Here is a 57,671-nt window from a genome sequence, read left to right as displayed (position 1 = left end):
GAGGATATTAACTTCATGAGAGTGGATCGTTAAATTTGGCGAAAAATTACTCAAAAAATTGATGACGTACACCGATTGCACCCAATTTAATACAATCTCACAATGAAAACGGACATGCCAACGGACACGCCATGGCGATGTCCCTACGCGATACATTCAATAAAATAATGCAACAAATTGAACCTGATACTTTTTCGTCGCGGAACATTATTCCTCCTCCTATCAACCAATCAGTCGCGACGGATTTCCGTTACCGAAACCATCCCGGGGCGTTGCCCCGGACTGAATTATTTATGCCTTTCAGGCAATTCAATTATTATTTTGTCGAAAAACGTAGGGGCATGACATGTCATGACCATGTTAATTCATCATTCAAATTCAATCGTATAAACCAATCATATCGACAAACAAAACGGACACGACATGGCGTGTCCCTACGCAATGCATTCAAATTATATTAGGCCTCGACCAACATTTCTGCTTTCACAATCTCCGCCAAACGTTTTACACCTTCAATGGCTTTTTCGTTGTTCACATAAGAGAAATTCAAACGAATGGTATTTTTTCCACCTCCGTCGCAATAGAACACATTTCCGGTGACAAAGGCTACCTTCTTCTCAATGGCTTTGTGAAAAAGATCCAAAGCATCCATGTATTCGGGCAAAGTAATAAACAGGAACATGCCTCCTTCCGGACGCGTCCACTTCACCCCTTCAGGCATGTGCTTTTCCAACTGCTCCAGCATTACATCCCTGCGCTGATGATACAGATCGATGGTTTTTTGAAGGTTGCTTTCGAACAAACCCGATTTCATGTAGCCAATGGCAATTTTCTGAACAAAAGTTGGTGTACACAAATCTGCCGATTGCTTGGCAATCACAATTTTCTCGTTAACATCTTTTGGTCCCAAAACCCATCCAATACGGAATCCCGGTGCAAAAATCTTCGAGAAAGTACCTAAAGTGAGTACATGATTATCATTGTCCAATTCATACATCATGCGCTGAGGTTTTCCCTCGAAACGAACTTCGCGGTACGGACAATCCTCTACTATCAGTACATCGTATTGATGCGCCAATTCAATAATCTCCATACGACGCGATTCAGGCATGGTAATGCCTGTTGGATTTTGGAAATCAGGAATTACATAAATAAACTTTGGTTTGATGCCCTGCTGCTTTAGTTCTTCCAGTTTGGCTTCCAAAAGTTTGGCACTCATGCCGTGCTCATCCATTGGCACACCTGCCATTTTTGCTCCATAAGCCTGAAATGCACCAATCCCGCCCAAGTAAGAAGGCAAACCACAGATCACAACATCGCCCTGGTTCACAAAAACTTTACCTACCAAATCCAGTCCTTGCTGCGATCCGGTGGTAATAATCATATTATCCAAAGAACATTCTACACCTTCATCCTGATACTTCTTTAAAAGCAATTCTCTTAGCTCAGTAACACCTTCGGTAGCATCGTACTGCAATACGGCCGCTCCTTCTTCGCGCAGCATTTTCGAAACAATGCTGTCAAGCGCATCAACAGGAAAAGATTCTGCTGCCGGCAATCCGCCTGCAAAAGAGATAATTTCCGGATTTTGTGTCAATTTCAAAATCTCACGAATGGCTGATCGCTTGTTGTTATTGCTGATTTGAGAAAATGTTCCTTTTAAATCGCTGATCATTTCTTTTAATTATTAATTACTAATTGATAATTATTAATTGTTTAAATCTATTACTGAGAGTCTCACTTTAAGTGAGGCCCTCAGGTTTTCCTTATTTACCCCTAAATCCCCTAAAGGGGACTTTTCGCTTCGATTAGAGTTCTCAGCAACATTGAGGTAAGCCCCTTTAGGGGTTTGGGGTAATATAAAAACACCCCTCTGTCCTTCGTCCCAAATTTCGGGATCCCCTGAAAGGGAAAAAAAAATCACCTCATCTTGAATTGTAATCTGAACTTGCAACAAAAAAGTGGACAAAGAGTTAAGTCATGCCGCCATTTTATGTTTGTTTAATAGTTTTCCATATTCTATTGGTGAAAGATAATTTAAAGAAGAATGCCTTCTTTAAGAGGGTATCCGAAAATTTCAATTCCAGTGTCATTCTGATCCCGATGAATCGGGACGAAACATGACCTTTTCAAGTGAAACTGTACTTTTCGGACATCCTCATATTGTGTTTGTTGTTGTGTGTTGTGATCTTTTGTGAAAATCCGTATTCGTTTCCTGTTAAAATACTTTGTAAATGTATAGTTTGCAGGAAATATTTACCAGCACAGAGAATAAATACAGTAAACTGATCTACGCAAACAGAATATGGAAGAATTTATATCTTTGCATCAGGCATTATAATGATATTAGTAGAAAATTTTTCTTCTCATGGATAAACTGGACAAAACCGATCGTAAAATTTTACAGCTGCTGCAGCAGGATTGCCGCATCACCACCAAAGAACTTTCGGAGAAATTGCACCTAAGCAACACGCCTGTGTACGAAAGGGTTAAAAAGCTGGAACGAAGTGGCATTATTAAAGGGTATGTGGCTCGGCTCGACCCCGATAAAATAGACCGGAGCATGATGGTTTTCATCTCTATTCTGCTAACCAAACACACCCGCGATGTGGTGGATAAATTTGAGGCGGAAGTTTTGGCACTGCCCGAGGTGATGGAGTTTTATTACACCTCGGGAAATTACGATGCCTTGCTTAAACTGATGGTGAAAGACATGAAGGCTTTCCAGTTTTTTATTCAGGAGAAACTATCGAAATTTGAACACATCAGCCGTTTCAACAGCACTTTCGTGATTTCATCGGCCGATAAACTGGGCTACGATTTGTAGGGTTTGTTCCCTCTTTCTCTAAAATCCTTTGGTTGAAACCAAAGGCAAAGAATGAATAATCATTGCATAGGATGGGAATCGATTGTCCCCTGCTTTAGCTGAAGCAATTAAAAAAGCATTTCAAAATAATTGGGCTAAAACACCACATAAAAACAAAGACAATGAAAAAAAACCACATCATCATGTGGTTTTTCATCGCATCTTCCTTTTTAAACGGTTTGCCATTCAATTGCTCCCTGCAGTATTAATAAAAGCAAATAACAACAAAATTTAATGGTGAAAGGAATTGGGAGCTTATTAATCACCTTTGTTCTTAACAGGCACAACAATTCAGGAGCTACTTCCTTTATAGCTTCTTTGCTTGGTTTGTCGCAAAAGGCTTCAATTTTTGGGTGATCCTTAAAATGGGGTTTCAGCTCTTTGAGTAACCAAAAAGAAATGTCTCTGATTTTATCACGTACATTTTCAAATTTAACAGGCAGAACGATGTGAGGAATCTTCATGAGCTGCTGATATTCCTGCTCTCTGCTCATTCGTCCCAAATCAAAACCATCCGTATTATCCGGCATTACCCCCAAAGTAAAAGCAGATGATCCAAGCTTTGGCTGTAATAAGTTTTCAGGAAAAATAGCATTAAAAGATGGGGTAATAAGAGATTCTTCTTCCACCGGAAACAAACTGTCTTCGGAAGAGATTTGTGCGAATTCATTGACCAATTCGGTCTCTAGTTCGTCTAATGACAAATTCTGATAATCAATGTCTTTTTCTTTCATTTGTTTGTGTGTTTTTTTGATAAACAAGAAGTTACAACAAATCTGCCAACAACACAAAATTCAAATTTAATTGATGGGATAATGGCCACAAACATCAAATACGGACACGCCATGGCGATGTCCCTGCCATGCACAATACAACAAATCCAAACAAATAATTGGTTCACAAAAACCGTAGGGGCACGACATGTTGTGGCCTTTTATTTTCAGTTGTTCCTGATTTTCAAATTCAATAAAATAGTTGGTTGATGATGACAACAATTTGTGGACTATTTGGAAATTATTGATTGGGATTCGGTGAATGGTCATTTAAACGGACACGCCATGGCGATGTCCCTGCCATGCACAATACAACAAATCCAAACAAATAATTGGTTCACAAAAACCGTAGGGGCACGACATGTTGTGGCCTTTTATTTTCGGGTGTCCCCGATTTTCAAATTCAATAAAATAATTGTTTGATGATGACAACAATTTGCGGATTGTTTGGAAATTATTGATTGGGATTCGGTGAATGGTCATTAAAACGGACACGACATGGCGATGTCCCTGCCATGCACAATACAGCATAAATCCACACAAATAATTGGTTCACGAAAACCGTAGGGGCACGACATGTCGTGGCCGTTTGTTTTCAGGCGCCCGTATTTTCAAAATTCAATAAAATAATTGTTTGATGACTGCAACAATTTGCGGATTGTTTGGAAATTATTGATTGGGATTCGGTAAATGGTCATTTAAACGGACACGCCATGGCAATGTCCCTGCCATGCACAATACAGCATAAATCCACACAAATAATTGGCTCACGAAAACCGCAGGGGCACGACATGTTGCGACCTTTTATTTTCAGGTGTCCCTGATTTTCAAATTCAATAAAATAATTGTTTGATGACTGCAACAATTTGCGGATTGTTTGGAAATTATTGATTGGGATTCGGTGAATGTCATTAAAACGGACACGCCATGGTGATGTCCCTGCCATGCACAATACAACATAAATCCACACAAATAATTGGTTCACGGAAACCGTAGGGGCACGACATGTCGTGGCCGTTTGTTTTCAGGTGTTCCTGATTTTCAAATTCAATAAAATAATTGTTTGATGATGACAACAATTTGCGGACTATTTGGAAATTATTGATTGGGATTCGGTGAATGTCATTTAAACGGCCACGCCATGGCGATGTCCCTGCCATGCACAACATAAATCCACACAAATAATTGGTTCACGGAAACCGTAGGGGCACGACATGTCGTGGCCGTTTGTTTTCAGGCGCCCGTATTTTCAAATTCAATAAAATAATTGTTTGATGATGACAACAATTTGCGGATTGTTTGGAAATTATTGATTGGGATTCGGTGAATGGTCATTAAAACGGACACGCCATGGCGATGTCCCTGCCATGCACAATACAACAAATCCACACAAATAATTGGTTCACGAAAACCGTAGGGGCACGACATGTTGTGGCCTTTTATTTTCAGGTGTCCCTGATTTTCAAATTCAATAAAATATTGCGTAGATGATTACAACAATTTGCGGAATGGTTGGGAATAATTGATGACATGCAAGGGCCGCATGCAACAAATGCAGACATGGCTATGTCACAACAAACGGACACGCCATGGCGATGTCCCTACGATGCACAATAATTTCAAATTCAATAAAATAATTGTTTGATGATGACAACAATTTGCGGATTGTTTGGAAATTATTGATTGGGATTCGGTGAATGTCATTTAAACGGACACGCCATGGCGATGTTCCTGCCATACACAATACAACATAAATCCACACAAATAATTGGTTCACGAAAACCGTAGGGGCACGACATGTCGTGGCCGTTTGTTTTCAGGCGCCCGTATTTTCAAAATTCAATAAAATAATTGTTTGATGACTGCAACAATTTGCGGATTGTTTGGAAATTATTGATTGGGATTCGGTGAATGGTCATTTAAACGGACACGCCATGGCGATGTCCCTACCGCGCAATACATACAATATTCATTTTAGAAAACTTTGGGCTAAACACAACACAAACGGAATGCGCCAACAAATAAAATTGCATTGTTTACAAAAATCCCCGGGTTGAAACCCGGGGCAATGGATGGGAAAGGAAAACCCCACTTGGGGCGGGGTTAATAATTATTTCACAAATCTAATCTGTAAATTTAACTTCATGAATACTTCTCCAGCTTCTTCATAAATTTGGCCAAACTCATGTCGTGTAGAGCTTGCAGTGTCCAATTTAGTGTGATTTAATAAATAATTCTCAAACTCATTTTTATTGTAAACATGATAACAAAGCACATCTCCATCTTCCTTAACAACTAAATATCCTCCAGTTGCATCATATTGTCCTGTCCAAACTGTTGCGGGCATCATTCCCAGCGCAACATCGGTTAAAAATCGTTTGATTTTATAAGAGTAAAACTGATGATTGTGTGATTGATCAAATTTGACAGGATTTACACCTTCAACAACTTGAACAAGCTCACGAACGGACGAGATACCGTTTGAATAAAATTGTAAGACCATTTCAGAAACAATCTGCGGTAACATACTATCAATTAAAACCAAGTTATTAGAAAAAACGACTCTCTCTGTATTTAGGAATTTAAACTCTCCTCCCAAATCTAAAATTCTATTTAGCCTGTCTCTTATTTTACTTCGAGTTGCAATGGAATTAATATCATTAATTAGTTCTTCGGATGAATCTAATCCTGAAATTTTGTAAATGAAGTTTGTACTTTTACCAGCATTTAATAAAGTCGAGGGATTACCAAGTTGAGACTTTATACTAAATCCTAAAATTGGTGTTTGCTGAGTGCGCTCATCATGAATTACAATAGTTATATCTGTTTTTGCACTACTACTTGCCTTTAAAGAACAGCAATGAATTTTATCCATAAACTCTTCGATCTCACAAACTGCAAAAGTTTTATCATTATTTTTAATCTCTTGAAGTAAAACCTTGGCTTTTTGAGCAAATTCAACGACTGGAATCCTTACCAACTCCTTTCTATTAGATGAAACAATAACCAAATCCTGATTTATTAGATATTCAAAATCACCATCATTCTCAGATCTAAGAACTTTTATTAACGGATAAATTATATCAGGAATTCTATTCAGGCCTTCATCTCCAGGATGGACAATCTTATCTCCTAAAATTTTAAAAAGAGTATATAATTCACTCCATTCACCTTTATTACCTCTTAGCATATATTTTCATTTCTGGGTATCAAATCTCTCCCTCTTTCATTCTCTTCCTGATACGATTAATATTGATTTTACATCATAACATGATTGATAAGCATTCCAATAATTTCTTGGCAGTTGCCTGAATTGCTGGTACAGCTACAGAATTTCCAAATTGTTTGTAGGCTTGAACATCAGAAACCTCTATAATAAATTCTTTTGGAAACCCCTGCAAAGCTCTCCATTCCTTTGGTGTCATCTTCCGAATGCCCTCTCTATTAACATCTCCTTTAATTTTAGTAACAGGAATAAAATTAGTAAGTCGATGGTCATAAATTAAATTCCTTTCACGTCCCATTCCTCCACACACCACAGCATTAGCAACACCATCCTCTGGGATAATCTCATAACCGAATCCATTGCCCTTATCTGCATGCCTAGCTTTATGTTCTATTAAGGTTTTCAGATACTGAGTAGATAAATAATACTTCACAGATACCTCTTCTTTTTCAAGTATACTTTTAATCGTTTTTTTCTTCTCTAACGGTGCTGGATATTCAAATGAATCAATATCTAAATCGCTTCTAAATCCAACAATAAAAATTCTTTCTCTATTCTGAGGTACTCCAAAATTCTTTGCGTTCATAATTTCTGGTTCAGGCACGAAATAGCCCAAATCATTTCTTAAAACATTAAGAATTGTGGCAAGGGTTTTTCCTCCATCATGACTTCTAAGGCCTTTAACATTTTCCAGAAAAAAAGCTTTTGGTTGATGCTTCTTTATTACTTCTGCAACATCGAAAAATAGTGTGCCTCGCGTATCCTCAAACCCACCCCTTTTACCTGCAATTGAAAATGCCTGACATGGGAAACCTGCACATAATACATCAAACCCTTTGGGAATAAAATTCTTAGTTTCTTCTTTTGTGATATCGCCGAAAGGAACTTCACCAAAATTTAATTCATATGTCTTTTTAGAATATTCATTCCACTCACTAGAAAAAACACATTGACCACCTAAATTTTGAAAAGCAAGTCTTATTCCCCCAATACCAGCAAATAGATCAATAAATGTAAATTTCGGATTGTTTGGAGGAGGAAATGGAACATCAAATTCAAATGGTAATCTCAAAGAACTACCATTTTGAAATTTTTCGCTCTCCTTTATAATTTGTTTAGCCGCTTTCTTATATTCCCCGTAATTACCCTCTTCTACAGTTTGTAAATAGTGTGTTAAGATGGCATTATCGTCATCGTACTGTTTCGTTTTTGCGAAACCTAGTTCCTCTCTAAGCTCTGAGTATTTATTCATCTATCCCCTCAAAAATATCTGTTGTGAAAAAATCTTGAATTGAAATGTCTAAAGCGGCAATGATCTTACCTATGTTTTGAATGGCGACATTTCGTTTTCCATTCTCAACACTTGTCATGTAGGTTCGGTCAACCTCTGCTTTTAATGCAAGAGCTTCCTGGCTAAGTCCCTTGGCAAGACGAAGTTCCTTAACTCTTTTTCCAAATTGCACTTGTAAATCCATAAGGCATAAAACTACCTTTATGTGACTTATAAGTCAACGGACTATGAGTCACATATGGAATGTATTTTGATAATAAATAAGGAAGATCTAGAGCAAACTGTTGATGAGGGTATTAAGCCTCTCCTCCACCCTTTTCGGTTTTAGTTCGCACTCCCAAATGGTAATTGTGCGCCAGCCCAAGCTTTGGAGTTCTGTTTTGGCTTTCTGGTCGCGGTTTTGGGTGTTGGTAATTTTTTGCAGCCACCACTCGGTTCGTGTTTTGGGCAAAACGAAGTAGCTGCAGTTTTGGTGGCCGTGCCAAAAGCATCCGTTTACAAAAATTGCAGTTTTGTATTTGGGCAGCACAATATCCGGCTTGCCCGGCAGATTTTTTGCATGCAGGCGGTAGCGAAATCCGTTGGCAAACAAAAACTTTCGTACCACCAACTCGGGTTTGGTGTCCTTCCCTTTTATTCGGGACATGTTGTAAGATCGTGTTTCTTTGGAATGCGTGTCGGTCATAAAATTCTTATTGGCCCCATCGCAATTTACAAAAATCCTGTCATCTGGTGGTAAATGTGTGTTGCTTGTAAGCACAGCTTTTTATTTCCTCCTCCGCACTTTCTTACTTGCCGTTTTCGGTTTATCTGTTTAAGGAATCAGTTTCGGATTGTCGGGTACCGCACAAGTATAAACTTAGGGCGGAATGCTTCAGACTTAGGGCGGAACACTTCAAACTTAGGGCGGAACGCTTCAGACTTAGGGCGGAACACGTCAGACTTACGGCGGAACGCTTCAAACTTAGGGCGGAATACTTCAGACTTAGGGCGGAACACTTTAGACTTTCTTGATAACAATTCAAACTTAAAAACAATGAAACATAAATGGATTATCACAATAAAAACGACCATATGAAACAACATAATTTATTGAACCTGAAGTAAAAACAGCTTTTAATAGAAAACTACCGCATTACCAAACCTGCTTTTGAATTCTTCAGGATTAATTTTGAGAAACATTTAAACATCCTTGCAAAATATCCTTTAAAAATGTGAACAAAGAAACTTTTCATTCTTAAATCGATGATTATTTATGAAAATAAATTATTTATAAATAAAAACAATATGATTACTTTCTCTTTGTTTTAGGGCGTTTCACCTGCCACTGCACTTATAAACTTAATTATTTAATTCCTATCTCTTGCTTTTCATGTCAAGATAGAGTAATTTTCATACTGTTTATTTTAAAATTTAAAAAATAATTGATATGACGCAATCAAGATCGTATTATGGCACAGATGCCAATTTTATCAGTTTCTCGGGTCCGAGAATTAAACTAATCGAAGAAAAACACAATGATTTTATCAGTTTTTCGCCCATTTTTACTCCTGAGGGGCTGGCCGACCTGAAGGCTGTTTACGATGAAGCCTGCAACATCACTTCCGATAATGCTTATGTAGACATACAGGCAAAGGCAACCGAAAATGTAAAGCTCGATCTGGATGCTTGCTGTAAATTTTTTCAGCGATGCAAATTCGATATCCAAATGGCATTTCCCAACGATAAAAAAATGTGGGATCAGTTTGGCTTTAACGACTACGAAGAGGCTCGAAAAAGCGGAAAGAACATGTATATGTTTTTAACCGATCTTCATATGGTTTCGAACCGTAATTCGGATCCCTTACTAAAATTAGGATGGACAGATGAAAGCTTTAGTAAGATATTGGCTCACCGCGACAGCCTTAAGGCGAATATGATTTTGCAATCGGACTGTATTATGGATCGTAGCCGTGCAACTGAAAACCGCATGTTGAAATTGAACAATTTGCACGAAAAAATGGCTGTTTACTTTAAAGCGGCGCGCATTTTATACGAAGACAACGAGGAAACTTTAAAATGGTTCAAGTTTCCTGCTGCCAGCAACAGCAAACCAAACGAAGGAACTAAAGATGAACAGGAAATAATAGTGGCAGAAAACTAAAAATCATTTTTTTCAATCAATAAACATCTCATCTCTCATCCTCCAGACCTTTGTGTTTGGGGGATTTTTTTTTGTAGGGGCACGACATGTCGTGCCCGTCTGTTTTCAGGTGTTCCTATTTTCAAATTCAATAAAATATTTGGTTGATGATTATAACAATTTGTGGGAATGGTTGGGAATAATTGATGGTATAAATATCGGCTGCAAACAACAAATGAACACACATACAAAAAACGGACACGCCATGGCGATGTCCCTACAATGCACAATAATTTCAAATTCAATAAAATATTTGGTTGTTGATTACAACAATTTGTGGGAATGGTTGGGAATAATTGATGGTGTAAATAACGGCTGCAAACAACAAATGAACACAACATACAAAAAACGGACACGCCATGGCGATGTCCCTACCATGCACAATAATTTCAAATTCAATAAAATAATTGTTTGATGATGACAACAATTTGCGGACTATTTGGAAATAATTGATTGGGATTCGGTGAATGGTCATTTAAACGGACACGCCATGGCGATGTCCCTACGATGCACAATAATTTCAAATTCAATAAAATGTTTGATTGTTGATGACAACAATTTGCGGAATGGTTGGGAATAATTGATGGTGTAAATAACGGCTGCAAACAACAAATGAACACACATACAAAAAACGGACACGCCATGGCGATGTCCCTACGGATGAAATTTGTCATCATTCCAATTGGCAGGGTTATTTTCTATGTATGTCGAAATTCGTTCAAAGGATTCGTCGGTGCGGATAATATGATCGTGAAAACGGACTTGCCATCCAAAATGATCATGATAATTGGCCCTGCACCATCGGGTTAATGTGGATTTTAATTGGCCCAAAATTGCAGATAAAGAACCGGGAATTGTTTTGCCGAATTGATTCAATTGCACAACATGATCCAGTTCGGGCACGCCATTTTTAAATTCGTTGGTGACATCGGTATCCATTGCCTGAACGGACACGACATGTCGTGTCCCTACGATTCCTACTATGATGTGGATATGGTTGGGCATAACGATGAATTTACCCAATTCAACAAATGGAAAATGATTGCTAATTTCTTGTATAAATGCATTTGCCTGTTTTCCAATATCATTCGGGCGCATAATATCGTTAACTATTTCGCCAAAATAGCATTCGTGGTTTTTTGTACAAATAGTTACAAAATACCATCCATCACTGCTGTAATCATGATTTTGTTTTCTGATTATTTTCCTGTTTCGCATACACGTCGTTCATAAAAAACAGGAAATTACAATATTATATTAAACAATACAATTTAATTGATTGTAAAACGGTAGGGTCACGACATGTCGTGACTTCTGTATTGAATACAATAAACGGACACGACATGTCGTGTCCCTACGGGTTTATAATGGGCTGGCGAATAATGGTTTTTAGGTTTTCGGGGGAGGTTCTTCGGGGATCATTCAGGTAAATTTCGCGGTGTTTTCCGTGTCGTTCAAAGCCATTACCGGCAATGTATTGGTGCAGTTCCGCTATGCTTGGAGCCTCATCGGCATAAGAACCTATGTGCATGATCTGCGCAGACAGGCCGTCGCAGAAATCGACCAATTCGATGTTGTCCAAATTGGGCAGTTCCTTCTTTTTGCTGACCTCATGGCGGGCAGCCTCCACAATTTCTTTGGTGATGAAATTGGGCTGCATAATCATGGCCGACCATTTCCATTCGTCAATCCTGTCTCTCGAAAATTCGTTCATATCATCCATCCACCACAAACATTCCAGAGGCATTACTCCATAATCCACATCTTTGCTTTCCCGTATTGCGAATTTAATTTTGTACGACAAAGCATACAAAGCCTCAATTGCGTTCTGATAATCTTTAGATGTATTTGGATTTCCTTGTCCGATGCATTGCAGGTACTTAAATTCCGGAACTTCAACTATCGAAATACTGCCTTTCCTCTCGGAATAAAATGGCTTGTATTTTTTCTTAAGATCGATTTTCTTCATATGAATTATTTTAGCTAAAGAGTGCTTTCCCTTTTCGAAATGCTCTTGATTTACCAAGTTAGAAAATGTGAGGGAATGTGTTGATATGTTTTTCTGAAAAATAAGGATCACCATTCTATTTTGTCGAATTTTCACTGAATTAAACTGATGAGCGGACACGACATGTCGTGCCCCTAAGGTTTCCATTCCGATTTCAGTACCGACATAACCAACTTGTCGTGATATCCCCCATTTCGAAAGGCCGCTTCCCTGTATCGCCCCTCCAAAATAAAACCGGCCCGTTCGTATGCTTTTACTCCTGCAACATTGGGTACTGAAACGGTCAGCATAATGCGGTTCAAACCCAGTTCTTCAAAACCCATTTTCACAATCTTTTGGGTGACTTGCGTACCAATTCCTTTTCCCCAATAGCTTTTATCGCCTATAAAAATGAAATATTCTCCTGACTTGTTGATATTTGAAATGCCGCTGATACCTGCATAACCTACAAAAACACCATCTACAAAAATTCCGTGATTGCTGTTCCTCTTATCCTTTATTGCCTGTGCATACCAATCTTCAATCTGTTGGTCGGTTTTCATTCCCTGAAATACCGATAAGGAATAAATTATCGCTTCCTCATCTTTAATCCATTTGTAGAACGACGGGAGATTTTCGGGGCTGAGTGGTTTTAGTGTGATCATCTTGCAGATTTAAATGTATTGTAAAAGGTAGAGTCAAGATATAAAAAAAACTCCCTTTCGGTTGAAACAAAAAGGGAGCTTTCAGGTATTGATATCTTTTTTAGAAGCCCTGACTTGCAGCAACAATAACTGCAACAATCATTCCGATTGGGTATAAGGCAAGCATCACAATTGTGAAAATTCCCATAAACTTGTAGTGCGATTTCATGTATTTCATCGACTCGGTAAGGCTTTGCTTGCTCTTACCTGCAAGTGCAAGCTTTGCATTATTTGCAAATTGCAGCAAATAATAGATTGGAAAGAAATATACTCCCGCCAGTACCAAATATAAAAATCCGATTCCTCCGATAGGAAATGGCAGTATACTTGCCATTGATCCGGCCAAGGCAAATACTGCAAATGATCCCAACACCATAAATCCCATAAAAATAAAGCCAACAATGGCTAAAAACTTCGCCCACTTAGCGGTTTCACGTAAATATACTTCTGCCTGAGTTTCCAACAACAACTCATTTTTAATTTCTGTTCCTTGTGTTTCTAAATTCTCCATGAATCAATAATTAGTTTTATGATTTTTGTAATGAGCGCTAAGTTATTATTTATTTAAAAATCTAAAAATTAAAATTCAAACTTTACTTGTTCCTACTGTTTATTTTAAGAGTCGGTTAGATTTTAGTAATTAGCAACTAGTTTGATTTACATCTTGCTTATTTTCAATATTTTTACCAACATTACTTTGTTCGTAAAACACACTAAAAATCAAACGCTTACAAAAACCTAACAAAGCATTGCATGTAAGAGTCTTCGAAAAATATATGCTATTAATTCATCAGTAAAGCACTACCACCTCACGGTAAACACGGTCTCTCCTACTTTCGAACGGCAAAGCAGACTGCCGCCATGGGCACGCATAATTTGGCGGGAATAACTCAAGCCAATGCCCGATCCGTTCTCTTTTGTGGTGAAAAAAGGAATGAAAATTTCATCTGCAATTTCTTCCGAAATACCATGACCATTGTCTGATACTCTGATCTCTGTGATTTCGCCCTTTTGAATGGAAGTTACAGCAATAGCTGCAGTAGAATCGGTTCCGGCAGGCTGTCCGTTGAAAGCTTCTGCCGCATTTTTCACCAGATTAATAATTACCTGAACCATCATCTGTTCATCAGCCGTAAACCGAAAACTTTTAACGGGTGGTGTCAATTTTAAATTTCCCGAAAAACTCTCTTTTATGGGCGACAACAGAATATTTAAACGATCGAAAAAAGAGTGCGCATCGATAATGGCTAATTTAGGTTCCGGTGCCTTTGACAACACCCGATACGATTGTACAAACCGAATCAATGCTTCGCTCATCTCGGTAATCACGCCCAAACCGTTAATGGTTTTTTCTACATGAATATCCTCAGATACATCCGTTATGGCGCCCAATTTCTGTTCCCATATTCTTTTCAGGGATTGAGAAATGGAAGTAACCGGAGCCAACGAATTCATTATTTCGTGACTCAGCACTCTAATCAGTTTTACCCAGGCATCAATTTCCTTTCGTTCCAGCTCTCCCCGGATATCCTGTAAAGTTATTAGCTTCACTTCTTCATTCTCCAGACGAATTACCGAACATCTCGAAATCACCTGTATCCGTTCTTTTTTTAAGATGAGATCCAATACTTTTTTCTGGCGGTTTTTTAGTTCTGTAAGACCTGACGTAAATTTTGAATCGACCTGATTGAGTTGCTTAATGTGTGTGAAAGTCTTTAAACTGAGTAATTCCAAGGCCGCCGAATTCACATCAGTAACGTAACCATCTTCGGCAAGTACCACAACTCCGGTTGCAATATTTTGAAGAATTTCTCCGAAATATTTCTCCTTAATTTTGCTTTTCACCTGCACTTGCTGCAAAATTCCATTCAGCTCGTTCAAACTTTGATGCAGTTCGTTAATAATGGCATTGCCTGTTTTAATGGGGAAACGCAAAGTGGTATCTTCATTTTTAATGGACTGAACAAAGTAGTTCATCTCCTTGTGCGTTTTGTTCAAAAAACGCACAAATTGAAATACCAAAACAATTTCGGCGCAGAGAATTGGCAACGCGAAATAATAGGATGCCTGCGAAAGAAAACAGCCAATCAGCACTGCGAAAAAAATCACAAAACCAAGCCGTAAGAATAAAGCTGAATTGTAGTGTCTATAAGCCATACTTCTTAATTTTATTGTAAAGGGTTTGTCGTGTTACTCCTAATTGCGCCGATACAGCAGAAAGATTCCCCATTTGCTTTTCGATTGCTCCCAAAATCAACTGCTTCTCCATATCTTCCAATGTGCCGCCAAAGGCTTCAGCAGCCGAGAATTCATCCATTTTAAAAACAAAATCTTTTGCACTAATTAAATGTGTATCGCTAAGAATTACAGCTTTTTCGATGGCATGCTGCAATTCACGAACATTACCGGGCCAACGGTAAGTTTGTAATTTCGCGATGGCTTCCGGTGCAATAACAAGTCCGTTCTTATTGTATTTTTCAGCGTAAAGCTTCACAAAAAACTGCACCAATTCGGGAATGTCAGCAATACGGTCGCGCAAGGACGGCAATTCAATTTGTATGGTGTTGATCCGGTAAAGCAGATCTTCCCGAAAACGTCCTTCTCCAATCATTTTAACCAGATTACAGTTGGTCGCACAAACCAATCGCACATCAATATCAACAGGCAAATTTTCGCCCAGTCGGGTCAATGTCCTGTTCTGCAGCACCGATAACAATTTCGCCTGCATTGGCAGGCTTAAATTTCCAATTTCGTCGAGAAAGAGCGTGCCTTGGTTGGCCGCTTCAATTTTCCCCATTCTATCCATTCCGGCATCGGTAAATGCTCCTTTTTTGTGACCAAACAATTCACTCTCAAACAAATTTTCGGCTATGGATCCCATATCAACGGTAACCATCACATTCTGGCTTCGGTTCGACAGGCGATGAATCTCCCGGGCAACCAATTCCTTTCCGGTTCCATTCTCTCCGGTAATCAAGATATTCGCATTGGTCATGGCCACTTTTCGAACCACATCCATTACTTTTTCCCAAGCCGGCGAACTTCCAATAATGTGATTTTTATTTTTGTTAATCTCAGCAATGAATTCATTTTCCTTTAGGCGAAGATTCTTTACCTCTTTTCTGGAATGGCTTAATTTCCAGGCCATCTCGATAGTTGTCAGCATCTTCTCATTCTCCCAGGGTTTCAGAACAAAATCGACAGCTCCCGAACGCACTGCTTTCACAGCCAACTCTACATCTCCATAGGCAGTAATCATTACCACACTTAATCCCGAATTGTATTCTAAAATTTGGTTCAACCAATAAATTCCTTCGTTTCCGGTATTAATTCCGGCTTTAAAATTCATATCCAAAAGCACAACATCGTAGTTGTCACTTTTCAATTCTGAAAGCAAAGCATTTGGGCTCGACAAACATTTTACTTTTTTACAGCTTCCGGTTAGTAACAAATCCAAAGCGCTTAAAATGCTTTTATTGTCATCAACAATTAAAATTTTGGCTTCTTTCATATTTTTTTGAGTAACAAGTCATTAGTACAAAGTATTTAGAAATAACACAGATTATTCAGTTGTATTATACCCGATTAAAATTTCCTGCATTAAATACCCCAAACTTTTCCTGAATGATAGCAGATCTAAAATGAGAAACTTATTTACTTTTCAGGTCTAAAGTAGAAAGGTTTTCAAAAAATTAGACAAGCGTTGTCTAATTTTTTTACACTCCAATTTAGCAGTCACAACACAAACATCTATTAATATGCAATTTACAAGCCTTGGCACAGGATTGGATAAACAAAGCATAAATAACAGATTATTATTCTGATAAATTTAAAGAACAGCTTAAACATGTCAATGGATCGTAAAATTGAAGTGAAGAAAGGTTTTAAAACCAAACATATTTATATCCTGCTTGGAGTCCTTTTTCTTGGTTTGTTAGTGTGGATGCTGCTGAGTAGTTCTACCTCTACCTATCGTACCGAACTCGATAAACTCACCATAACAGAAGTTTCGCAGGCAGAATTTAAAGATTACATTTCGATTATCGGAACGGTTGAACCCAAAACAACCATCTATCTGGATGTTGAGGAAGGTGGAAAAGTGATCGAAAAATTAATTGATGAAGGTGAATTGGTAAAAAAAGGCGATGTTATTCTCAGACTGATTAACAACGATCTTAAATTGCAGATTCTCAATACCGAATCGTCACTTGCCTATCAGGCCAATGAGCTGCGCAATACTTTGATTAATATGGAACAGCAGAAAATCAGCAACAAACAGCAAATTCTTAGTATCGACAGTGATATCATCCGGCAAAAAAGACAATACGAACAGAACCAACTTTTATTCGAAAAGGGATTTATTTCGAAAGAAGTCTACTTAAGATCGAAGGAAGATTATGACCTTTCCCTGCAAGACCGACAGTTAAGATATCAAAGAATGGTTCAGGACTCCATTTTTCGGGAGAATCAGAAAACACAAATGAACAGCAGTCTGAATAACATGAAACAAAACCTCGAAATGGTTCGGGAGCGCCTGGAGAATTTGAACATTAAAGCTCCGGCTGATGGTCAGCTGGGAAGTTTGGATATTGAAATCGGTCAATCGATTAACCGGGGCGAAAGAATAGGTCAGCTTCATATTCTGAACAATTTTAAAGTGCTTGCCGAGGTCGACGAACATTATATTGACCGTGTCCGCCGCGATTTAAGTGCTTCGCTGCAGCGAAACGATCAGGAGTTTATTTTGAAAACTAAAAAAGTATATCCGGAAGTTCGCGATGGCCGCTTTAAGGTGGATCTGATTTTTGATGGAAAATCGCCGGAGAATCTGCGCACCGGACAAACCTATCACATAAAACTGGAATTGGGACAAGCCGTTGAAGCTACACTGCTGTCCCGTGGGGGATTCTTCCAAAGCACCGGCGGACAATGGGTATTTGTTTTGGATGAATCGGAGCGGTTTGCCACCAAACGAAACATCAAAATCGGCAGACAAAATTCTCAATATTTCGAGGTATTGGAAGGATTGCAGACAGGTGAGAAAGTGATTACATCCAGTTACGATACCTTCGGAGATAATGAACGGATTGATTTTAAATAATGTTCATGTACTGAACTTAAAAATTCGAATTAGTAAATTACACATGAAAATAAATTCTAAAATAAATAGCTATGATTAACACAGTAAACCTAAGTAAGGTATTTAGAACCGATGAGATTGAAACCTTGGCTCTTAACAATGTAAATCTGAAAATCAACAAAGGCGAATTTGTTGCCATTATGGGTCCATCGGGTTGCGGTAAATCTACCTTGATGAATATTCTGGGTTTGCTCGATAATCCTTCGGAAGGACAATACACGTTTGATAGTACCGAGGTATCGGGTTTAAAAGAAGGTCAGCGCACCGATTTGCGAAAAGGCAACATTGGTTTTGTATTTCAGAGTTTTAACCTGATTGATGAGTTGAATGTATTCGAAAATGTTGAAATGCCATTGGTTTATCAGCGAATCAGCAGTAAAACCAGAAAAGAGATGGTGAACAAAGTTCTGGATCGAATGAACATGAGTCATCGTGCACAACACTATCCTCAACAGCTGTCCGGTGGTCAGCAGCAACGTGTGGCCATAGCCCGGGCGGTTGTTTCCAACCCGGGCTTAATACTTGCCGATGAGCCAACAGGTAATCTGGATTCGAAAAACGGACAGGAAGTAATGGAGCTGCTTACCGAACTAAACCGCGAAGGAACAACAATCATTATGGTAACTCACTCCATTCAGGATGCCGGCTATGCTCACCGAATCATCAATCTGTTTGATGGAAAAGTTGTGATGGAAGAAAGTCTGGTTGAGGAAGTAATGTAATTCTATTCTCTCAAAATTTATTGATAATTATTAAATGCGTAAATCATGATATCCAATCATTTGAAATCTTTTGCTCTGCACCTTTGGAAAAATAAACTTTACAGTGTGATCACTATTTTGGGTTTTGCCATATCTATCATGTTTATTCTCCTTTTGAGTATTTATATAAAAAATGAATATTCGGCCGATCAATTTCATTTGAAAAAAGACAGGATTTTTCGTGTGACTCATGGGGAAGAATCTGGTTTTGCACCCCCATCCGGACCATTGCTAATGCAAAAATTTCCGGAAGTAGAAAATTTTGCCAGAACCCGAAATATAGGAGTTTATGTAAAAGCTCCCGGCACTTCTAAATTGAAAAGCCTGACACTATTTGCAGATTCATCCTTTCTTAGCATTTTCTCATTCAAGATGCTTAACGGCGATAATAAAACTGTATTAAGCAGGGAAAATACCATCGTTTTAACAAAGTCTTTTGCTTACAAACTGTTTGGTAAACTTCCGGAATTGGGAACTACTCTTACAATTAACGATGATTTTGACCTTGAAGTAACTGGCATTATGGAAGATGTACCTGACAACACGCACTTTCAGAAATTCGATATGCTTGTTAATTTCCCTACTCTGGGAAAAGTATTTGGGATGAATGATTTTTTGGAATCGTATAACAGCAATTCTTATGGCTTGTATATTTTAACGAAACCCAATACCAATATTCAGGCTAAAGCTCCCGAAATATTAAAAATATTCAAGGAAGTTAATTGGATGTTTAAAAGAGAATATGCAAAATCTATTGAATTAGAGCCAATTGTTGATTCGTACTTCAGCACATCCAAGTCCTACGACACTAAAAATAAAAGCAAAGGTTTTCTTCAGATATTATCGGGTATTGTATTTCTGATATTGGTGCTTTCCATTATCAACTACGTGAATCTTACGGTCGCCCAATCGTCTTTTCGCAGCCGGGAAATTGCAATCAAAAAATTAATTGGCGGAAAGAAAAAAGACTTGTTTTTGCAAAGTATGTCCGAATCGATTATCCTTAGTTTCTTCTCTTTACTCCTTGCAGTTATCTTATGTTTTCAGGTAGTTCCGGTTTTCAATTATTTACTGGATGCAAAACTCAATTTTATTGATGAATTTACATGGATCAATATTTGCATTGCTCTTTTATTTATGGGTGTTATTGGCATTATTTCAGGAATAATACCAGCCATTAAAATTGCCCGGTTTGATCCCATTGATGTAATGAAAGGCAAAATCAGAACGAAGGAGAAAAGTATCTATTCCCGAATCATGGTTAGTTTTCAATACCTCATTATTATTAGCTTAATCACAAGTGCTTTTTTCATCAATAAACAAACTAATTTTCTGCGGAATCATCAACTAGGTTTCGAACAGGAAAACATGCTTTGTTTTGAGAGTGAAATACCTCGTGCGAAACAGCGCGTTTTGCAGGAAATACTGAAAAAAATCCCCGGAGTTGAAGATGTTTGTTTAAGTGCCGGCACACCCCTTGACGGAGGAAACAACTTATGTTTTACCTATAATGACAAGGAGCTAAGCTTCCAACATTTTATTGTGGATACCAGCTTCTTTAAATTGTTGAACATTCCGATTAGAAAAACGGGCATTGCCTTTTCTAAAAACATTTGCTTGCTGAATGAAGCCGCGGTAAAAGAATTGGAATTGCCCGAAAATGAGAGCAATTTCAAACTAAAAGGTACCGAATACCCCATTTACGGAATCGTCAAAAATTTCCATTTCAGGGATTTAAAAAGCAAATTGGGACCCGCCTATTTTCACATTCTAAAACCCGATCAGTATGCCTGGAGCTATGTAATAAAATTAAGCGGTAAGAATAATTACGAAACCATTCAAAAAATTAAAAAAGCACACAGCGACTTTACTGATGGTACACCATTACAATTGGATTTTTTTGACGAAACGGTTCACAACTGGTACGAAAGGGAAGACAAAACCGGCAAAATTGTAATGTATTTTACTCTGCTAACGGTAATTATTTCGGTTATGGGATTGTTTGCCATGTCGCTTTATTACGTTCAGCAAAAAAGGAAAGAAATCGGTATTCGCAAAGTAAACGGCGCCAAAACCAAAGAAATACTGGCTATGCTAAACAAAGATTTTCTGAAATGGGTAGTCATCGCCTTTGTATTGGCCTGCCCAATTGCCTGGTATGCCATGCACAAATGGCTCGAAAACTTTGCCTACAAAACAGAACTTAGCTGGTGGGTTTTTGCCCTGGCTGGATTAATCGCTTTGGGAATTGCACTGCTTACGGTTTCGTTTCAATCGTGGAGAGCGGCTACGAGGAATCCGGTGGAGAGTTTGAGGTATGAATAAATCTAAAACGAAAATATGCTTTGGTACAATTTTAAATACGCACTAAAAAACATTCTTAGACAGAAAGCTTATAGTATCACAAATATTATCGGCTTATCCGTTTCACTTGCTTCCGTTTTTTTAATTCTTTATTACATTCAATTTGAGACTGGCTTTGATCAATATTTTTCTAATAGTGATAGAGTTGCCCGTTTCACAATAGAATATCAGAAAAAAGATTACAACAATCATTTTGCCCGAGTAAGAAATCCTGTTATTCAATACTTGGCTGATGATTTTTCTGAGGTAGAATGTATGGCTCGTCTTTCTCCATTTAAACAATGTGCGGTGAAAATTGGTGAAAACAAATTTTACAGCAAGGGAGCTTATGCTACAGACTCAAATTATTTCAAAGTCTTCAACGGAACCCTTTTAATTGGAAACGCTAATAAGATATTGGTCTCTAAAGGTCAGGCTGTCATTTCAGAATCGCTTCAAAACAAATTCTTTGGTTCAGAAAATCCAATAGGCAAACAAATTTCTTTAGAGAGTCAGAATGATGAAAAATTTCATAATTATACCATTGTCGGAATTATGAAAGATGTTCCTTTGCAATCTCATTTTCATCCTGAAATACTTACCTCTCTCGAAAATCAAGCTGACTATTCTGCTTGGAATTACACCTATTTACTTCTAAACAAAGCTAAAAGTATAACTCGGGTGCGAGAACAGTTTGATCAATTCAAAAAAAAATATTTTAGTGAAAAAGATATAACCTCCAACATTCTTCATCTGCAAGCTATTCAAGATATTCATCTTCATAGCAACAAGGACAGAGAAATTGAAATCAATGGAGATATAAAGAACATTCATTTCCTAATCCTATTGACCATTCTTATCTTTCTTGTTGCTTTATTAAATTTCACAAATATTAATATCGTTTCTACAAAAGAACGATCTAGAAACATATTAATAAACCATTTATTGGGTGGGAAATTGCAGCACATTGCAATGGTTGCTTTGTGGCAAAACTTACTAATTGTTGGAATTTCGGTTGTTTTAGGAATTGGCTTGGCTCGAATTGCCTATTCGGGTTTTCAGCAATTATTTTTCTTGCCAGATTTTATTATCACAAAGTCTACTATCAAGCACTTCTTACAAATAATCTTTTTCCTTATTGTATGTGGCTCTTTAATAGGAACATTGCCATTACTAAAACACAAATTAAAATCTAATTTACTCAATAAGACTTCTCTAAATTTAGAAACCAAATCTGGAAAAAACACAAGGGGAGTGTTACTATCTCTCCAATTTGCAATTGTAGTCGGCTTATTAATTACCACTTTCGTTATTCAAAGTCAAATTAATCTGTTAATGGAAAACAGACTGGGAGGATCCAACAAAAATATTATCAACATTACCGATGTATCGCCTTCTCTAGCTTCTAAATATGATCTCTTTAAAAATAAATTATTAAAAATCTCAGGAATTGAAAACGTCACTGCCTCAATGGAGGAACCCAGCGGTGAAATAATGGATGCTTTTCCCTATCATCTGGAAGGTGTTACCCAAGAAGAATTCTCCAGTAATCCGTTAAATGTATTTACATGCGATCATAATTTCCTTGATTTCTATCATGTACAGATATTGGCTGGAAACAACTTCACTTCAGATACTGTAAGCAAACAATATATTCTTAATAAAACAGCATTAAAATACATTGATCCAAAACTACAAGCTGAAGATTTCCTGAACAGATCATTTGAGTTCAACTTTTTTTACAAGAAACTTTTACCCAAAGGACAAATCGTTGGAATTTGTGATGATCTGCATTTAACCAGCATGAATGAAAAGGAAAAACCATTGGCAATTCATTATCAAAACATGGTTAATTCATGTATAAGCATACGCTTTACCCCAGAAGGCCTTCAAAGTGCTTTAAGTGGCATTCAAGATACATGGCAAGAATTATTCCCAGATTATGCACTAAGCTATCAATTCATTGATGATTTGTATTTACAACGATATCAACAATACATCAATCAGCGGAATTTCCTCAGTGCTCTGTCCTTACTGGCAATACTAATTGCTTGTATCGGCCTAATTGCAATCTCTATTTCAATTATACAAGCAAGAAAAAGAGAAATAAGCATTAGAAAGGTGAATGGTGCCAAAACCAAAGAAATACTGGCTATGCTAAACAAAGATTTTCTGAAATGGGTAGTCATCGCCTTTGTATTGGCCTGCCCAATTGCCTGGTATGCCATGCACAAATGGCTCGAAAACTTTGCCTACAAAACAGAACTTAGCTGGTGGATTTTTGCCTTGGCAGGACTCATTGCTTTGGGAATTGCATTGCTTACGGTTTCGTTTCAATCGTGGCGGGCTGCTACGAGGAATCCGGTGGAGAGTTTGAGATATGAGTAATGAATATAGAAATTCTATTGAAAAACAAATGACAAATTATGATGTTTTTAAAACTTGCATTTCGACGCTTATTTTTAAAGGGTGATCACAGTGTCGCCCGTATAGTCTCCTTAGCTACAGGTTTGGCTTTTGGTATTTTACTTTTATCTGAGGTATTCTATTATCACAGTTTCGATAGTTTTTATCCCGATTCAGATCGTATTTATGTTGTCGCTGAAAATTACAAAGCAGAGAAGTCTAAAGATAAATTGGAAAGTGCTAATCAAGTTAGTGGTGCAATTGCTCCGGGTTTAAAAGCAGAGGTGCCAGGAGTAGAAGCTGCAACGCGATTAAATTCTATAGGTTCATCAATATTTTATACCGAAAACAAGAAAAGCTACGAGGCTAAGTTTGTTTTGGCAGATGAACATCTCTTCGAAGTATTACCTAGACCTATGCTTAAGGGAAATCCTGTGGAAATTCTCAAATCGCCTATGAAATGTATGATTTCGAATAAAATTGCTACTCGTATAGGTGGCGATGTTATTGGGCAAGCTATTGAATTGAAAGAATATCCAGGTGGTAAGTTAACGATTGAAGGTATATTTGAAGCTTTGCCAGAAAACACGAATTACAAATACGACGTATTAATATCAATGGTTTCAACAAGCTATTTTATGTGGGATGGCTCTGATAATTGGCTTGGAAATGATCGTTATTTCTCCTGTGTTAAACTAGCTCCAGGGGTTAAACCAGAAAATCTAGCTTCTGCAGTTAGAAAAATGCAAGAAGTACATCAGGATATTAGAAAAATTGAGGCTCAAGACGATGGATTTGTTTTGAAATATTCACTTAAACCCATTCAGGAAGTTTATACAGAAACCCTAAAAGACATTATTTTAATTCTAAGTACAATTGCATTTGCGGTTTTATTTGTTTCTTTATTAAACTATATTCTACTCACACTAAGCGTGCTGGTAAAGAGGTCAAAATCATCGGCAATCTATAAAACCTTTGGAGCTCATTCTCGCCATTTGCAACAAATTATTTTTTCTGAGTCAGCCCTTCTATTTCTCCTATCCTTAATCGTAGCTTTTATTCTGATTATAGTATTACAACCAGTAGCCGAGCAACAAGTTGGGCATAAATTGCAATCCGTTTTAAATCCCTATGTTATTTTGCCTTTAATGGGCATATTGATATTTATGCTTATTCTAATGAGTTACTTGCCAGCTCGTTTTTTCTCCCGTATTCCTGTAGCTAATGCTTTTCGTTACTATCAACAAAAAAAGAACAGTTGGAAATTGATTTTATTAGCTTTCCAGTTTATAGGCGCTTCTTTTATTTTATCGATGCTGGTTATTGTTAGTTTGCAATACAATAACATGAAGAACATTTCTCACGGTTATCAAACTGAGGGTGTTTTTTATGGATCCACTAGTGGTATGAATGGAAGTAAAATAGCTAGTGTATTACACGAATTAAGATCGATGCCTGAGATAGAAAAAGTTGGTCTTGGAGAAACATTGCCATGCGACTCCAAATCTGGAAATAATATTCTATCTCAGGATGAACAAAGAGATTTATTCAACATTGCAGATTTTTATGCTGTTGACGATAGTTATTTGTCCATACTAAACATACAAGTAACAGAAGGACAGGTGTTTTCTGAGGAAACAACTCTTGAAGGTGATGTGCTAATTAGTAAGAAAGGTGCTAAACTACTTCAAATGCACAATGCATGGAATGAAGGTGTGGTTGGTAAACAAATAGTGATTAGTGAACATGGGAGCACAATTATTAAGGGTGTTTTTTCGGATTTCACAATAGGCTCTAAGGCTGATCCAGATATACGTCCTGCCGTATTTTTCTATAGATCTGAATCTAATTTTGTAAAAACAGCTATCAAATATCCATCCTATTCATTCAACATATTGGTGAAAACCTATCCGAATACTCAAGCTAGATTAATGGATAAAATAAGAGAGGTATTTAATACTGCTTTACCTTATAGAGATGCCGATATAAAGAGTCTTGAAATACAGCAAGAAAAAGGCTATACGCAACAACGTGGATTTCGAAATGCAATGGTGGCAGGTAGTGCAATAATCTTACTCATTACAATTATTGGACTATTAGGCTATACTTCCAACGAGGCGGTAAGACGTCGTAAAGAATTGGCTATTCGCAGAATAAACGGAGCTAAATTTTCAAGTCTTCTAAAGGTCTTCTTGTGGGATATTGAGATTCTGGCCGTTCCTGCTGTATTACTTGGTGCTTTAGGAGCTTGGTTTACAGCTAACTTGTGGATGCAGAATTTTGCTTATAAACTCCCTTTACATTGGTGGATATTTTTCATATGTAGTTTGATCATTCTTTTACTTGTAGCTCTAGTAACGGTCATAAATTTCACTCGAAATGCACGCCGAAATCCGGTGGAGAGTTTGAGGTATGAATAAATTAAAAATAGAATTTTTTAAAATAAATCCATTTTGTAATGATTAGCGCCATATTTAAAATATCAGTCCGGAATGTCTTAAAACACAAAACATATTCATTAATTAAGGTATTAGGACTTGCATTAGGTTTTTCCGCTTTTATTCTAATTGGTTTATTTGTTCGGTACGAATTAAGCTGGGATCAAGCAAATGCCAAATACGATCGAATTTTTCGGGTTCAGCGTCATTACAGTAAAACGCTGTATGCAATGGACGGGAATGATATTTCGCCCCACACGAGTGCAGTAACCGCTCAGTTACTCGAAAAACAGTTTCCGGAATTCGAAAAAATTTCGGTTACCCGCGAAATAGGCGGAAAATTTCTGGCTTCTGTAGCAGACAGACAGATTTACGACGAAAAAGGCATTTATGCCGACAGTTGTTTATTTGATGTATTCACCTATCAATTTCAGGAAGGAACATCAAAAGAAGCACTCATCGAACCGTTTACCATCATCTTGTCAAAAACCATTGCAGATAAGCTATTTCCCAATGAAATTGCAGTTGGGAAAACAGTTACTCTTGAAAAGAAACTTGATTTCAAAGTAACAGGTGTTTATGCTGACCTGCCGGAAAATTCGACAATACGGCCAACTTACATTATTTCATACTCCTCTCTCGAACAAACAGAAAAACCAAGTCTCAGCAACATCGGATGGTGCAACTGCATGACCTATGCACTGCTAAAACCAGACACTGATTCAAAATATCTGGAAAGCAAAATCAAAAATATTCTTTCAGGATATAGTGGCTTCGAATATGAAGAACTTCAGTTATGTCCGATGAAAAAGCTTCACCTAAACCCTTTTGGACGTAACGACTATATTATAATTCTTATGCTTTACGGATTAATAGGCCTGTTTATACTCCTAATGTCATCTTTCAACTATATTAACCTAACTACAGCAAATGCTGCAACACGAGGAAAAGAAGTAGCCGTGAAAAAGGTAAACGGAAGCAAACGCGGCATGCTGATTGTACAGTTTTTAGGCGAAACAATTTCTATTTCGGTACTGGCTTTGGCACTTGCCTTTTTACTCGCAAAAGTTTTTCTTCCCATTTTTGCAGATATTGTTGATAAAGATTTAAGTTTAAGTCTGATTTACGACTGGAAATTTATCGGCACAACAATTCTGATTTCGTTAGGGATTGGATTTTTATCGGGAATTTACCCTGCTTTGTTTTTGTCCTCACTCAAAATTATATCGCTGTTTAAAGGAGAACTATTTAATAAACAACACAAAAAATTCAGCATAAAAAAAGCACTGATTACATTTCAGTTTGCTATTTCGGTATTCTTGATTCTGATTACCCTTTCGTTCTCAATGCAAATCAAATATTTGGTCAACAAAGATTTAGGATTCAGCAAAGAAAATATACTCTATGCTCAAATGAGCGTTTCGAAGCCCGGAATTAACTTCGATCAATTACGAAACCAATTGCTGCAACATCCGGAAATAATAAATGCTTCCGTATCGAAACATGTTCCGTTTGTTAGTTTTGGAGGAGGCATGACCAACTGGGAAGGTGGAAAACCAGACGAAAAAATCAATTGTGTGTTCAACAACATCAGCTACGATTTCGTGCAAAATATGAGGATTTCGCTGATAGCCGGACGCGATTTCTTGCGCAATTTTTCATCCGATTTGGGGAAATCATGTTTGATTAACGAAACGGCAGCGCAAGCTTTTGGCTGGGACAATCCCATCGGAAAACGAATAAAAAACAACAAACTAATTGTAATTGGCGTTCTTAAAAACTATGTTTACAAGGACTTACACAATGGCATTGAACCTGCAATACTTGTTCTAAGCCCTGTGAAGGTTGTTGGAGAATGGATCTTTTCTTTCCGCATTCATGCTGCCAATCAGCAAAAAGCAAAAGCCATCCTGACCAGCGCATTTGAGAAAAATTTTCCAAATGATCCATTCGAATTTCGGGATTTACCTACTGCTTTCAACAATGAAAACAGCTTCAAAATTTACCATTCAATAAACAGTACCATTCTATTTTTTACTGTATTTAGTATCTTTCTTTCAATCATTGGATTGTTTGCAATGGTTTCATTTACCGTAGTTCGCCGAACTAAAGAAATTGGAATTCGCAAAATCAATGGAAGTTCCTCGTTTGGAATTTTCTATTTGCTAAGCCGTGAATATTTTGTGCTTCTGTTCTTTTCCTTACTGATTGCATATCCGACTGCGTGGTGGGTATACGAACATATTCCGAGTGCTAACAAATGGCATATTCAGCCCTGGATTTTTATACTGGGAGCCGTAATCATTTCTCTAATTATTCTTATAACCACCAGTTTTCAAACCATAAAAGCAGCAGCCAGAAATCCGGTGGAGAGTTTGAGGTATGAGTAAAAACAATTAACGATTACTAATGAATAATTAATACAATGAATTTTTACAACATCAAATTATCTTTAAAGAGCTTACTAAAAAACAGAGTGGTAAGTGCAATTAATATTGGTGGACTTGCACTTGGAATAAGTATTAGTTTATTGATTTTTGCTTTCGTAGACAAGGAAGAATCAATGGATAAACATATTGCTAAGTCTGACAATATATTTGTTCTGGAAAATGATCAAGATTCATATGTCTCTTCCAAAATGGTTGAATTGATACGCATGAATATTCCTGAAATAAAGCACATTACATATGCTCAAAATGAATGGTCTCCACAAGTATTTGTTGAATACAACAATAAAAAAATAAAAATAAAGCATTTAATTGTTACAGATTCAGCTTTTTTTCGGGTTCTCCCAATGAAAGCTTTATATGGAAATCCTTCAACAGCATTAACAACATCAAACAAAATTGTACTCACTGAAACGCTCTCAAAAAAGATTTTTGGAAATGAAAATCCTATTGGTAAAACAATTACGTATAATGCAACCAATTTGCAAAATGAATTAATTGTTGTAGGCGCTGTAATTAAAGATTTATCTCACAACAGTTCTTTTAAATTTGATGCCGTTTTATCAGAAGATACAAATAACAAAATTGATTGGTATGTTGGAAATAAAAATAGCTGGGGCACTCAAAACTATATCTCTTATTTTAGAATACCAACTAATGGCAATATAAACTTGATTAATCAGAAACTTAAAAATATTCCATTAACAGATGTTGAAGAAGATTTTAAAAGCAACATTAAACTTAGTTCTCTCCCATTACAAGATTCTTATTTCGAAGCTCCAGACATCGAAATACAGAGGCATGGAAATCATCTTACAATTGTAATTATACGAATCACTGGCATCCTAATCCTACTTTTGGCCTGTATTAACTACATTAATTTAGTGTCAACTCAAAAAATAAAAAGATTACGCAATATCGGAATCTTAAAAGTTCTGGGAAGTAAAAGGAGGAAAATCATTCAATTGATTAGTACTGAATCTGGTTTAGTTCTATTAATTACATCTGCTCTGGTTATCACATTGCTTTATTTCTTAACAGAAGGTTTAAATCATCTTACTCAATCTCTGTTTACCCTTGCTGAAATTCTTTCAGGATGGAATCTCGTTGTGTTCATCCTAATATTAATTGTTACACTGCTAATTACAGGAATCATACCTGGCATTATTCTAAGTAGTAATGAAACGACTCAACTACTTAAAAATAAAATCTCCATAAATCATAAAAATTATCTTCGCAATATTTTATTGGTTTTTCAATTTACAATTTCCATTATATTACTAACAAGTATTCTTTTCATTAAGAAGCAGAATAATTTCCTTATCAGCAAAGACCCTGGGTTTAAAAGAGAAAATATTATTTATACAACAACAAATGAAGAAATTTCAAACTTGGGAGATGCATTTCAAAATGAAATGAAAAAAATAGCAGGCGTAGAAGACATCACCTTCTCATCCTCAGTAATTGGGTATAATGAATCTAATTGGGGACGTGACTTACTAAATAAGACGGAACAATATAATATATGGTTTTCTAATTTTTATGTTTCTCCTAACTTTTTCAAGTTTTTCGGAATTGAATTGGTTCGAGGAAAACAATTTAATGAATATTCGCCAAAAGCAGGAGATTGGATTTTTAATCAAACCGCAATTAAAAAGTTCAGAATTGAACAATTGGAAGATGTTAAACTTTTGAATTGGAATGGAACAAAACAAGAACCTATTATTGCAGAGGTTAAAGATTTTAATTTCGAATCTATGCACGTTCCCATAAGATCTGTTGGTTTCAGATGCAGAAATAATGTGGATGAAGTAGCCTATTTTAAACTAATAACAACCAATGGAGCAACTTTTAAGCAATGTTTATCCGCTATTCAAAAAAAGTGGACTAAGCTCTCTCCTAAGTTCCCTTTAGAAATTAAGTTTATGAATAGCTCATGGGAGGCATTATATACAAAAGAAAAACAGTTTCAGAAAATACTAAATTATGCTGCTGCAATTTCTATTTTACTTTCTTGTTTAGGTCTGATTAGTTTAACTTTTTTTATAGTTGAGACCCAAACCAAAGAAATTGGATTGAGGAAAGTAAATGGAGCCAAACCTTATGAAATTGTGCAGATGCTAAACAAAGGATTTGCAAAATGGGTGGCCATTGCCTTTGTAATTGCCTGCCCCATTGCCTGGTATGCCATGCATAAATGGCTCGAAAACTTTGCTTATAAAACAGAACTTAGCTGGTGGATTTTTGCCTTGGCAGGACTCATTGCTTTGGGAATTGCACTGCTTACTGTTTCTTTTCAATCGTGGCGGGCAGCTACGAGGAATCCGGTGGAGAGTTTGAGGTATGAATAAATCTAAAACAAAAATATGCTTTGGTATCATTTAAAATTATCGGTTTTACGATTACTTAAGAACAGAGCCTTTTCTGTGACCAATATTCTTGGTCTCAGTTTTGGCATCGCTTCCTTCTTTGTCCTGTTCATTCATGTGCAAAACGAACGCAGCTACGACAGGCATATTACGGATTATCAGGATATCTACAGAGTAGCATCAACCCCTTCGCATGTAGAAGATCCTTGGGCCAGAAGTTTAGGATTTGTTAAGGAAGCCTCAGCAAACTTTCCGGAAGTAGAATACACAGCACAATTTTCACATTGTCAGTCGGGAACCATTAAAGTAAACGAACAAAGTGTATCGCAAAAAGACATTTTATCGGTCGACACCAATTTCATGAACTTATTCGGAATTGAAAGTTTGGTTGGCAATTTGTCTGATATTACAAAACCCAATGTTGCCTTCATTTCTGAACGATTTGCTGAAAAACATTTTAAAGACAAAAACCCAATTGGTGAATACATTGATGTTGAGGGCTTGCAATACAGAAGAGATCTTGGGAAATATGAAATTGTTGGTATCGTTAAAAACACACCCATCAAAACTCATTTTAACTGCGAGATCCTGATTTCTCAAAAAGGTTCGCTCGATGCAACCTATGCCTCCTTATCCGAAAGAAAAACTCAATGGGTTTACAACTATCTAAAATTAAAAAAAGGAGTTTCACCTTCGCTTGTTGAAGAGAAACTCCTGAACAAATTTAATAATTCGAGCTTAAGACAAACCCGCGGCCCCAAAGACTATGAATTCAGTCTCACAAAACTTTCCGACATTCACTTAAAATCCAATTTCAGATTTGAATTAAAAGAGAGCAATACAAAAATCAATATCAATTTATTCACTGCAGTTGCCATTATTATTCTGCTGGTATCCTTAATCAACTTTGTTAGTTTAATCACAGTTAACCTTTTTAAAAGATCAAAAGAATTTGGATTAAAAACATCCGTTGGTGCTCACAAAAAACATTTGCTCACACAAGTTCTTATTGAAGTACTTCTGCTTTGTTCGTTGTCAATTGTAATGGCTCTGATTTTAATTGAGGCGCTTACACCTTACATTAATAACTTCTATGAAATTCAATTCGATATTTTCTATTCCGAACCAATCATTTATCTGGCAGCATTAACTGTTCTGATATTCAGTGGAATTCTAAGCATCCTTTTTGTGCGCTTTTTTATTTTAAAAAACAATTCAACCAGCGATATCATTAAAGGTCATACATCTTTAACCGGCAGGCGTATTTTACAACCATTAATGATCTTTCAAATCCTGATTGTAATTGTGCTCATTTCATCTGCTGTTTTGGTCAACAAACAAATTTCCTACCTGCTGAATAAACCGCTTGGCTTTACAAAAGACAATGTTATTGTCCTCAACATGAAAGATTTTTCGAAAGACCCCAATGTGTTTGCCAATGAATTAAGAAAAAACCCTTCCATCGAATCAATTGGATTTACAATGCAGCATTTTGGATATCCCACACAAACCTTATCGCTTGATGGTTTTGGAATTGAAGGAACCGCTGAAATGTCGATGGCTAATTATGATTTTTTGAAAACCATGAAGATTCCATTTGTTCACAGCTACATCAACACTTCATTGGATACCATTGAAGGAATGGTTATCAACAAGCATTTGTTTAACAGATTGATGGAAAAACACAAAACTCTTGAGGAACTGAATTTATTTCGATCCGGAATACCTTTAGAGGCCGATCAGAGAAGAGTTGATATTATTGGCGTTGCAGAAGATTTTAATTACAGTTCTGCACACAATCAAATTGGCGACTACGTTTTTCTTATCGACGAATCCCGAAACAGGGCAAGGTTTATGCATGTTCGCATGTCACCCGGGAATATAAGAAGCGCCATGACAAGCATTCAGGAAGAATGGCAAAAACATTACCCCAACCAAAAAATGGACTACTTTTTTATGGATGATAAAATTGCACAGCAATACAAATCGGAAAACATCCTGAGACGGATATTGATGAGTTTCTCTGTTCTTGGAATCATCATCGGCATACTCGGAATTAGTGCTCTCTCCTATTTTACCTCCGAACAACGCACCAAAGAAATAGGTATCCGTAAAGCAAATGGTGCGAAAACTCACGAAATAATTACAATGCTAAACAAAGGATTTGCAAAATGGGTAGCCATCGCCTTTGTGTTGGCCTGCCCAATTGCCTGGTATGCCATGAACAAATGGCTCGAAAACTTTGCCTACAAAACCGAACTTAGCTGGTGGATTTTTGCCTTGGCAGGACTCATTGCTTTGGGAATTGCCCAATTTACCGTTTCCATTCAATCGTGGCGGGCAGCTACGAGGAATCCGGTTGAGAGTTTACGATACGAATAAATCTAATAATCTGTTCACGAAAACCGTAGGGACATGCCATGGCGTGTCCTTTTTCGAAAAAACCAATTACCAAAAAACACCCCAACCCCCTAAAGGGGCTTTAAAAATCCTCTGCCTAAAGCCAGAGGTAAAGCATTAATTTTCAGATGATGCGAACTCATCAGCTGTCCCCTGTATTTGGCAATCACTATTTATTTTTCAGTTTATACCAGGTAATATCATCTCCCTGAAACTTAAATTTATCTTCCAGCTGAAAGCCTAGCTTGTTCAGCACCCGTTGCGATTTCAGATTGCCAAGCAAAGTCATGCTGTAAATTTCGGGAATTTTAAGCTCGGTAAAAGCATAGTTAACAGCCGCTTTTGTTGCTTCGGTAATATATCCTTTGCCCCAATACTTGCGCAGCAGTCGAAATTTCAGATTGTAAAAATCACTGTGCCCGTTCTGGTTTTCCTTTTCAAATTTAAAGCCGGTCCAGCCAATAAAATTCCCCGATTCCTTTTCAACAATTGCCCAACGGCCAATGCCAATTCTTTTATACTGATCCCGAATCGATTCAATCATCTTTTTACTCTCGTTGATATTCCGAATGGGTTTTCGTCCTAAAAATTTATAAACCTCAGCATCCGAATCCATCTTGAACATGCTTTCGGCATCGGCCGGCAGTATTTCCCGTAGATACAATCTTTCTGTTTCACACAATATTTTCATTCTTACCTCTCCTTTGTTCGTTAAAATCTCAATCTTTTTAATCTCGCACATATCTGCCAATTGTGCAAGTTTTTACACAAATAGATTCTTATTTAGACCAAAATATAATATTCAGATACGTTTCAATTAACATTTCGTACTCAACCTAATGCACAAAGTTCACGGAGTTCCACAGAGATTCCTATTTAGAGCTTTAAATTCAAAAAATAAACCATTTACCAAATCATGAATTTTGAGACAAAATTTTTCTTTCCTTCCTCTGTTTACCTCTGTAGTTCCTTTTTCAAACACTCACAAAACACAAAGAGTCTAAATAAATATCAGCCACCTCATTATTATATTCACCATAAACTAAACACAAAAAAAACGACAGTTCTTTCGAACCATCGCTTCATATCGTTTTATAATTTGTAATTAATTCCCGATAGCCCGGTATCGTAATTATGAATTGATTTAAACGTGTTTTAGAATATCTTCCAAATTCTCAAATTTGGTTTTGTAATCGTTCATCGAACGAATAATTACCTCTTTGGCCTCATCAACACCATAAATATGTGTAATTTCGGCTTCGCTGTCCAAACCCGGCATATCCTTGTAAGTCAAAAAATAATGTTTCAAACGGCCCACAACCACATCCGAACAATCCGAAATATCAGTATAAGCACCATAAGTAGCATCATTCATCAAAACAGCAATAATCTTATCATCAGCCTCATTTCCGTCAATCATTCGAAAACCACCAATCGGACGAACCTCTGCAATAATATCACCGTGCGATATCACTTTTTCGGTCAGCACACAAATATCCAAAGGATCCGAATCACCCTGAACATTTTCCTTACCCGATTTTTCGCTGCAATATTCCCCTACCGATTTACCACAATATGTCTGAGGTAAAAATCCGTACAAAGCAGGAACAACATTCGAATATTTCTGAGGACGGTCAATCTTCAGGTAACCACTCGTTTTGTCTACTTCATATTTAACCGTATCCGTCGGAACCATTTCAATAAATGCCATCACCGAATCCGGCGCATTGTCTCCAACATCCAGCCCATGCCAAGGATGAGACTTGTAACGCAATCCCATTAATCTTGCGATAGGATCATTCAATTTGTTTCCCATAGTAAGTATTTCTTTTTAAGCTTCGTTTTTTAGCACAACGACTCTATTATCTAGGTAAAACAAATGTAAGAAAACAATATAAAAAACAACCTAATCGTCTTTTTCTTTTCCGTTAAATCTGATAATTGAGTGATTTCCGCCATGTAAATGTGGGGCTTACCTCCTTTCGGTCGGCCGGGCTTTTCGCTCCAAGTCCTCGCCATCCCACCCACCGGCCAAACCTTTACTGCGGGCTTTCCGCTGCATTCCTGGCCTTTTAAACTCAAACTGAGAACCTCACTATAAGTGAGACCCTCAGTCCAAATATTATTAATTCGTAAATATTTAGTTATACAAAAAAAAAAATCGAAAAAAAGCTAAAAAAGGGTGCAACATAAGATGGCACCCCTTTGGATAAAATTTTATATGGAACTTACCAGCCTGGATTTTGATCCAGATTAGAGTTCTTGCTGCGTTCCGATTGTGGAATCGGGAAGAAATACATCTTTTCGTCCCACACGCGGCTAACAACATTACGAATATAAGAAATGGAGCCATCGTTATTTTTGGTGAGCTTCATTTCGGTTAGGCTACTCAACTTTTCGCCCTCCTTCCAACGGCGCAAGTCGTAGAATCGATGTCCTTCGAAAGCCAATTCGACCATACGTTCGTTTTGGTATTTCTTCCAAAAATCGTTGTTAGACAAGCCTGTAGAGAATTCGGGCATCTGCACATCAGTACGCTTGCGTATATAGTTGACCGCTTCAATGGCTGACATTGGGAACTCAGCTGACGTAGCATCGGCTGAACCAAGATATTTAAAAACAGCCTCGGCATAGTTGAGATAAAACTCGCCCAAACGGTAAGTAATCCAAGTATGCTTAGCAGAAGTGTTGGTACTTGTTGAACGCAAGTCGATAGATGGAATCAGATACTTCTTAAGGTAGTAGCCAGTAGGTGTTGCACCCGAAGCCGGCTCTCCATTGGAACCACCGTAGTAGGTCTGAATGGCTTCGGTGTTGTAAGCAGGCCATTTAGTGTCGCCATTTTTTACAATGGTCATGCCAAAGCGAGGGTCTCGGTTCTCGTAAGGATTTTCGGAATCGTAGCCACTGCCGTCTTCGTCCCAAGCCTTACCTGTTGTCTGCATTTCGTAGGCGTCTACAAGGTTTTGAGATGGACAGTTTCCACTTGCACCACCGTCGATACCGATAGGATAGTTATACTTCTCTAATACATTGGAATTGACATCTGACTTACCGTAATAGCGGCGCATGAAAATCATTTCCGGCTGTGACCAGTTTTCCGAAGTCCAAAGGTCAGAATAATTGACGAGCGAAAATCCATTGGCCAGACACGAGTCGATTACGGCCTTGTTGGCCAAGGCTGCCTGATGCCAAAGTTCGGTATCGTTGTTGGTATTGAACAACGGACTTGCTGCATAAAGTGCAGTGCGTGCCTTAAGAGCCAAAACGGCGTATTTGGAAGCGCGGCCCGATTCTGCCGGGCTAATGCCAAAAAGACCAAGTTGAGTGTAATCGCCCGGAATGGAGTCGACGATGGCATCACATTCGTTCATGATTGCACTGAATACGTCGAGTGCTGGTGTGCGCGTCAAACTATTAACATTATCGGTTGTAACCATTTCTGTAAAATATGGAACAGCACCATACTGACGTACAAGATTGAAGTAAAAGTAAGCTCTCAGGAAACGCACTTCGTAAAACGAATTTTTATAGCGAAACATTTGAGCATTGTAATCGTCGTTGAGCCTCAGATCATCGAAAGTTAATCCCTGGAACTCGTCCATGTATTGGTTGCAGCACTGAATGGCTTCATAGCTTGCGCTCCACGTGTTCGACAATGCATTCGACGCTCTCCACGAACCGTTGGTAAAGTCGCAGATAGAATTAGAAGAGTAGGCATATTCAGCCTCATCGCTGGCCGAGGCCAGCATACCACCTGAATATATCTGTCCGAAGTCGTAGTCGAGCTTAAAGTAGATGTTAGTCACAAGACCTATAACGCTTTCGTACGATTCGGCAACATAATCCTTGTCATAGTTAGAATACTCGTGATAGTCCATATTCTCCTCGCAAGACGCCAGGGCGCACATGCAGGCTATTCCTCCTATTATATTCTTAAATTTCATATGATTATAATTTTAAGTTTTTGTCATATGGAACTTACCATATAATCATCTCCCTGTGTGTAGAAAGCTTTATACATGGACGTTTCATATGATTATAATTTTAAGTTTTTGCCATATAGCCTGTCCCGAACTTGTTTCGGGAGAACTTACCATGCTGAGATAATCATCTCCCTGTGTGTCAAAATCGATTTGGCATGGACGTTTCATATTTAAATTCATTAAACAGGTTCACAATTAAAAGTCAATAGACACTCCGGCAATATAGCTCTTGATAAGCGGATAGCCGGCACCTGATCTTTCCGGATCGGCAGTTTTGATTTTGTCGAAACAGACCAGATCGACACCACGAACATAAAATTTTGCATTCTTGATGAACTTGGTCTTCTGAATTAAGCTCTGTGGCAGGTTATAATAAACTTCAACCGAACGAAGTTTTAGAAACGATCGGTCTTCGAGCCAAATTGTGTTGGTTTGAAAGTTGTTATTGTTGTTTTGTGAAGTCAAACGCGGATATTTGGCACTTTCAGATTCTGAAGTCCAACGCTTGTCGTAGTACTCCTGTGAAATAGTCGTGTTGTTGATCAACGGCCAATAAACGCTGGAGGTGTTTAGGAGCGCCGAATAACGGCCAGTACCCTGGAACACAGCATCGAAGCCTAAACCTTTCCATTCGGCTCCGAGATTGAACGAGTAATAAATCTCAGGAGCTGTTGTGCTGTAACCGATCGCAGTTTTATCGTTAGTGTCAATTTGTCCGTCACCGTTCACATCTTTATATTTGATGTCGCCAGGCTTAATATCGCCGAAGAGTTGTTCAGGACTGTTGTCTATGTCACTCTGGTCTTTGAAAAATCCGAGGGCAACAAGGCCATATGTCTGCTTTAGAGGCTTGTTGGTGGTAACAAGGTTTTCATACAAACGAAGTTCCTCATACTGTTCCTTAATCTTATTCTTAGCCAAAGTGAAGTTTGCGCCAAGCTTGACTGTTACATCGCCAAAGGTTTTGTTATATTTGGTTCCAAGCTCAATACCCCAGCTGTTGACAATACCACCGTTTTCGTAAGGAGCGGTAAAACCAAGCACCGAAGAGTATTTGCCGTCAGAATCGATCCAGATATCGGCACGGTGTTCAAAATATGTGTCTAAGTTTAAATCGAGTCCGTCAAACATTCTGGCATCAATACCGAAGTTGTATTTAAAAGCCTTTTCGTGCGTAGAATTAAGCGAAGCTAATTGTCCAAGCGACCAGCTGCTTGTTCCTACCGAATAATTCGTGTCGAACGGGTAGTATCCGCCGCCGCCGTACGTCTGTTCCCAATAGTTGGTGCCTGGTATTTCATCGGAATTGATGATACCAAATGATGCGCGAACCTTCAAAAGATCGATCCACGAAAGATTTTTCATGAAGTCTTCCTTCGATAGCAGCCATGCGGCAGAAATGGTAGGTGACAAAGCCCACTTGTGGTCGGAAGCCAATTGGTTAGAAGCGGAAGCTACCAAAGTAAAGGCGGCGAAATATTTGTCTTTCAAACCGTAGTGTGCATAAAGCGAAGCGTTTTGAGTATACCAAGTCTGGTTGACGCCTTTGATGTTTCGATATTCATAATCCCATTTCAACTGTGCATAGAGTTTCTGGTTATCGCTGATAGCCTTGTCGTAGTAAGCAGTAGCTGCAAAATTAAACACACGTGTAAACGAAGTAATTTTAGCAGCACTGCCCATAGAGCTTTCGACACCGCCGCTGTAATTAGAGATGCTTGCCGGCTTGTTGTCGAGCCATTCAGTTACAGTTTGGCTTCCATAGCCGAAAGTCTTGGTATGGTCTTCGCTGTAAGTAGCCGAATTGTCGTAGGCAAACATAGCACTTGCCCCCAAACCTTCGGTAATAGCCGAAAGGTCTTGCGATAAGGTCATATCGGCAAAGAGGCTGCGGCTGTGATACTTGGAGTAGGCTGCATCTTGCGAAACGGCTGCTGGATTCATAGTTCCAGCCCAAATCGTGTTTCCGCCCCAAGTGCCGTCTTCGAGCTGAACGGGGAAGGCTGCAGCCGGAAGTGCATATATTGACGACCACAAGTTGCCGGCTCCAGGAGTCTTCGACTCTGATAGTATGCCCAGTACGTCAAGTTTCATCTTGGTGGTCTCTGTCAAATCGACATCCATGTTGGTTCGCAAGTTCGCTTTCGAGTACTTGTCTTGCGTGGAATAACCACTGTTCATGTCGTGGTTTTCGATAAAACCACTGTTGCCTGTCAATTTTGCCAGTGCATAGTAACGAAAACGTTTTGTACCACCACTGAAGCTGACATTGTAGTTATTAGTGTAACCTAAGTCTCGGAAGGTTTCGTCAATCCAATCAACATCTGGATAAAGGTATGGATATTCGCCGGATTCCAGTGCATCGAGTTCGTTTTGCGAATATCTGACCGAATATCCGTCATTTTTCAATGCTTCGTTCATAGCCTTTGCATAAGTAAAGCTGTTTACAAATTCAGGGCGGCGCACCTGCATGTCAAGTGCATGGTCGAAAGAAACGTTAACTTTAGTGGTTTCGTATTCGCCGCGTTTGGTCGATATGTTGATAACGCCGTTGATACCTTTGTAGCCATAAATGGCTGTTGCAGCGGCATCCTTAAGGATGGTCACCGTTTCAACCTCTTCCGGCGAAATGCCGGAGATATCGCGTTCAATACCGTCAACAAGTACAAGTGGAGTGTTGTCGGACGAAGTCTGCAGCCCACGCACATACATTGTTGGTTCGCTGCCGGCATAGCGTCCGGAGTTTTGCAGAACAGTGAGACCCAATCCATGGCCAAACAACGAGTTGGCAATGTTCTTGGCACTGCGCTTATCAAACTCTTTACTACTAACAGCAGCAGTCGATGAAGTAGACTCTTCAAAGCTCTGCGTCTTGTGATAACCAATATGAACGGCTTCGCCAATAAATTTTTTCGGTTTTGCTGAAATGCTATCTCTAAGCTCCTGTCCCTGCGCATAAGTGTACAGACAAAGCCCGGATATGAAAGACAAAGCAATTATTTTATATCTCTTCATAATCATTCAAATTTCTATTAATTGATAATTTAGAATGTTACCATCCCGGATTTTGAACCAACCCGTAGTTCTTGTTCACTTCGGTAAGTGGGAAAGGCGACAAATACCATTTCGGATCAAAGCCGTTGATCCACCAATAACGAGTTGGGTTCGACAATTCGAATTTTTCATAATCATACTTGGAAGGAAAATCGCCAATTTGACCCGCACCGTACCATTGCGTTTCAACACGCTTGCCATCGTCGTCGAGACGATACATGCGAAGACCATGGAGTTGCTTTGCAAAAACATCACCTTTCTTGTAGCGCACAAGGTCGAAGAATCGAGCATCCTCCATTCCAAGTTCGCAGGCGCGTTCGCGCAATATCTCTTCAATAAGTGCATCCTTATCGGAAGTCAGGTTTTTATTGGGATTACATTCTACAAGGCCTTTAAGGCCTACACGTGCACGAACATTGTCTACCTGTTCTATAGCTTTGGTGAAATTGCCTGTTTGGCAAAGAGCCTCAGCATACATTAAATATACATCGGATAGACGAATAGCGGGCCACATGGTGTATTTACGCAGCATATCGTTGCCCATAAGGAACTTGATTGGCGCATAGCCTGTTGCAAACGAACCTGTTTGGTTTGTGGGGCCGCTGCCAGCGTTAGTACTGCCTACCCACGATTCAAAGCTTTGACCAGACATGTTGGCGCTGGTCCAGTCGAGAGAAACGGGCTGTCCATTAACAATAACCTCTTCGTACAAACGAGGATCACGTGTCAAAGTGAGATCGTTGCCTTTAACGCTTCCGGTGCAGAACATTTCATCAAGCTTGCCTTTGGCTTCTGTTTTATCCCATTCGAACGGCGTGCCGTCTGCCCATGGAAACATCTCAACATACTCTTGCGTTGGGCTGTACCCCCGGTGAATGCTTCCTAGAGCATCGCCCCAAGTGTGCCAACTGTAATAGCCCGATTTGTAGGCATCGTATGCAAACTGTCGTGTGCTCAACAATACTTCAGGGCTGGTTTGAAGGGCATAGCCCGAACGGTATGCCAAACGGTAGTCTTCAATGCGGGTACCACTAGCCGTAACAAGATAGTAAGTACCGTTGGCATTTAGCTTAGAAAAGAAATCTTCGCAAGCCTTCAGATACTCTTGCCACAAATCAGCTCGGTATGAGCCGTACCAAATAGCGTTGTTGTCGGCAGCACCAGGATAGTACGGCTCATCGTCGTTAAAGATTGGCGATGCTGCAAACTGCAGAATACGGCATTTCATTGCCATGGCAGCAGCCTTAGTCCATCGACCTGCATCGGTGTTGGGGTTTTCGAGATTCCATGGCAGCACTTCGGCTGCTTCGTCAAGTAATCCTACCATAAAATCCACTGTCTCCTCAACGCTGCCACGAGGTATCTTGTAGCTAACGTCGGTTCCATTGAAAGATTTTTCTATAATAGGGATACCACCATAATGGCGGAAAGTATCGAAGTAGCGCGAAGCTATGATACACTTAGCCTGAGCTGTGTACGAAACAGCGTCTTCGGCACTCAAACCGGGCACTGTGTTAACATTTTCGATGAGTAACCAAGAGTAGCGCACTGCTTCCCAAACACGGTTCAAAAGATAGCTCCACTTATCGGAACGAATGCCGTAGTTGGAGGTGTGCGTTCCCAGATAATAATTGCTTACAATACCACCAGACAGATATGTAAATGCATAGCAATCGGTAAGCGCATCAACTTTACCTACATATATATTTGACGATTCGCACGGATAAGCATCACCCGATGTGTTACGATATGGCAAACCATAGTACTGCATCGAATATAATGTTGTAAGGAACTGCTTTGTATACTCGGCACTAGCAAAAACCGTATCGCTTGTAACCGTACCTCCCGGAGCCTTTTCGAGGAAATCATCACCGAAATTGGTTTCGTCCACGCAGGATGTAACCAGCATGGAGAAAAAAGCCATCCCCGCAAGGGCTGTAAATATACATTTATTGTATTTATTCATTATTATAATTATTTTAAGTTAATTAGAAACCGAGTTTCAGATTCAACGAGAATGTTCTTGTAAGTGGATATGTTGGCGAATTACTTGCCTTCGATTCCGGGTCACCCCAGATGTATGGCGAGAAAGTAAGCAAATTGTATCCACTTAATGATAATTGGAAAGTGTTGAGTTTTATGCGGTTCATGAATGGCAGATGGAAATTATATGCAATCTGCATATTCTTAAGCCGCAGATATTTTGCATCTTTCTCCCAAAGATCGGATTCCACATAGTTATTTGTATCGCCATTGTCGAATGTTGCACGTGGATATTCGGCATTTGGATCAGGATTTTCCTCTGTCCAAGTATTTTCTACCTGATAAACAAGCAAACCGCCCTGGTTGGCATTGTTACGATCAGTAAATGGCTTGCGGAATACACTCGAAATGGTACGGGTAACATTCCATGCACCAGTCCATTGCATAGAAAAATCGAAGTCTTTCCAAGTAAGTCCGAGGTTAATACCAGCCAAATATTCAGGATCGTCGGTATAACCAAGATCGCGTGTTTTATCGTTGCTGTCGATATAGCCATTGTGGTCGAGGTCCACATAGACACAATCTCCGTTCTTAAGTGTGGTAAGCTGTTCAGGCATAGTCTCGCCGTAGCGATCCAAATAGCGGGCTTCGGTATTCATTTCGTCATAATACTCCATAAAATGGTATTGCAGACGCGAACCAATACGGTGATCTTTGTTGTATTGGAATTCGTTGTTAAGCGGAGCTTCTTTGCGTTCGATAACCTTGTTCTGGTTGTACATTAAATTAACGCCAACTGAATAGCGGAAATCTTCATCAATTTTCTGATCCCATTTCAATGAAGCTTCCCAACCCCAGCTGTCGACTTTACCAAGATTAGCCATTGGTACTTTAAAACCAAGTACAGAAGGAGCAGTTCCATCTATCAAAAGGATATCTTTACGCTTTTCGGTGTAGTAGTCATAGGTAAGTCTCAACTTGTCGTTGAGAAATTTAATGTCAATGCCATAGTTGGTCTTTACCGACTTTTCCCAGGTCAGATCGGCATTATTCTTCGACATTTCGAATGTACCCATACTCTTTGTAGCATTTTCGATACCGAAAAAGTAGCTGTAACCGCCACGGTTTGTATCGGTATTGTTATTAACCGAATATGGGTCGGCAGTGTACATGAATCGACTGCCTCCAATTTGATCGTTACCAACAATACCTATGGTATAGCGAAATTTCAGGAAGCTAACAACAGGTTTAACAGGTTTCCAAAAACGTTCTTCGCTTATCAACCATCCTACCGAACCAGCAGGGAATGTACCGAAACGTTTGCCGGGGGCAAAATTTTCGGATCCATTATAACCGATGTTAAACTCAGCCATATAGCGGCTTTTATAATCATAAGTGATTCGGCCAACCAAACCGACATATCCTTGAGGCACATCAGCGTATGTTCTTGGATAATACTTTTTCGACTGATTGTAAAGAGCCAACGCTGTTACATGGTGCTTTTCGCTGAAAGTGTGGTCGTAGTTGACGGCCGTTTCCATATACCAGTTACGCGAATATCCTGGTTTTATATCCTCATATTTCAACTGAGTATCCGAACCGCTCTTTTTATAAGCGATAGAACCGTCGGACTGAATTACAGGAGTATAAGCAGCCACACCTGATGACGCACGAACATAGGAAGTGAAACCACCATTGTATGATCCCTTAACGCGGAAGCTCAAATTCTCTGTAATAAAATCCAGCTTCTGAACCAACTGAACATCGGTTGTCAACGTGTTGTTACAGGTTTTCATAAAGCCGTTTCCATAATATGCCATACCGTTGCCACCAGTAAACGGTAGACTGACATCGGTGTAGTTGGTTGAAGTTCTCACCAACTTGCCATCAACCAAACCCGGGCTTGAAAATGGAGTTGCATAATACATTTCGAGCAACATACCTGCACTACCCACACCAGTGTATGGTTTAGAGGCGTTGTTAACATTACCAGCCAAACTAAGCGACAAAGTAGTCGTTTTGGTAACATCCAAATCGAGGTTGGTTCGGTAATTAAATCGTTTGTACTGATAAGACAAGTCGTATGGCAAATCAAACTCTTTGAATAAACCGCCCTGTGAATAGAAGCCGGCCGACACGAAATAGCGAGCCCTATCGGTACCACCGGAAATATTGATATTGCTTTGCGTCTGAAAAGCATGGTTGCGCAGGCCGTAGCCAACCCAATCAGTATCAGGAAACCGAATAGGATCCGAATGATCCTTGAACTTCTGAATAACAGAGGGTTGAAACATAAGTTCCGCCTCATTATATTCGGGGTGATCGTTCAACTGCATCTGGTTGTAAAATGTGGCATACTGATAAGAGTTTGCCAACTTTATTGTTTTGGTTGGAGCAATAACACTCATCGAAGTGCTGACCGAAATTTTTGCCTTGCCTGCTGAACCACGCTTGGTTGTAATGAGCACAACGCCGTTGGCACCCCGCACACCGAATACTGCTGTAGCCGAAGCATCTTTTAGAATGCTGATGCTTTCAATCTCGTTAGGGTCTATGTCGTTAAAATCGCGTTCGACACCGTCAACCTGAATAAGTGGAGAGGAATTTGTCCATGTGGCCTGACCACGAATGAAGATGTTGGCAGCATCGCTCCCTGGCTCCCCCGAATACTGAACGGTGGTAAGACCGTTGAGCTGACCCGATAGCATGTTGGACACCGAACCTATTGGTGATTTCATCAGGTCGGTTCCTTTGATACTCGAAATAGCGCCTGTAACGGTCACCTTTTTTTGTGAGCCATAGGCAATGACCTGAACTTCGCTGAGCTCGGCAGAATTATCTTCCAGCTTAAACACAATGTAGTTACGGCCCTGAATGGCTTGAGTTGCCGTTTTGTAACCAATGAACGACACCGTTAAAGTCGTATTTGGATCGACTGTGAGTTCATAATTACCATCAATGTTGGCTACAGTACCTTCAGTTGTGCCAACGATTACGACCGTAGCTCCAGTTAATGGTTGCCCGGATGCATCAAGAACCTTGCCTTTCACTTTTATTGGAGCATTTTGAGCAAACGTTGATGCACCACCCAGAACATAAATAGTCATTAAGACGACACATACAGATACTTTCCATAGTTTAGAAATTTGCATTTGAAATTCTTTTTGTTTAATACATATAAATCACTTCTGTTTTTCAATATCTCAACAAACGAATTTGAATTCAAAACTTCATTTGTTAATCTATGTTAAAAGTGAGACGAAAAGAACTTCTGAAAAATGGAATTTTATACTAAAACATGGAATACCATACAGTCACTTGGAAATATCTTCACAAATTAGAATGCAAATCACTACATAACAACATTTTATGCAAAAGCAACATCTCTATTGATATCGTTTGCAAATAATACAATAATCATTATTTATGTAATAAATGATAGTTCTATTTGTAAAAACACAACTAACAAAACAATAAAAAGAAAAAAATAATAATGGCATATGACCTTTATGCGACATAAAAAAAATATACCAACACAAAAGTTGATTTCAGAACAGGTTTACGAAGCAAAATTGGACAATAAAGAATCAAACTCAGGAATATGAACACTCATTAATACCTAAAAAAAAGGTGCTGCTGCCATTTTAGTGGAGATACCTAAATTGGGTTTGAATTTCACCAAAGATTCTTTCCATTTGATTTTAGATTTTAAAGCTCATTGAAGTATCACAAACTAAGATGCTAAGTAGTAAAACCACCCAGAAATTAGAATAACGATAATTCAAATTTTAGGTCTAAATAACTCCCTTTTAATAAAATTTAATTGTTGGCAAGATGAATCTAAAAATCCCCTTCATGAGATTTAGGGGTAAAAAGGCAAATCTGACTTCAGGTTTTAGGAAGAGTCACCTCCCATCCAGCCTAAATGCCGCTCAATTTCTTAAAAACTCCATTCCCATTTGCAGGAGACTGGTTTGAACGCCTCAAAGTGCATTCCCGCGTGGTGGCAATGCACTCCGAAGTCCCTAAACTGCATTCCCAAATTTGGGAGTCCACTTTGGAGCATCCGGTAGTGTGTTCCCAAATTTGGGAACACGGTCAGGAGGCTTCCGGATAAACAGCCCTTTTGCGGGAAGCTGCTTTGAGAGCTTCCGAGCCTGTTCCCAAAAAAAGGAGCGTAGTTTGAATCACTCAAACTGCGCTCCTCTCTGTGGGCATGCATTTCTGCCAGCGAAAACTTAATTTGCGCTTTTTACAATGCTTCAGCCTCGTTAACAACTTCCTCAGCCACCTTTTTCTTTCCACCCGATGGTTTTGGAAACAGACGATTGGCATGATTCTTTCCAAGTAACTTCACGGCATCCAAATAATTAAATTCGTACTGTTTACGCAATGCAGCCTGAGCCAGTTTCTCCCCGGCAAAAGCAGTATTCTCATCCGAAACAGCCACCTGATGCGCAGCTATCGCCTGCCGCGATGCATCAATTGCTGCACTTAAAATTTCAACATAGCTAAGCAAAGCGTGTCCTTCGCCCAACGATTGCAACCGAACCAATAACTGACCGGCTTTTTCAATTTCCTTGCTAAAAGAAGCATCGGTAATGTTCGATGGCGGCCCATCAGGGAATAAAACCTGATATACCGATCGGCCCGGAGTACTTCTATCGTATTGTTTGGCACTATCCGCCAAATTTTTAATGCTGTCGTCTAAAACACCATCATTTAACACAATAGCATCGTAGGCAGAATAGCGCAGCTTTACTTTTTCAGAACGAACATCAACTTTACTTTGCAGGTTTTCAATTTTAGGCTGTATGTTTCGAACCAAACTTTCGGCCCCCTTGGTTTGCTGACACAAACGCACGTGCCGTTCGCTATAACTAATGTGCGATTCGGAGGACATCTTGTCTCTTAATAATGTTGCCATAATTTAAATACTTAAAGATTATTTTATTACAATTCAATTGTTAACTATATCATCTAATTAAACAACCGATCTCTGCCCTGCCCCCTCAAAACAACACTCTTTCTGCAACGCATCATCCACTACTCCATCAATCGCTTTATATATTTTTTTATGATCGGATCAGTAAATGTAAAAACAATATATATGATAAGCAATTTGTTTTACAGATAAATTATGCGGTAAAATAGATTTTACCACCAACAAAAAAGCACACGCCATGGCATGCCCCTACAAACATTCAATCAAAACACATTCGTTCAAAACAATTACCAATCTATTCGGCAATGCCGTAGGGATACGACATGTCGTATCCGCAATTCAGATCATCGCATTCAACGCAATCCGAAATCATAAACCACAAAAAAGGTCACGCCATGGCATGACCCTACAATCAATAATTAAATGCAAAATATCCCGAAGGGATTACCTATTTATAGAAAAATGATTGTGTGAATATCGTGCGACTCCTTCGGAGTCGAATCATCTGGGCTTATTTTCTTGCTATAAATAGTTGAATCCGAAGGATTCAATCCTCCAATTTGAATTTGGATTTTGGCAAGTCCCCTTTAGGGGATTTAGGGGTTAATACATGAAAAGGTCACGCCATGGCATGACCCTACAAATATTCCTAATTCTTAATTCATAATTTTTAATTCATAATTACCCCCTATCCTCCCCAGCCATCACGATCCAAACTGCGGTACTGAATGGCTTCGGCTAAATGGTCGGTTTCGATGGCTTCAGAGCCTTCCAAGTCGGCAATGGTACGCGAAACTTTTAAAATGCGGTCGTAGGCGCGGGCCGAGAGTCCCACCTTTTCCATGGCGGTTTTTAGCAATTGGTTGCCGGCCTCGTTTGGCTGACAGTGTTTCCGCAGCAATTTCGAACTCATCTGGGCATTGCAATGAACGCCATCGTGCTCAGCAAATCGTTTCTCCTGAACCTGTCTGGCTTTTTCAACCCGCAGCCGAACCAATTCACTCTTTTCGGACAAGCGCTGATCGGATATTTTGTCGAACGAAACGGGAACTACTTCAATGTGAATATCAATACGATCTAAAAGCGGACCGCTAATTTTACTCAGGTATTTTTGCACCATTCCCGGCCCGCACAGGCAATCTTTATCGGGGTGGTTGTAGTAGCCGCACGGACAAGGATTCATGGAAGCAATCAGCATGGTGCTGGCAGGATATTCAATGGTACATTTAGCTCGTGATATGGTAATGGTTCTATCCTCCAAAGGTTGCCGCATCACCTCCAGCACGGTTCGTCTGAATTCGGGCAGCTCATCTAAAAACAGCACGCCATTGTGCGCCAAACTTATTTCGCCGGGTTGCGGAAATGTACCGCCGCCAACCAAAGCTACATCAGAGATTGTGTGGTGCGGCGATCGAAACGGCCTTTGTGTCATCAGGGCACTGTTTTTTTCCAAAGTTCCGGCCACCGAGTGTATTTTTGTTGTTTCCAATGCTTCCTGCAGCGTTAAGGGAGGCAAAATTCCTGAAATTCGTTTGGCCAGCATGGTTTTCCCTGCTCCCGGAGGCCCAATCATAATAATATTGTGTCCGCCGGCGGCGGCAATCTCCAAAGCACGTTTCACATTCTCCTGTCCTTTCACATCGGCAAAATCGTGGGGGAAATTATTTAAGTGCGCGTAAAATTCAGCCCGGGTGTCCACTTCGGTAGGTGGAATTACCAAATCACCTTTCAAAAATTCAATCACTTCCTTAATCGTATCGGCGCCAATTATTTTCAGCTTGTTAACAACAGCAGCTTCGCGTGCATTTGCTTTTGGCAAAATCAAACCTTCAAAACCTTCTTCGCGGGCCTGAATGGCCATAGGCAATACACCTTTAATGGGAACCAAACTGCCATCGAGCGATAATTCGCCCATAATAAGATATTTGTCAAGCACTTCGCAGTTAATTTGCTCGGTTGCTGTCAGTATTCCTATCGCCAAAGGCAAATCGTAAGCCGATCCTTCTTTTCGGATATCGGCGGGAGCCATATTAATAATGATCTTTTTACCGGGAATTTTGTAGCCAACTTCACGCAGGGCAGAATCTATTCGCTGCTGACTTTCCTTCACCGCATTATCGGGCAATCCCACCAAGGAAAAACGCACTCCGGGAAAAACATTTACTTCTATTGTTATTGTTGTGGCATGAATGCCATATACTGCACTTCCGTAGGTTTTAACAAGCATATTTATAAGTTTTACCAATAAACAAAATCAACCCGTGAATGTAACAATAATACACCAGCCAACCAAAACATAATCCAAATTATAAAACATTAAGATATCCCTGCTGTTCGGACACAAAAAAAAGGATGCCGCTACGACATCCTCTTGCTACACTTTTTTATCTGTGAAAAAAACTTCATTTCTCACATCTAATATCTACAATGCTTATTTCATTTTTGCTTCGATGTATTGAATCAGGCAATGAATTACTTTGATGTGTATTTCCTGCACCCTATCGGAATACTTTTCCCAAGGCACCCGAATTTCAACATCGCAAAGGGCAGCCATTTCACCTCCCGTTTTCCCGGTTAAACCAACAACAATCAGTCCTTTTTCTTTGGCTGCCTTTACTGCATTAATAATATTCGCTGAATTTCCCGAAGTACTGATTCCTAAAAATACATCTCCGTTTTGCCCCATTCCTTCCACATATCTCGAGAAAATATAATCGAAACCATAATCGTTTGCCACACAGGTAATATGACTGGCATCTGAAATGGCTACGGCCGGCATCGAAGGTCTGTCTCCTCGAAAACGACCCGTTAATTCCTCGGCAAAATGCATGGCATCGCACATCGAACCACCATTACCGCAGGAAATAATCTTTCCGCCGTTTTTTATGGATTTTGTCATTGCGTCACCTGCCGCTTCAATGGCTGAAAAATTAGCCTCATCGGCAATAAACTCATTCAAAACTTTTTGTGCATCCAAAAAGCTTTCTTTTATATCATTTATAATCATCTTGTTCAAATTTTATTCAAAAGTATAAAAAAAAGAGCAATGAGATTTACGAGATAAGGAGTCAGATTCATTCAACACTCAAGTTTTATATTATTTTAAGATTTCCCCGGCCATTTGACCGTTTGGCTTTTCAAGTTCTTTCCAGACTTTTTTAGTAAGTTTATGTTCTGAACCTCTAATCTCTTTCTTTCATGAGTATTACAAAAGACCGCCTTTACGAAATCATATTTGAGGCAGACACCAAACCGGGGAAAATATTCGATATTTCGCTGCTTATTGTTATTATTTTAAGCATCCTTTTAGTTGTTTTGGAAAGTGTGCCTTCCATCGAAAGAGATTATCACGATGTATTGAAACTTTCGGAATGGTTGATTACAGCAATCTTCTCTTTAGAATACATGCTGCGAATATGGATCGTTCAAAAACCCAAAGCCTATATCTTTAGTTTTTACGGCATTATCGATTTACTCTCGGTTCTACCATCCTACTTAGGCCTTGTAGTAGCTGGCACTCATGGCTTCATGGTAATCAGAGCTTTACGCTTGCTTCGGATTTTCCGGATTTTAAAACTCAACAGATATATTAAAGAGGGAGCTATTATTGTTCGCGCGCTTCGACAAAGCAGAATAAAAATATCCGTCTTTCTTTTTGCTGTTCTAACCATGGTCATCATCATCGGAACCATCATGTATTTGATTGAAGGCAGCGAAAACGGGTTCACCAGCATTCCCCGCGGCATTTATTGGGCAGTTGTTACGCTTACTACCGTTGGTTACGGCGATATTTCCCCGGCAACATCTCTTGGTCAGTTTTTTGCCAGCTTCGTAATGATTATTGGTTATGCCATCATCGCCGTTCCAACAGGAATCGTAACTGTTGAACTGAGCAAACAAAGTTCAAAAGCTGCATCGACTCAGGTTTGTCCAAATTGCTTGGCCGACAATCATACCGAAGATGCTCTGTACTGCAATCAGTGTGGTAAAAAGCTTAACCAGACCCAGTTCTTACAAAAGAAATAATTTTAAAACCCTACAAGCAAATATTGTTTTTTTTAGGATACATTAACTCATGGATGTGCAATTGGAGGAAAAATAAATTCAGAAAAAATCGATATATTTGTATGTCTTTTTAGACGAAAAGTATTGCTTGTATTGAATCTTTTGCTTTGGATGGGCAATTTTCCAAATTGAACAGCAGAAGCATTCAAATTATACCTACAACATTACACTTTTAACTGGTATAAAACATTTTATCATGGGATTTACAAGTTTTTTTAAAAAACCTCAATACAAAAGATTTAATATTCAACCCAGATATTGGGATCCTGCAAAAGAAGCAAGAGAAGACAGAGAAAAAAGGATACGAGGAGAACTGGGTTTGAAGGATGAAAATGAACCATACATCCCCAACATAAAAGGACGAATGAAAAGTGAACTGCGTCATGGTCACTTCGATTCTAATGGCTCTAGAAACAAATCGAACATTAGATTGTTAATTATCTTTGTCTTGCTTGCACTGGCAACTTACATTTACCTTTATGGATGGAATGGAGTCATTTAAATTTCTCCTTTTCTAAAATTTATTTTTGTCTCTTTTTCAGAATTTCTGAAATCAGACAATTTAAATTTCACCCAACACGTTACTAGAAAGTTAAACTTTAGAAGTAGAAATTTATATGTCGGATTTGATACAGATTCTGCCTGACAATGTAGCCAATCAAATTGCTGCAGGTGAGGTAGTTCAAAGACCAGCTTCAGTTGTAAAAGAGCTTGTGGAGAATGCCATTGATGCTGGAGGTAACTCTATAAAAATCAACTTAAAAGATGCTGGAAGAACATTAATTCAGGTAATTGATAATGGATGTGGTATGTCCGTTACCGATGCGCGCCTTGCTTTTGAACGGCATGCAACTTCTAAAATCCGAAAAGCGAAAGATCTGTTTGCCATTCGAACCATGGGTTTTCGGGGCGAAGCACTTGCCTCTATTGCGGCAATTGCCAATGTTGAATTAAAAACCAAACGAACCGAAGACGAATTAGGGACTCACATTGTTATTAGTGGTTCCGAAGCAATTTCTCAGGAAGTTTCGGCTTGCAGCGATGGAAGTAATTTCATTGTTAAAAACCTCTTTTTTAATGTTCCAGCCCGTCGAAAATTCTTAAAGGCCAATTCTACCGAACTTCGCAATATCATTACCGAATTTCATCGAATCGTGCTTTCACATCCCGAAATTGCCTTTCAACTTCTTCACAACGACACAGAAATATACAACCTGCCTGCCAGTCATATCCGCCAACGAATTATCAATGTTTTTGGCAAAGGTATGAACCAAAGGTTAATCAGTATAAATACCAGCACAAGCATTGTTAAATTGACTGGTTTTATCGGGAAACCGAAAAATGCCAAACGAAATTTAGGGGAACAATTCTTTTTTGTGAACAACCGCTACATGCGGCACCCTTATTTTCACAAAGCAATTATGCAGGCTTACGATAAAATACTGCCGCCTGAAACCATACCGCCTTACTTTATCTTTTTTGAAGTCGATCCACAGATTATTGATATCAATATTCATCCGACCAAAACAGAAATTAAGTTTGAGGACGAAAGAGCAATCTATCAAATTATTCAGGCATCTATCCGGGAGGCCTTGGGTAAATTTAATATTGTGCCTTCCATCGATTTTGATGAAGACAACAGTTTGGAGATTCCTGTAGCCGACAGCAATGCCGATATTGAGGCTCCAATGATTAAGGTGAATCCTGAATTCAACCCTTTCGAAGCAGATTTGAACTACAACCCTTTTGATGGAGAAAAAAGCTACAATCCTTTTGACGAGGAACGAAGATCTTTTGAATCGAACCAATTCTATCAGGAATTTAAAGCGAAAACACCTCCTCAGCAAAGTGGAGGTACCAGAAAGCCAGTACCCGAAAAATGGGAGACTCTATACGAAGAACCTTCTAAAAGAGAGTCGGATGAGAAATTAAATCAGGCGAAAATTGATCGGGAAAATATTCCGGATTATTTTCAGCCGCAAAAACCGCCGGAAGAATTTGTGCAAAAAAAACTGCATCCGCAGGAACAAATTCAGAAAGCAAAGAATTTTTTTCAGCTAAAAAACAAATACATATTAACACCCATTCGCTCCGGCTTGATGATCATCGATCAGCGTAAAGCACATGAGCGCATTTTATTTGAAAAATTCATCAATTCGTTGGAAAATCATCAAGGAATTGCTCAGCAAACTTTATTCCCGCAAACCATAGAACTCAATGCTTCGGATTACACTCTTTTACAGGTAATTATTGAAGATGTAAGAGCCTTGGGGTTTGACATCAGGGAATTTGGGAAGAAAACCTTTGTGATTAATGGAACTCCGGCTGATATACACAATTGCGAGCCAAAAGAATTGGTTGAAAACCTGCTGGCGAACTACAAGTCGAACCAAATGGATGTGAAACTAAAAATTCGCGAAAATCTGGCAAAAGCTTTGGCAAAAGCATCGGCTTTAAATTATGGAAAAACCCTCTCGAATGAGGAAATGAGTTCAATAATCGATCAACTTTTTGCCTGTTCAACTCCTAATTTCACCCCCGATGGAAAAGCAATTATTTCGGTTCTTGAATCTCAGGAATTGGAAAGCAGATTTAAATAGGGTGACAATCTGTCTTAGATTTGTTAATCACACGCACAAATTATAAATTGGTCTGACTATTGTTAGCTAAAAGGAAATATTAAAATAAATTCGAATGAGTCAATTCAGATCTTCACTATTAAATCTCCCTCCGGTTGTAAAAAACCTGATAATTATAAATGTGCTAGTCCTGCTCGGAACCATGGTAATCGGCGACCGGTTTGGCTTTAGTATGGATAATCTTTTTGCTTTGCACCAGCCGGCATCAGAATATTTCAAACCACATCAGTTCATTACGCATATGTTTATGCATGGAGGAATAGGTCATTTATTTTTTAATATGTTTGCCCTGTTCATGTTTGGCCGTGTGCTGGAACAAGTTTGGGGATCAAAACGTTTTTTACTGTACTACATGATAACAGGACTTGGTGCGGCTGCACTTCACACATTTGTAGGATTGCTTGACTATTCCTCAATGAAAGCTGCTGCAAATGCTTTTGCAAATACTCCAACGCCTGATTTAATGCTGCAGTTTATTCGTGAGCACATGGGGCCGGTTAAGCCTTGGGTTACCGATTTTGTAAACAGCTGGGCTGAGCATCCTAATAATGCCTTTGATACTCAAAAGGCCATTGCCATGGTAAACCAAATGATTACTGAAAACATTAATGTTCCCACAATTGGTGCTTCAGGAGCGGTATTCGGAATTCTGCTGGCTTTTGGTATGCTGTTCCCAAACACTGAGCTGATGCTTTTATTCCCTCCTATTCCAATCAAAGCAAAGTATTTTGTAATTGGTTACGGTGCTGTTGAATTATTTATGGGCTTTCGACATGTAAGTGGTGATAACGTTGCCCATTTCGCTCACTTAGGCGGCATGTTATTTGGATTTATCCTGATAAAGTATTGGCAGAAGAATTCAAACCGATTTTATTAATAGTTAAATGATTGATATTTCATGAGCATGAATTTCAACAATCCATATCAGTCTTATTCCCACCAAAGTATTTGGGACGGAATTAAAGACTCATTCAAAGAAGGAAGTAATTTAACAAGACTGATCTACGTCAACTTTGGTGTTTTTCTGATTGTTAAAATTGTAGGCGTACTTACCTTTCTTTTTAATCTGGAACCTTCGCAAGTTCCATTCCTTGTGCACTGGTTATCGGTACCTGCCGAAACCAATGCATTACTAAGCAGACCCTGGACAGTGTTTACCTACATGTTTTTGCATGAAGGATTTCTGCATATACTAATGAATATGCTTTGGTTATTCTGGTTTGGAAGAATTTTCCTAAGCTATTTGGATCAGAAAAAACTGGTAAGCATTTATTTGATTGGCGGTTTAACCGGTGCTGCAACCTATATATTTGCCTACAATCTCTTTCCTGTTTTCGAAAGTGTTCGATTTGGATCGTATGCTCTTGGAGCTTCGGCTTCGGTTATGGCAGTTGTTTTTGCTACGGTAATTTATACTCCAAACCATGTTGTTCATCTCATGTTTATTGGTCCCGTTAAAATTAAGCACATCGCCTTATTTTTTATTGCTACAGATATACTGAGCATTCCAATGGGTAATGCAGGTGGTCATATTGCTCATTTAGGCGGTGCTTTTTATGGCTGGTTGTTCATTAATCAGCTTCGTAAGGGTAAAGATATTTCGTCTGGATTTAATTCACTTATGGATTCGTTTTTTGGTCTTTTTAAGAAAAGAAAAATGAAAGTAAGTTATAAGAACACCCAGAAAATGGACGATAAAGAGTACAACAAAGCAAAAAAACAACATCAGGAACACTTAGATGCTATATTGGAGAAAATTGCGAAATCAGGATACGACAGTCTAAGCAAAGAAGAAAAAGAAATCCTTTTTAAATCCAGTAACCGAAAGTAATAACTTGAAGAACTTTCTGCACAAATCACTTGTTATTTTTAGTCTGATATTTTCAGGCTCACTTTTGATTTCCTATCTGGCAGCTTACATTAACCCCGATAACTTTTGGCCGCCAGCCTTTTGGGGATTGGCCTATCCTTATCTGCTGGCTATTAATATTTTATTTTCTATTTATTGGATGGTCAGAAGGCGCTGGAGTTTTTTAATTCCTCTTTTGGTCATTCTAATTGGTTATCAGTCTTTTTCCAACTTCATCCAATTTAACTTCTCCGGCGAATCTAAAAACGATGAGAATGCCATTAAGGTTTTAAGTTACAATGTGCGCTCCTTTGATATTTACAAATGGACAAAAGATCCCAAAACACCATCAAATATCATACAACTCTCTAAAGATCTTGGAGCTGGAATTATTTGTTTTCAAGAATTTAGAACTACAAAATCAGGTTTGCTCTCGATTAGTAATTTAAAAAAAGAATTGAACGCGAAAAATTCAATCAGAAGCAAGCATGGAACTGGTGTCGCAATCTTCTCCCGATATCCAATTATCCACCATGGAGAAATTAATTTTGAGAAGGGAAATTTATGCAGCGCTGTTTTTGCAGATTTACAAATTGGGAAAAAAATACTTCGTGTTTATAATCTTCACTTGGAGTCGAACCGTTTTGCAGGTAAAAATTACGAATTCATCAACAAAAAAGAGTTCAAAGCTGATGAGCAGGAATTAAACGAACTTAAAGACATTTCCTTCCGGTTGCGTTATGCATTTATCCGCAGAGCCAAACAAGCCCAAATAATTCGGGCACATATCGATAAATCGCCTCATCCTACAATTGTTTGCGGCGATTTTAACGACACACCTCAATCTTTTACCTATAAAACTTTGAGTGATCAGTTTAGCGACTGTTTTAAAGACAAAGGCAGTGGAATCAGCACAACTTATGCAGGAGATTTTCCATCGTTCAGGATTGATTATATTCTTCATGATGAGCATACAATCTGCAGCGAGTATCAGAGAATCAAAAAACAATACTCCGATCATTTTCCTATTCTATCCAAACTCTCCTTTGTTAAAGAATAAGCTTTTTATTTCATAATAATCTGGAATTCTCGCTGAGAAACGTTGATATTGTGATCCTGCGTTTGGTATTTTGCAACAATATTCAATGTGGTATCAAGTCCTGCAGCACGATTGTAAGGAATTTCGAACCGTGCCAACCCGCCTTTTGCATAAAGAGGCTTGGCTGCAAATGGAATGTATTTGTCTTCCATTAAATCGGTAATGTAGAAAATCACATTTTTAGAGTAATTACTTAGTGACAATGTTAAAACCACAACATCTTCCTTCACAAATTTCTGAATTTCGATACCTGGAAAACCAGTCCGCAAACTTCCATCCTGCCTGTATTCTTTCAAACCAATACCAGGCTGGCCTTTCATATAAGGAGTTTCAGCCCAGATATTACCATTGGAATAGTATTTCTTCTGCACACCATTCTTTTCATCTTTGTGATAGGGAGTAAGACTATACAATTTGCCGTTTTTATGGAATTTTTTGGCAATGCCGCTCTTCTGGTCATCAACATACATGATTTCATCACTCAACTCGCCTGAAGGATAATAAATTTTACAGACGCCATGCCGCACACCATTTCGAAAAGTAATTTCGGCAGTTAATCTGTTCGCATCATCATACTGCTTAACAACTCCATTTTCCACATAAGGTTCCTTCGAACTTACCGATTTCCCTCTCTTTTGCTCGCAGGCAAACAGCAAAACCAATCCGAATAGGCAAATCCAATTTTTCATTTAGGGAGTTCTCTGCGTGTTAGAAATTA

General features: G+C 38.7%; 43 protein-coding genes (1 of these 43 only partly in view). 17 read left to right on the top strand and 26 right to left on the bottom strand.

Features of this window, described 5'->3' with window-relative positions; translation table 11 throughout:
- Together BZG01_RS11945 and BZG01_RS11940 are read right to left on the bottom strand one after the other, a co-directional pair.
- On the bottom strand, positions 1-17 hold the beginning of the coding sequence (locus BZG01_RS11945) for a molybdopterin-containing oxidoreductase family protein (RefSeq protein WP_101310070.1). The gene continues 2,014 nt to the left of window position 1, outside the view; the window shows 17 of its 2,031 coding nt (coding positions 1-17); the start codon lies at positions 15-17; its stop codon lies off the left edge, out of view.
- A gap of 440 nt (positions 18-457) precedes the next feature.
- Positions 458-1,675, bottom strand: a complete 1,218-nt coding sequence (locus BZG01_RS11940) for an aminotransferase-like domain-containing protein (RefSeq protein ID WP_101310069.1) — start codon at positions 1,673-1,675, stop codon at positions 458-460.
- A 693-nt stretch (positions 1,676-2,368) separates the two neighbouring features.
- On the opposite strand from BZG01_RS11940, the gene BZG01_RS11930 reads away from it, so the two are divergent.
- Entirely contained in the window at positions 2,369-2,827 is a 459-nt protein-coding gene (locus BZG01_RS11930; RefSeq protein ID WP_101310067.1) for an Lrp/AsnC family transcriptional regulator, read from the top strand.
- 209 nt (positions 2,828-3,036) lie between these two features.
- On the opposite strand, the gene BZG01_RS11925 is transcribed toward BZG01_RS11930, so the two are convergent.
- From BZG01_RS11925 to BZG01_RS11895, 7 genes are all read right to left on the bottom strand, one after another.
- Positions 3,037-3,600, bottom strand: a complete 564-nt coding sequence (locus BZG01_RS11925) for a hypothetical protein (RefSeq protein ID WP_101310066.1) — start codon at positions 3,598-3,600, stop codon at positions 3,037-3,039.
- Positions 3,601-4,550: 950 nt separating this feature from the next.
- Positions 4,551-4,799 carry a hypothetical protein gene (locus BZG01_RS21405; protein WP_143470897.1) on the bottom strand — a complete coding sequence of 83 codons (249 nt, stop codon included), beginning with the start codon at positions 4,797-4,799 and terminating at the stop codon, positions 4,551-4,553.
- Between the two features lie 73 nt (positions 4,800-4,872).
- Positions 4,873-5,067 (bottom strand): hypothetical protein, encoded by a 195-nt coding sequence (locus tag BZG01_RS21400; protein ID WP_143470896.1) that lies wholly within the window; start codon positions 5,065-5,067, stop codon positions 4,873-4,875.
- A gap of 682 nt (positions 5,068-5,749) precedes the next feature.
- Positions 5,750-6,829 carry an HpaII family restriction endonuclease gene (locus BZG01_RS11910; RefSeq protein WP_101310063.1) on the bottom strand — a complete coding sequence of 360 codons (1,080 nt, stop codon included), beginning with the start codon at positions 6,827-6,829 and terminating at the stop codon, positions 5,750-5,752.
- A 73-nt stretch (positions 6,830-6,902) separates the two neighbouring features.
- On the bottom strand, positions 6,903-8,117 hold the full coding sequence (locus BZG01_RS11905; protein WP_101310062.1) for a DNA cytosine methyltransferase: 1,215 nt from the start codon (positions 8,115-8,117) through the stop codon (positions 6,903-6,905).
- The gene (locus BZG01_RS11900; protein WP_101310061.1) at positions 8,110-8,340 is read right to left on the bottom strand and encodes a helix-turn-helix domain-containing protein; all 231 of its coding nucleotides are present in this window, start codon (positions 8,338-8,340) and stop codon (positions 8,110-8,112) included. The genes BZG01_RS11905 and BZG01_RS11900 overlap by 8 nt, the downstream gene beginning before the upstream one ends.
- A gap of 87 nt (positions 8,341-8,427) precedes the next feature.
- A complete protein-coding gene (locus BZG01_RS11895; RefSeq protein ID WP_101310060.1) occupies positions 8,428-8,841 on the bottom strand; it encodes a very short patch repair endonuclease in 414 nt (137 codons plus the stop codon).
- Between the two features lie 744 nt (positions 8,842-9,585).
- Between BZG01_RS11895 and BZG01_RS11890 the strand changes: the two genes are divergently transcribed.
- Both BZG01_RS11890 and BZG01_RS11885 read left to right on the top strand, forming a co-directional pair.
- Positions 9,586-10,299 (top strand): hypothetical protein, encoded by a 714-nt coding sequence (locus BZG01_RS11890; protein ID WP_101310059.1) that lies wholly within the window; start codon positions 9,586-9,588, stop codon positions 10,297-10,299.
- A gap of 214 nt (positions 10,300-10,513) precedes the next feature.
- Positions 10,514-10,753, top strand: coding sequence for a hypothetical protein (locus BZG01_RS11885; protein ID WP_218973091.1), 240 nt, complete (start codon positions 10,514-10,516; stop codon positions 10,751-10,753).
- Positions 10,754-10,992: 239 nt separating this feature from the next.
- Here the strand turns inward: BZG01_RS11885 and BZG01_RS11880 are convergent, their stop codons facing one another.
- The 6 genes from BZG01_RS11880 to BZG01_RS11855 form a co-directional block, all read right to left on the bottom strand.
- On the bottom strand, positions 10,993-11,556 hold the full coding sequence (locus BZG01_RS11880) for a transposase (protein WP_101310057.1): 564 nt from the start codon (positions 11,554-11,556) through the stop codon (positions 10,993-10,995).
- A gap of 136 nt (positions 11,557-11,692) precedes the next feature.
- The gene (locus BZG01_RS11875; RefSeq protein ID WP_101310073.1) at positions 11,693-12,307 is read right to left on the bottom strand and encodes a GyrI-like domain-containing protein; all 615 of its coding nucleotides are present in this window, start codon (positions 12,305-12,307) and stop codon (positions 11,693-11,695) included.
- Between the two features lie 173 nt (positions 12,308-12,480).
- Positions 12,481-12,990: a GNAT family N-acetyltransferase gene (locus BZG01_RS11870; RefSeq protein ID WP_101310056.1), complete on the bottom strand. Its 510-nt coding sequence runs from the start codon at positions 12,988-12,990 to the stop codon at positions 12,481-12,483.
- Positions 12,991-13,090: 100 nt separating this feature from the next.
- A complete protein-coding gene (locus BZG01_RS11865; RefSeq protein ID WP_101310055.1) occupies positions 13,091-13,540 on the bottom strand; it encodes a hypothetical protein in 450 nt (149 codons plus the stop codon).
- A 290-nt stretch (positions 13,541-13,830) separates the two neighbouring features.
- On the bottom strand, positions 13,831-15,186 hold the full coding sequence (locus BZG01_RS11860; protein ID WP_101310054.1) for a sensor histidine kinase: 1,356 nt from the start codon (positions 15,184-15,186) through the stop codon (positions 13,831-13,833).
- Entirely contained in the window at positions 15,176-16,540 is a 1,365-nt protein-coding gene (locus BZG01_RS11855) for a sigma-54-dependent transcriptional regulator (protein WP_101310053.1), read from the bottom strand. The genes BZG01_RS11860 and BZG01_RS11855 overlap by 11 nt, the downstream gene beginning before the upstream one ends.
- Positions 16,541-16,882: 342 nt before the next feature.
- Here BZG01_RS11855 and BZG01_RS11850 point away from each other — a divergent pair, with 342 nt between their 5' ends.
- The 8 genes from BZG01_RS11850 to BZG01_RS11815 all read left to right on the top strand — a co-directional run bounded on the left by BZG01_RS11850 (position 16,883) and on the right by BZG01_RS11815 (position 33,315).
- Positions 16,883-18,130 carry an efflux RND transporter periplasmic adaptor subunit gene (locus BZG01_RS11850; protein ID WP_101310072.1) on the top strand — a complete coding sequence of 416 codons (1,248 nt, stop codon included), beginning with the start codon at positions 16,883-16,885 and terminating at the stop codon, positions 18,128-18,130.
- A 71-nt stretch (positions 18,131-18,201) separates the two neighbouring features.
- On the top strand, positions 18,202-18,891 hold the full coding sequence (locus BZG01_RS11845) for an ABC transporter ATP-binding protein (protein ID WP_101310052.1): 690 nt from the start codon (positions 18,202-18,204) through the stop codon (positions 18,889-18,891).
- Between the two features lie 45 nt (positions 18,892-18,936).
- Entirely contained in the window at positions 18,937-21,255 is a 2,319-nt protein-coding gene (locus tag BZG01_RS11840; RefSeq protein ID WP_101310051.1) for an ABC transporter permease, read from the top strand.
- Positions 21,256-21,270: 15 nt separating this feature from the next.
- Positions 21,271-23,661 carry an ABC transporter permease gene (locus BZG01_RS11835; RefSeq protein ID WP_101310050.1) on the top strand — a complete coding sequence of 797 codons (2,391 nt, stop codon included), beginning with the start codon at positions 21,271-21,273 and terminating at the stop codon, positions 23,659-23,661.
- A 38-nt stretch (positions 23,662-23,699) separates the two neighbouring features.
- The gene (locus BZG01_RS11830; RefSeq protein ID WP_101310049.1) at positions 23,700-26,099 is read left to right on the top strand and encodes an ABC transporter permease; all 2,400 of its coding nucleotides are present in this window, start codon (positions 23,700-23,702) and stop codon (positions 26,097-26,099) included.
- 38 nt (positions 26,100-26,137) lie between these two features.
- Positions 26,138-28,507: an ABC transporter permease gene (locus BZG01_RS11825; protein WP_101310048.1), complete on the top strand. Its 2,370-nt coding sequence runs from the start codon at positions 26,138-26,140 to the stop codon at positions 28,505-28,507.
- 35 nt (positions 28,508-28,542) lie between these two features.
- Positions 28,543-30,915 (top strand): ABC transporter permease, encoded by a 2,373-nt coding sequence (locus BZG01_RS11820; RefSeq protein WP_101310047.1) that lies wholly within the window; start codon positions 28,543-28,545, stop codon positions 30,913-30,915.
- A 15-nt stretch (positions 30,916-30,930) separates the two neighbouring features.
- Positions 30,931-33,315 carry an ABC transporter permease gene (locus tag BZG01_RS11815; RefSeq protein WP_101310046.1) on the top strand — a complete coding sequence of 795 codons (2,385 nt, stop codon included), beginning with the start codon at positions 30,931-30,933 and terminating at the stop codon, positions 33,313-33,315.
- 187 nt (positions 33,316-33,502) lie between these two features.
- Here BZG01_RS11815 and BZG01_RS11810 read toward each other — a convergent pair whose 3' ends face one another.
- The 10 genes from BZG01_RS11810 to lpcA form a co-directional block, all read right to left on the bottom strand.
- Positions 33,503-34,075 (bottom strand): GNAT family N-acetyltransferase, encoded by a 573-nt coding sequence (locus BZG01_RS11810; RefSeq protein ID WP_101310045.1) that lies wholly within the window; start codon positions 34,073-34,075, stop codon positions 33,503-33,505.
- Between the two features lie 402 nt (positions 34,076-34,477).
- A complete protein-coding gene (locus BZG01_RS11805) occupies positions 34,478-35,149 on the bottom strand; it encodes an inorganic pyrophosphatase (RefSeq protein ID WP_101310044.1) in 672 nt (223 codons plus the stop codon).
- 412 nt (positions 35,150-35,561) lie between these two features.
- Positions 35,562-37,280, bottom strand: coding sequence for a RagB/SusD family nutrient uptake outer membrane protein (locus tag BZG01_RS11800; RefSeq protein ID WP_101310043.1), 1,719 nt, complete (start codon positions 37,278-37,280; stop codon positions 35,562-35,564).
- Positions 37,281-37,364: 84 nt separating this feature from the next.
- Entirely contained in the window at positions 37,365-37,487 is a 123-nt protein-coding gene (locus BZG01_RS21990) for a hypothetical protein (RefSeq protein WP_281256429.1), read from the bottom strand.
- Positions 37,488-37,514: 27 nt separating this feature from the next.
- Positions 37,515-40,334: a SusC/RagA family TonB-linked outer membrane protein gene (locus tag BZG01_RS11795; protein ID WP_101310042.1), complete on the bottom strand. Its 2,820-nt coding sequence runs from the start codon at positions 40,332-40,334 to the stop codon at positions 37,515-37,517.
- A 37-nt stretch (positions 40,335-40,371) separates the two neighbouring features.
- Entirely contained in the window at positions 40,372-42,339 is a 1,968-nt protein-coding gene (locus tag BZG01_RS11790) for a RagB/SusD family nutrient uptake outer membrane protein (protein ID WP_101310041.1), read from the bottom strand.
- Between the two features lie 22 nt (positions 42,340-42,361).
- A complete protein-coding gene (locus tag BZG01_RS11785; protein ID WP_101310040.1) occupies positions 42,362-45,508 on the bottom strand; it encodes a SusC/RagA family TonB-linked outer membrane protein in 3,147 nt (1,048 codons plus the stop codon).
- Between the two features lie 1,100 nt (positions 45,509-46,608).
- On the bottom strand, positions 46,609-47,283 hold the full coding sequence (locus tag BZG01_RS11780; protein ID WP_101310039.1) for a hypothetical protein: 675 nt from the start codon (positions 47,281-47,283) through the stop codon (positions 46,609-46,611).
- 706 nt (positions 47,284-47,989) lie between these two features.
- Positions 47,990-49,528: a YifB family Mg chelatase-like AAA ATPase gene (locus BZG01_RS11775; RefSeq protein WP_101310038.1), complete on the bottom strand. Its 1,539-nt coding sequence runs from the start codon at positions 49,526-49,528 to the stop codon at positions 47,990-47,992.
- A 204-nt stretch (positions 49,529-49,732) separates the two neighbouring features.
- The gene (gene lpcA / locus BZG01_RS11770; protein WP_101310037.1) at positions 49,733-50,308 is read right to left on the bottom strand and encodes a D-sedoheptulose 7-phosphate isomerase; all 576 of its coding nucleotides are present in this window, start codon (positions 50,306-50,308) and stop codon (positions 49,733-49,735) included.
- A 191-nt stretch (positions 50,309-50,499) separates the two neighbouring features.
- Between lpcA and BZG01_RS11765 the strand changes: the two genes are divergently transcribed.
- The 6 genes from BZG01_RS11765 (at position 50,500) to BZG01_RS11740 (ending at position 56,914) form a co-directional block, all read left to right on the top strand.
- Positions 50,500-51,327 carry an ion transporter gene (locus BZG01_RS11765; protein ID WP_101310036.1) on the top strand — a complete coding sequence of 276 codons (828 nt, stop codon included), beginning with the start codon at positions 50,500-50,502 and terminating at the stop codon, positions 51,325-51,327.
- Between the two features lie 235 nt (positions 51,328-51,562).
- Positions 51,563-51,868 (top strand): hypothetical protein, encoded by a 306-nt coding sequence (locus BZG01_RS11760; RefSeq protein ID WP_101310035.1) that lies wholly within the window; start codon positions 51,563-51,565, stop codon positions 51,866-51,868.
- Positions 51,869-51,983: 115 nt separating this feature from the next.
- Entirely contained in the window at positions 51,984-53,966 is a 1,983-nt protein-coding gene (mutL, locus tag BZG01_RS11755; RefSeq protein ID WP_101310034.1) for a DNA mismatch repair endonuclease MutL, read from the top strand.
- Positions 53,967-54,060: 94 nt separating this feature from the next.
- On the top strand, positions 54,061-54,882 hold the full coding sequence (locus BZG01_RS11750; protein ID WP_101310033.1) for a rhomboid family intramembrane serine protease: 822 nt from the start codon (positions 54,061-54,063) through the stop codon (positions 54,880-54,882).
- 21 nt (positions 54,883-54,903) lie between these two features.
- A complete protein-coding gene (locus tag BZG01_RS11745) occupies positions 54,904-55,836 on the top strand; it encodes a rhomboid family protein (protein ID WP_245870353.1) in 933 nt (310 codons plus the stop codon).
- Between the two features lie 4 nt (positions 55,837-55,840).
- A complete protein-coding gene (locus BZG01_RS11740; protein ID WP_101310031.1) occupies positions 55,841-56,914 on the top strand; it encodes an endonuclease/exonuclease/phosphatase family protein in 1,074 nt (357 codons plus the stop codon).
- A 5-nt stretch (positions 56,915-56,919) separates the two neighbouring features.
- Here the strand turns inward: BZG01_RS11740 and BZG01_RS11735 are convergent, their stop codons facing one another.
- The gene (locus BZG01_RS11735; protein WP_101310030.1) at positions 56,920-57,642 is read right to left on the bottom strand and encodes a toxin-antitoxin system YwqK family antitoxin; all 723 of its coding nucleotides are present in this window, start codon (positions 57,640-57,642) and stop codon (positions 56,920-56,922) included.
- Positions 57,643-57,671: the final 29 nt, after the last annotated feature.

The sequence above is a fragment of the Labilibaculum manganireducens genome (genome assembly GCF_002843385.1).
Taxonomy (GTDB): domain Bacteria; phylum Bacteroidota; class Bacteroidia; order Bacteroidales; family Marinifilaceae; genus Labilibaculum; species Labilibaculum manganireducens.
This window is presented reverse-complemented; position numbering and strand designations above follow the sequence as displayed.

Coding starts and splice junctions, on each gene's coding strand:
- BZG01_RS11940 (WP_101310069.1), bottom strand. CDS start 1,675: ATGATCAGCGATTTAAAAGGAACATTTTCTCAAATCAGCAATAACAAC.
- BZG01_RS11930 (WP_101310067.1), top strand. CDS start 2,369: ATGGATAAACTGGACAAAACCGATCGTAAAATTTTACAGCTGCTGCAG.
- BZG01_RS11925 (WP_101310066.1), bottom strand. CDS start 3,600: ATGAAAGAAAAAGACATTGATTATCAGAATTTGTCATTAGACGAACTA.
- BZG01_RS21405 (WP_143470897.1), bottom strand. CDS start 4,799: ATGGCAGGGACATCGCCATGGCGTGGCCGTTTAAATGACATTCACCGA.
- BZG01_RS21400 (WP_143470896.1), bottom strand. CDS start 5,067: ATGTCGTGCCCCTACGGTTTTCGTGAACCAATTATTTGTGTGGATTTG.
- BZG01_RS11910 (WP_101310063.1), bottom strand. CDS start 6,829: ATGCTAAGAGGTAATAAAGGTGAATGGAGTGAATTATATACTCTTTTT.
- BZG01_RS11905 (WP_101310062.1), bottom strand. CDS start 8,117: ATGAATAAATACTCAGAGCTTAGAGAGGAACTAGGTTTCGCAAAAACG.
- BZG01_RS11900 (WP_101310061.1), bottom strand. CDS start 8,340: ATGGATTTACAAGTGCAATTTGGAAAAAGAGTTAAGGAACTTCGTCTT.
- BZG01_RS11895 (WP_101310060.1), bottom strand. CDS start 8,841: ATGACCGACACGCATTCCAAAGAAACACGATCTTACAACATGTCCCGA.
- BZG01_RS11890 (WP_101310059.1), top strand. CDS start 9,586: ATGACGCAATCAAGATCGTATTATGGCACAGATGCCAATTTTATCAGT.
- BZG01_RS11885 (WP_218973091.1), top strand. CDS start 10,514: ATGAACACACATACAAAAAACGGACACGCCATGGCGATGTCCCTACAA.
- BZG01_RS11880 (WP_101310057.1), bottom strand. CDS start 11,556: ATGCGAAACAGGAAAATAATCAGAAAACAAAATCATGATTACAGCAGT.
- BZG01_RS11875 (WP_101310073.1), bottom strand. CDS start 12,307: ATGAAGAAAATCGATCTTAAGAAAAAATACAAGCCATTTTATTCCGAG.
- BZG01_RS11870 (WP_101310056.1), bottom strand. CDS start 12,990: ATGATCACACTAAAACCACTCAGCCCCGAAAATCTCCCGTCGTTCTAC.
- BZG01_RS11865 (WP_101310055.1), bottom strand. CDS start 13,540: ATGGAGAATTTAGAAACACAAGGAACAGAAATTAAAAATGAGTTGTTG.
- BZG01_RS11860 (WP_101310054.1), bottom strand. CDS start 15,186: ATGGCTTATAGACACTACAATTCAGCTTTATTCTTACGGCTTGGTTTT.
- BZG01_RS11855 (WP_101310053.1), bottom strand. CDS start 16,540: ATGAAAGAAGCCAAAATTTTAATTGTTGATGACAATAAAAGCATTTTA.
- BZG01_RS11850 (WP_101310072.1), top strand. CDS start 16,883: ATGGATCGTAAAATTGAAGTGAAGAAAGGTTTTAAAACCAAACATATT.
- BZG01_RS11845 (WP_101310052.1), top strand. CDS start 18,202: ATGATTAACACAGTAAACCTAAGTAAGGTATTTAGAACCGATGAGATT.
- BZG01_RS11840 (WP_101310051.1), top strand. CDS start 18,937: ATGATATCCAATCATTTGAAATCTTTTGCTCTGCACCTTTGGAAAAAT.
- BZG01_RS11835 (WP_101310050.1), top strand. CDS start 21,271: ATGCTTTGGTACAATTTTAAATACGCACTAAAAAACATTCTTAGACAG.
- BZG01_RS11830 (WP_101310049.1), top strand. CDS start 23,700: ATGATGTTTTTAAAACTTGCATTTCGACGCTTATTTTTAAAGGGTGAT.
- BZG01_RS11825 (WP_101310048.1), top strand. CDS start 26,138: ATGATTAGCGCCATATTTAAAATATCAGTCCGGAATGTCTTAAAACAC.
- BZG01_RS11820 (WP_101310047.1), top strand. CDS start 28,543: ATGAATTTTTACAACATCAAATTATCTTTAAAGAGCTTACTAAAAAAC.
- BZG01_RS11815 (WP_101310046.1), top strand. CDS start 30,931: ATGCTTTGGTATCATTTAAAATTATCGGTTTTACGATTACTTAAGAAC.
- BZG01_RS11810 (WP_101310045.1), bottom strand. CDS start 34,075: ATGTGCGAGATTAAAAAGATTGAGATTTTAACGAACAAAGGAGAGGTA.
- BZG01_RS11805 (WP_101310044.1), bottom strand. CDS start 35,149: ATGGGAAACAAATTGAATGATCCTATCGCAAGATTAATGGGATTGCGT.
- BZG01_RS11800 (WP_101310043.1), bottom strand. CDS start 37,280: ATGAAATTTAAGAATATAATAGGAGGAATAGCCTGCATGTGCGCCCTG.
- BZG01_RS21990 (WP_281256429.1), bottom strand. CDS start 37,487: ATGAAACGTCCATGCCAAATCGATTTTGACACACAGGGAGATGATTAT.
- BZG01_RS11795 (WP_101310042.1), bottom strand. CDS start 40,334: ATGAAGAGATATAAAATAATTGCTTTGTCTTTCATATCCGGGCTTTGT.
- BZG01_RS11790 (WP_101310041.1), bottom strand. CDS start 42,339: ATGAATAAATACAATAAATGTATATTTACAGCCCTTGCGGGGATGGCT.
- BZG01_RS11785 (WP_101310040.1), bottom strand. CDS start 45,508: ATGCAAATTTCTAAACTATGGAAAGTATCTGTATGTGTCGTCTTAATG.
- BZG01_RS11780 (WP_101310039.1), bottom strand. CDS start 47,283: ATGGCAACATTATTAAGAGACAAGATGTCCTCCGAATCGCACATTAGT.
- BZG01_RS11775 (WP_101310038.1), bottom strand. CDS start 49,528: ATGCTTGTTAAAACCTACGGAAGTGCAGTATATGGCATTCATGCCACA.
- lpcA (WP_101310037.1), bottom strand. CDS start 50,308: ATGATTATAAATGATATAAAAGAAAGCTTTTTGGATGCACAAAAAGTT.
- BZG01_RS11765 (WP_101310036.1), top strand. CDS start 50,500: ATGAGTATTACAAAAGACCGCCTTTACGAAATCATATTTGAGGCAGAC.
- BZG01_RS11760 (WP_101310035.1), top strand. CDS start 51,563: ATGGGATTTACAAGTTTTTTTAAAAAACCTCAATACAAAAGATTTAAT.
- mutL (WP_101310034.1), top strand. CDS start 51,984: ATGTCGGATTTGATACAGATTCTGCCTGACAATGTAGCCAATCAAATT.
- BZG01_RS11750 (WP_101310033.1), top strand. CDS start 54,061: ATGAGTCAATTCAGATCTTCACTATTAAATCTCCCTCCGGTTGTAAAA.
- BZG01_RS11745 (WP_245870353.1), top strand. CDS start 54,904: ATGAGCATGAATTTCAACAATCCATATCAGTCTTATTCCCACCAAAGT.
- BZG01_RS11735 (WP_101310030.1), bottom strand. CDS start 57,642: ATGAAAAATTGGATTTGCCTATTCGGATTGGTTTTGCTGTTTGCCTGC.